The sequence below is a fragment of the Streptomyces sp. 3N207 genome, assembly GCF_052246355.1.
Classification (GTDB): Bacteria; Actinomycetota; Actinomycetes; order Streptomycetales; family Streptomycetaceae; genus Streptomyces.
The window spans coordinates 1-55,537 of sequence record NZ_JBQQBV010000029.1 but is presented as its reverse complement, the minus strand read 5'-3'; the positions used below and the strand labels follow the sequence as shown (position 1 = coordinate 55,537).

The 55,537-nt window shown below is 67.7% G+C and carries 58 protein-coding genes and 4 pseudogenes (1 of these 62 cut by a window edge); 36 read left to right on the top strand and 26 right to left on the bottom strand.

Annotated features, from left to right (window positions below; translation table 11 throughout):
- On the top strand, positions 1-594 hold the 3' portion of the coding sequence (locus tag ACTWP9_RS31870; protein WP_443249800.1) for an urease accessory protein UreD. It extends 201 nt beyond the left edge of the window; the window shows 594 of its 795 coding nt (coding positions 202-795); its start codon lies off the left edge, out of view; its stop codon occupies positions 592-594.
- 670 nt (positions 595-1,264) lie between these two features.
- Here ACTWP9_RS31870 and ACTWP9_RS31865 read toward each other — a convergent pair.
- The 4 genes from ACTWP9_RS31865 to ACTWP9_RS31850 all read right to left on the bottom strand — a co-directional run bounded on the left by ACTWP9_RS31865 (position 1,265) and on the right by ACTWP9_RS31850 (position 4,882).
- Positions 1,265-2,158 carry a hypothetical protein gene (locus ACTWP9_RS31865; protein WP_443249799.1) on the bottom strand — a complete coding sequence of 298 codons (894 nt, stop codon included), beginning with the start codon at positions 2,156-2,158 and terminating at the stop codon, positions 1,265-1,267.
- A 39-nt stretch (positions 2,159-2,197) separates the two neighbouring features.
- Positions 2,198-2,713 carry a MobF family relaxase gene (gene mobF / locus ACTWP9_RS31860; RefSeq protein ID WP_443249798.1) on the bottom strand — a complete coding sequence of 172 codons (516 nt, stop codon included), beginning with the start codon at positions 2,711-2,713 and terminating at the stop codon, positions 2,198-2,200.
- A 381-nt stretch (positions 2,714-3,094) separates the two neighbouring features.
- The gene (locus tag ACTWP9_RS31855; protein WP_443249797.1) at positions 3,095-3,841 is read right to left on the bottom strand and encodes a helicase associated domain-containing protein; all 747 of its coding nucleotides are present in this window, start codon (positions 3,839-3,841) and stop codon (positions 3,095-3,097) included.
- A gap of 150 nt (positions 3,842-3,991) precedes the next feature.
- Positions 3,992-4,882: a LysR family transcriptional regulator gene (locus ACTWP9_RS31850; protein ID WP_443249796.1), complete on the bottom strand. Its 891-nt coding sequence runs from the start codon at positions 4,880-4,882 to the stop codon at positions 3,992-3,994.
- A gap of 810 nt (positions 4,883-5,692) precedes the next feature.
- On the opposite strand from ACTWP9_RS31850, the gene ACTWP9_RS31845 reads away from it, so the two are divergent.
- From ACTWP9_RS31845 to ACTWP9_RS31830, 4 genes and pseudogenes are all read left to right on the top strand, one after another.
- Positions 5,693-6,265: a dihydrofolate reductase family protein gene (locus ACTWP9_RS31845; RefSeq protein WP_443249795.1), complete on the top strand. Its 573-nt coding sequence runs from the start codon at positions 5,693-5,695 to the stop codon at positions 6,263-6,265.
- A gap of 168 nt (positions 6,266-6,433) precedes the next feature.
- Entirely contained in the window at positions 6,434-6,685 is a 252-nt protein-coding gene (locus tag ACTWP9_RS31840) for a mycothiol transferase (protein WP_443249832.1), read from the top strand.
- Positions 6,686-6,866: 181 nt separating this feature from the next.
- Positions 6,867-6,992, top strand: a pseudogene (locus ACTWP9_RS31835) (IS5/IS1182 family transposase); the annotation flags it as partial.
- A gap of 1,182 nt (positions 6,993-8,174) precedes the next feature.
- Positions 8,175-8,435 carry a transposase gene (locus ACTWP9_RS31830; RefSeq protein WP_443249831.1) on the top strand — a complete coding sequence of 87 codons (261 nt, stop codon included), beginning with the start codon at positions 8,175-8,177 and terminating at the stop codon, positions 8,433-8,435.
- A gap of 610 nt (positions 8,436-9,045) precedes the next feature.
- On the opposite strand, the gene ACTWP9_RS31825 is transcribed toward ACTWP9_RS31830, so the two are convergent.
- The gene (locus ACTWP9_RS31825) at positions 9,046-9,186 is read right to left on the bottom strand and encodes a hypothetical protein (RefSeq protein ID WP_443249794.1); all 141 of its coding nucleotides are present in this window, start codon (positions 9,184-9,186) and stop codon (positions 9,046-9,048) included.
- A 56-nt stretch (positions 9,187-9,242) separates the two neighbouring features.
- Here ACTWP9_RS31825 and ACTWP9_RS31820 point away from each other — a divergent pair, with 56 nt between their 5' ends.
- Both ACTWP9_RS31820 and ACTWP9_RS31815 read left to right on the top strand, forming a co-directional pair.
- A complete protein-coding gene (locus ACTWP9_RS31820) occupies positions 9,243-9,413 on the top strand; it encodes a hypothetical protein (protein ID WP_443249793.1) in 171 nt (56 codons plus the stop codon).
- Positions 9,414-10,035: 622 nt separating this feature from the next.
- Positions 10,036-10,476 (top strand): WapI family immunity protein, encoded by a 441-nt coding sequence (locus tag ACTWP9_RS31815; protein WP_443249792.1) that lies wholly within the window; start codon positions 10,036-10,038, stop codon positions 10,474-10,476.
- 362 nt (positions 10,477-10,838) lie between these two features.
- Here the strand turns inward: ACTWP9_RS31815 and ACTWP9_RS31810 are convergent, their stop codons facing one another.
- The 5 genes from ACTWP9_RS31810 to ACTWP9_RS31790 all read right to left on the bottom strand — a co-directional run bounded on the left by ACTWP9_RS31810 (position 10,839) and on the right by ACTWP9_RS31790 (position 15,669).
- Complete coding sequence (locus ACTWP9_RS31810; protein WP_443249791.1) at positions 10,839-11,069, bottom strand: hypothetical protein; 231 nt, start codon at positions 11,067-11,069, stop codon at positions 10,839-10,841.
- A 222-nt stretch (positions 11,070-11,291) separates the two neighbouring features.
- Positions 11,292-11,429, bottom strand: coding sequence for a helix-turn-helix domain-containing protein (locus ACTWP9_RS31805; protein WP_443249790.1), 138 nt, complete (start codon positions 11,427-11,429; stop codon positions 11,292-11,294).
- 603 nt (positions 11,430-12,032) lie between these two features.
- A complete protein-coding gene (locus ACTWP9_RS31800; RefSeq protein ID WP_443249789.1) occupies positions 12,033-12,956 on the bottom strand; it encodes a hypothetical protein in 924 nt (307 codons plus the stop codon).
- A gap of 375 nt (positions 12,957-13,331) precedes the next feature.
- Positions 13,332-14,450 (bottom strand): hypothetical protein, encoded by a 1,119-nt coding sequence (locus tag ACTWP9_RS31795; protein WP_443249788.1) that lies wholly within the window; start codon positions 14,448-14,450, stop codon positions 13,332-13,334.
- A gap of 658 nt (positions 14,451-15,108) precedes the next feature.
- Positions 15,109-15,669 carry a TetR/AcrR family transcriptional regulator gene (locus tag ACTWP9_RS31790; protein WP_443249787.1) on the bottom strand — a complete coding sequence of 187 codons (561 nt, stop codon included), beginning with the start codon at positions 15,667-15,669 and terminating at the stop codon, positions 15,109-15,111.
- Between the two features lie 101 nt (positions 15,670-15,770).
- Between ACTWP9_RS31790 and ACTWP9_RS31785 the strand changes: the two genes are divergently transcribed.
- The 5 genes from ACTWP9_RS31785 (at position 15,771) to ACTWP9_RS31765 (ending at position 20,708) form a co-directional block, all read left to right on the top strand.
- A complete protein-coding gene (locus ACTWP9_RS31785; RefSeq protein ID WP_443249786.1) occupies positions 15,771-16,457 on the top strand; it encodes an SDR family oxidoreductase in 687 nt (228 codons plus the stop codon).
- A 28-nt stretch (positions 16,458-16,485) separates the two neighbouring features.
- Entirely contained in the window at positions 16,486-17,490 is a 1,005-nt protein-coding gene (locus ACTWP9_RS31780; RefSeq protein ID WP_443249785.1) for an NADP-dependent oxidoreductase, read from the top strand.
- Positions 17,487-17,723, top strand: a complete 237-nt coding sequence (locus ACTWP9_RS31775) for a hypothetical protein (RefSeq protein ID WP_443249784.1) — start codon at positions 17,487-17,489, stop codon at positions 17,721-17,723. The genes ACTWP9_RS31780 and ACTWP9_RS31775 overlap by 4 nt, the downstream gene beginning before the upstream one ends.
- A gap of 516 nt (positions 17,724-18,239) precedes the next feature.
- Positions 18,240-18,434, top strand: a complete 195-nt coding sequence (locus ACTWP9_RS31770; protein WP_443249783.1) for a hypothetical protein — start codon at positions 18,240-18,242, stop codon at positions 18,432-18,434.
- A 144-nt stretch (positions 18,435-18,578) separates the two neighbouring features.
- Positions 18,579-20,708 (top strand): serine/threonine-protein kinase, encoded by a 2,130-nt coding sequence (locus tag ACTWP9_RS31765; RefSeq protein WP_443249782.1) that lies wholly within the window; start codon positions 18,579-18,581, stop codon positions 20,706-20,708.
- Positions 20,709-20,801: 93 nt separating this feature from the next.
- Here ACTWP9_RS31765 and ACTWP9_RS31760 read toward each other — a convergent pair whose 3' ends face one another.
- The gene (locus ACTWP9_RS31760) at positions 20,802-20,969 is read right to left on the bottom strand and encodes a hypothetical protein (RefSeq protein ID WP_443249830.1); all 168 of its coding nucleotides are present in this window, start codon (positions 20,967-20,969) and stop codon (positions 20,802-20,804) included.
- 205 nt (positions 20,970-21,174) lie between these two features.
- A complete protein-coding gene (locus ACTWP9_RS31755) occupies positions 21,175-21,534 on the bottom strand; it encodes a MerR family transcriptional regulator (protein ID WP_443249781.1) in 360 nt (119 codons plus the stop codon).
- A 113-nt stretch (positions 21,535-21,647) separates the two neighbouring features.
- Here ACTWP9_RS31755 and ACTWP9_RS31750 point away from each other — a divergent pair, with 113 nt between their 5' ends.
- From ACTWP9_RS31750 to ACTWP9_RS31715, 8 genes and pseudogenes are all read left to right on the top strand, one after another.
- Complete coding sequence (locus ACTWP9_RS31750; protein ID WP_443249780.1) at positions 21,648-22,244, top strand: DsbA family oxidoreductase; 597 nt, start codon at positions 21,648-21,650, stop codon at positions 22,242-22,244.
- Complete coding sequence (locus tag ACTWP9_RS31745; RefSeq protein WP_443249779.1) at positions 22,241-22,720, top strand: nucleoside deaminase; 480 nt, start codon at positions 22,241-22,243, stop codon at positions 22,718-22,720. Before ACTWP9_RS31750 ends, ACTWP9_RS31745 begins: the two co-directional genes overlap by 4 nt.
- Before the next feature lie 46 nt (positions 22,721-22,766).
- Positions 22,767-23,087, top strand: coding sequence for a DMT family transporter (locus ACTWP9_RS31740; protein WP_443249778.1), 321 nt, complete (start codon positions 22,767-22,769; stop codon positions 23,085-23,087).
- A gap of 65 nt (positions 23,088-23,152) precedes the next feature.
- A complete protein-coding gene (locus ACTWP9_RS31735; RefSeq protein ID WP_443249777.1) occupies positions 23,153-23,563 on the top strand; it encodes a DMT family transporter in 411 nt (136 codons plus the stop codon).
- A gap of 74 nt (positions 23,564-23,637) precedes the next feature.
- Positions 23,638-24,186, top strand: a pseudogene (locus tag ACTWP9_RS31730) (helix-turn-helix domain-containing protein); the annotation flags it as partial.
- An 89-nt stretch (positions 24,187-24,275) separates the two neighbouring features.
- Positions 24,276-24,419, top strand: coding sequence for a hypothetical protein (locus tag ACTWP9_RS31725; protein WP_443249776.1), 144 nt, complete (start codon positions 24,276-24,278; stop codon positions 24,417-24,419).
- Positions 24,416-24,541 carry a hypothetical protein gene (locus ACTWP9_RS31720; RefSeq protein WP_443249775.1) on the top strand — a complete coding sequence of 42 codons (126 nt, stop codon included), beginning with the start codon at positions 24,416-24,418 and terminating at the stop codon, positions 24,539-24,541. Before ACTWP9_RS31725 ends, ACTWP9_RS31720 begins: the two co-directional genes overlap by 4 nt.
- Before the next feature lie 89 nt (positions 24,542-24,630).
- A pseudogene (locus ACTWP9_RS31715) lies at positions 24,631-25,230 on the top strand (DUF1062 domain-containing protein); the annotation flags it as partial.
- Positions 25,231-26,165: 935 nt separating this feature from the next.
- On the opposite strand, the gene ACTWP9_RS31710 reads toward ACTWP9_RS31715, so the two are convergent.
- A complete protein-coding gene (locus ACTWP9_RS31710; RefSeq protein WP_443249774.1) occupies positions 26,166-26,303 on the bottom strand; it encodes a hypothetical protein in 138 nt (45 codons plus the stop codon).
- Between the two features lie 179 nt (positions 26,304-26,482).
- Here ACTWP9_RS31710 and ACTWP9_RS31705 point away from each other — a divergent pair, with 179 nt between their 5' ends.
- Positions 26,483-26,797: a hypothetical protein gene (locus tag ACTWP9_RS31705; protein ID WP_443249773.1), complete on the top strand. Its 315-nt coding sequence runs from the start codon at positions 26,483-26,485 to the stop codon at positions 26,795-26,797.
- A 319-nt stretch (positions 26,798-27,116) separates the two neighbouring features.
- Here ACTWP9_RS31705 and ACTWP9_RS31700 read toward each other — a convergent pair whose 3' ends face one another.
- A complete protein-coding gene (locus ACTWP9_RS31700) occupies positions 27,117-27,503 on the bottom strand; it encodes a hypothetical protein (protein WP_443249772.1) in 387 nt (128 codons plus the stop codon).
- Between the two features lie 674 nt (positions 27,504-28,177).
- Between ACTWP9_RS31700 and ACTWP9_RS31695 the strand changes: the two genes are divergently transcribed.
- The 4 genes from ACTWP9_RS31695 to ACTWP9_RS31680 all read left to right on the top strand — a co-directional run bounded on the left by ACTWP9_RS31695 (position 28,178) and on the right by ACTWP9_RS31680 (position 31,460).
- The gene (locus tag ACTWP9_RS31695) at positions 28,178-28,489 is read left to right on the top strand and encodes a hypothetical protein (RefSeq protein ID WP_443249771.1); all 312 of its coding nucleotides are present in this window, start codon (positions 28,178-28,180) and stop codon (positions 28,487-28,489) included.
- 433 nt (positions 28,490-28,922) lie between these two features.
- On the top strand, positions 28,923-29,246 hold the full coding sequence (locus ACTWP9_RS31690; protein ID WP_443249770.1) for a hypothetical protein: 324 nt from the start codon (positions 28,923-28,925) through the stop codon (positions 29,244-29,246).
- A gap of 281 nt (positions 29,247-29,527) precedes the next feature.
- Positions 29,528-30,049 (top strand): hypothetical protein, encoded by a 522-nt coding sequence (locus ACTWP9_RS31685; RefSeq protein ID WP_443249769.1) that lies wholly within the window; start codon positions 29,528-29,530, stop codon positions 30,047-30,049.
- Positions 30,050-30,131: 82 nt separating this feature from the next.
- Complete coding sequence (locus tag ACTWP9_RS31680) at positions 30,132-31,460, top strand: hypothetical protein (RefSeq protein WP_443249768.1); 1,329 nt, start codon at positions 30,132-30,134, stop codon at positions 31,458-31,460.
- A 187-nt stretch (positions 31,461-31,647) separates the two neighbouring features.
- On the opposite strand, the pseudogene ACTWP9_RS31675 reads toward ACTWP9_RS31680, so the two are convergent.
- Positions 31,648-32,010: pseudogene (locus ACTWP9_RS31675) on the bottom strand (DUF2218 domain-containing protein); the annotation flags it as partial.
- Positions 32,011-32,031: 21 nt separating this feature from the next.
- A complete protein-coding gene (locus tag ACTWP9_RS31670) occupies positions 32,032-32,880 on the bottom strand; it encodes an NmrA family NAD(P)-binding protein (RefSeq protein WP_443249767.1) in 849 nt (282 codons plus the stop codon).
- 208 nt (positions 32,881-33,088) lie between these two features.
- On the opposite strand from ACTWP9_RS31670, the gene ACTWP9_RS31665 reads away from it, so the two are divergent.
- Complete coding sequence (locus ACTWP9_RS31665; RefSeq protein ID WP_443249766.1) at positions 33,089-34,021, top strand: LysR family transcriptional regulator; 933 nt, start codon at positions 33,089-33,091, stop codon at positions 34,019-34,021.
- 465 nt (positions 34,022-34,486) lie between these two features.
- A complete protein-coding gene (locus tag ACTWP9_RS31660; RefSeq protein ID WP_443249765.1) occupies positions 34,487-34,891 on the top strand; it encodes a DUF6193 family natural product biosynthesis protein in 405 nt (134 codons plus the stop codon).
- Positions 34,892-35,041: 150 nt separating this feature from the next.
- On the opposite strand, the gene ACTWP9_RS31655 is transcribed toward ACTWP9_RS31660, so the two are convergent.
- Positions 35,042-35,980: an ADP-ribosylglycohydrolase family protein gene (locus tag ACTWP9_RS31655; protein WP_443249764.1), complete on the bottom strand. Its 939-nt coding sequence runs from the start codon at positions 35,978-35,980 to the stop codon at positions 35,042-35,044.
- Positions 35,981-36,175: 195 nt separating this feature from the next.
- Positions 36,176-36,712 carry a hypothetical protein gene (locus ACTWP9_RS31650; RefSeq protein WP_443249763.1) on the bottom strand — a complete coding sequence of 179 codons (537 nt, stop codon included), beginning with the start codon at positions 36,710-36,712 and terminating at the stop codon, positions 36,176-36,178.
- A gap of 462 nt (positions 36,713-37,174) precedes the next feature.
- Between ACTWP9_RS31650 and ACTWP9_RS31645 the strand changes: the two genes are divergently transcribed.
- Both ACTWP9_RS31645 and ACTWP9_RS31640 read left to right on the top strand, forming a co-directional pair.
- A complete protein-coding gene (locus ACTWP9_RS31645; protein WP_443249762.1) occupies positions 37,175-37,438 on the top strand; it encodes a hypothetical protein in 264 nt (87 codons plus the stop codon).
- 225 nt (positions 37,439-37,663) lie between these two features.
- Positions 37,664-38,626: a threonine ammonia-lyase gene (locus tag ACTWP9_RS31640; protein WP_443249761.1), complete on the top strand. Its 963-nt coding sequence runs from the start codon at positions 37,664-37,666 to the stop codon at positions 38,624-38,626.
- Positions 38,627-38,835: 209 nt separating this feature from the next.
- Here the strand turns inward: ACTWP9_RS31640 and ACTWP9_RS31635 are convergent, their stop codons facing one another.
- Entirely contained in the window at positions 38,836-39,180 is a 345-nt protein-coding gene (locus tag ACTWP9_RS31635) for an ArsR/SmtB family transcription factor (RefSeq protein WP_443249760.1), read from the bottom strand.
- Positions 39,181-39,288: 108 nt separating this feature from the next.
- Between ACTWP9_RS31635 and ACTWP9_RS31630 the strand changes: the two genes are divergently transcribed.
- Together ACTWP9_RS31630 and ACTWP9_RS31625 are read left to right on the top strand one after the other, a co-directional pair.
- Entirely contained in the window at positions 39,289-40,266 is a 978-nt protein-coding gene (locus ACTWP9_RS31630) for a quinone oxidoreductase family protein (protein ID WP_443249759.1), read from the top strand.
- A gap of 110 nt (positions 40,267-40,376) precedes the next feature.
- Positions 40,377-41,342 (top strand): EamA family transporter, encoded by a 966-nt coding sequence (locus ACTWP9_RS31625; protein ID WP_443249758.1) that lies wholly within the window; start codon positions 40,377-40,379, stop codon positions 41,340-41,342.
- 258 nt (positions 41,343-41,600) lie between these two features.
- On the opposite strand, the gene ACTWP9_RS31620 is transcribed toward ACTWP9_RS31625, so the two are convergent.
- The 3 genes from ACTWP9_RS31620 to ACTWP9_RS31610 all read right to left on the bottom strand — a co-directional run bounded on the left by ACTWP9_RS31620 (position 41,601) and on the right by ACTWP9_RS31610 (position 43,569).
- Entirely contained in the window at positions 41,601-42,440 is an 840-nt protein-coding gene (locus ACTWP9_RS31620) for an arginase family protein (protein WP_443249757.1), read from the bottom strand.
- 197 nt (positions 42,441-42,637) lie between these two features.
- Positions 42,638-43,120 (bottom strand): hypothetical protein, encoded by a 483-nt coding sequence (locus ACTWP9_RS31615; protein ID WP_443249756.1) that lies wholly within the window; start codon positions 43,118-43,120, stop codon positions 42,638-42,640.
- 167 nt (positions 43,121-43,287) lie between these two features.
- Entirely contained in the window at positions 43,288-43,569 is a 282-nt protein-coding gene (locus ACTWP9_RS31610) for an SMI1/KNR4 family protein (protein ID WP_443249755.1), read from the bottom strand.
- A 338-nt stretch (positions 43,570-43,907) separates the two neighbouring features.
- On the opposite strand from ACTWP9_RS31610, the gene ACTWP9_RS31605 reads away from it, so the two are divergent.
- Positions 43,908-44,858, top strand: a complete 951-nt coding sequence (locus ACTWP9_RS31605; RefSeq protein WP_443249754.1) for a phosphotransferase family protein — start codon at positions 43,908-43,910, stop codon at positions 44,856-44,858.
- A 209-nt stretch (positions 44,859-45,067) separates the two neighbouring features.
- Entirely contained in the window at positions 45,068-46,381 is a 1,314-nt protein-coding gene (locus ACTWP9_RS31600; RefSeq protein ID WP_443249753.1) for a hypothetical protein, read from the top strand.
- Between the two features lie 288 nt (positions 46,382-46,669).
- On the opposite strand, the gene ACTWP9_RS31595 is transcribed toward ACTWP9_RS31600, so the two are convergent.
- Entirely contained in the window at positions 46,670-46,864 is a 195-nt protein-coding gene (locus tag ACTWP9_RS31595; protein WP_443249752.1) for a hypothetical protein, read from the bottom strand.
- A 265-nt stretch (positions 46,865-47,129) separates the two neighbouring features.
- Positions 47,130-47,378: an ATP-binding cassette domain-containing protein gene (locus ACTWP9_RS31590; protein ID WP_443249751.1), complete on the bottom strand. Its 249-nt coding sequence runs from the start codon at positions 47,376-47,378 to the stop codon at positions 47,130-47,132.
- Positions 47,379-47,587: 209 nt separating this feature from the next.
- Here ACTWP9_RS31590 and ACTWP9_RS31585 point away from each other — a divergent pair, with 209 nt between their 5' ends.
- Both ACTWP9_RS31585 and ACTWP9_RS31580 read left to right on the top strand, forming a co-directional pair.
- On the top strand, positions 47,588-48,139 hold the full coding sequence (locus ACTWP9_RS31585; protein ID WP_443249750.1) for an AAA family ATPase: 552 nt from the start codon (positions 47,588-47,590) through the stop codon (positions 48,137-48,139).
- A 943-nt stretch (positions 48,140-49,082) separates the two neighbouring features.
- The gene (locus ACTWP9_RS31580; protein ID WP_443249749.1) at positions 49,083-50,063 is read left to right on the top strand and encodes a PstS family phosphate ABC transporter substrate-binding protein; all 981 of its coding nucleotides are present in this window, start codon (positions 49,083-49,085) and stop codon (positions 50,061-50,063) included.
- 199 nt (positions 50,064-50,262) lie between these two features.
- On the opposite strand, the gene ACTWP9_RS31575 is transcribed toward ACTWP9_RS31580, so the two are convergent.
- Positions 50,263-51,954 carry a hypothetical protein gene (locus ACTWP9_RS31575; protein ID WP_443249748.1) on the bottom strand — a complete coding sequence of 564 codons (1,692 nt, stop codon included), beginning with the start codon at positions 51,952-51,954 and terminating at the stop codon, positions 50,263-50,265.
- Between the two features lie 1,492 nt (positions 51,955-53,446).
- Between ACTWP9_RS31575 and ACTWP9_RS31570 the strand changes: the two genes are divergently transcribed.
- The gene (locus ACTWP9_RS31570) at positions 53,447-54,466 is read left to right on the top strand and encodes a DUF4331 family protein (protein ID WP_443249747.1); all 1,020 of its coding nucleotides are present in this window, start codon (positions 53,447-53,449) and stop codon (positions 54,464-54,466) included.
- Positions 54,467-54,787: 321 nt separating this feature from the next.
- Here the strand turns inward: ACTWP9_RS31570 and ACTWP9_RS31565 are convergent, their stop codons facing one another.
- Entirely contained in the window at positions 54,788-55,390 is a 603-nt protein-coding gene (locus ACTWP9_RS31565) for a DUF7691 family protein (protein ID WP_443249746.1), read from the bottom strand.
- Positions 55,391-55,537: the final 147 nt, after the last annotated feature.

Here is a 55,537-nt window from a genome sequence, read left to right as displayed (position 1 = left end):
CTGACCTGGGCGGCCATGCCGTTCGTGGTCTCGGACGAGATCGCCACCCACCGTGGCACGCACATCCGGCTGCACGGCACCGGCAAGGTGCTGACGCAGGAGAAGATCGTGCTGGGGCGCGCCGGGCAGACAGGCGGGGACCTGACCACGTCCCTGGACGCGAGCGACGACACCGGGCCGGTGCAGGTGGAATACCTGGACCTGGGACGGCAGGCCCGTCAGATGCCGGGCGTCTTCGGGAGCCTGCGTTCCATGGACACGGTCACCGCCCTGGGATGGACGCCCGAGCCATCCGGTGAGCCGGCCGCGGGCAGCACCGGGCCCGGGGAGACCTACTTTCCCCTCGACCGGTCCGGGGCCGTGCTGCGGTGGATGGGAATCGGCCGGTTCCGTGACAAGCTGTGCGGTTCTACCTTCGCCGCCTGGCGCGAGGAAGCCATGCGCGACTACCAGCGCCAACGCACTGCACAGCGCCTGTGCCGCGCAGCAGAGCCCGGCCTCGGAGAAGGCGGTTGTGGCCCGGTCGCGGACGCCACGGCATCCGCGGCCGGGCGAGACATGCCTGCCCGACAGTCCGTGGCTCCCTCGGCCTGATCCTTCAGGCCGGACGTCAGCCAACCGGCTGGCGGGCGTGAGCTGATGCCCTGGACAAGACGCCCCCGCAAGGGCGAACGCCCTACGACCCGGTGGTTGCAGTTCTGTGCGGCCAGAGCCACACGAAGCGCAAACTCACAGGTCAGGCCCAGACGCACCCCGCCGGACAGCCAAACGAACATTTGTCGAGAGCTAACAAACGAAGCGCTGTACTGTCCGAGCTATTCGGCGAGTTCAAATACCCGACTGCACCGTTACGCGCGGACTTCTCGGATCGGGACCTCAACGGGGCGCTGCGGGCGCTGCGACCACCGCGCATCGACGTCACGATCGACCGCATCCACTTGGTCAGCCAGCATCAGCACCCTGACCGGGGCTACTACACGTGGGACGTCGTCGAAGAGATCCCGCCTGGCTAGAGGCTGTCCGGTCCTTCAACCCGGTCAGTCCACCACGCAGCCGGAGCACACCAGGCCGCATCGAGCAGGCCGGCGCGGAAGCGGTTCATCGGTGACTGCACCGTCGTTACTCACTGCGCAGCGGACGCGTTCCCGGGCCGGGGTCTTGGCCTGGATCGGGCGGCTGGGTGTGCTGCGGGCAAGCCGGGTCGGTGGTGTCGTTCGTCGCCTCCGGATGGGGACGCCCCGGCGGTGGGCGTCGGACGCTTTCGTCATGGCGGCGACCCGGGCGAGCCGCTCCGGGGAGAGCCACGTCGCCAGGTCCGTGGTCCGGCCCTCTGTGTCCGGTTCCTGAACGTCGTCCGGCCCTCGGTCGGCATCGGCCGCCGCGGCGAAGAGTTCCAGCTGCCTCGCCGCCGCCTGCGCCAGGGTGAGCACGGTGGACTGGCCCAGGTCCTGGCCTTGGTCGACAGCTTGCGCGGCGGCCCCGGCTTTGTCAGGCGAGGGCGGGGGGCGGTCCGGGCGGAGCGGATCGCGTCTTGGAGGGCGAGACCAGCGACCTTGGCCCGCTCGTAGGTGGTCGCCCTGCGCGGTGGTTTGCCGTCGCTGGCGACCCACCAGCGGGCAGGCCGATGGAAGTCGGCGGTGTAGGTGATCTGGTCCGGCGCTGGGGGACAACGGCCCAGCCTGGTCTGGGTGAGCTGGCGTGCGTGGCCAGCGAGGGCCCGGGCGGCGATGTAGTCGTCCACGCCCGGCGGACAGTTCCGGCCGCGCAGGGTCTCTGCGAGGTGGCGGCGGGCTTCGGCCAGGATGTGGCGGCGGGCGAAGACGCCCCGCATCACGTAGACGACGGCAGCGACGTCAAGCGCGGCGAGCGCGGCGAGCGCGGCGAGCGCGGCGAGCGCGGCGAGCGCGGCGAGCGCGGCGAGCGCAGTGTCCACCAGTGGGCGAACCCGCTCCCGGATCGCCGCGCCGGCCGCCCGGCACCGCTCCAGCAAGCCGTCAACCACGTGGGCGCCGAAGCGCAGGATCGCCGATACCCGCCACCACGCGCGCAATTGCTCCAGGGAACGTGGCCTCTTCCTCTCCCGGCGGGTGTCCTGCGCCGCCCACCACGCCAGGCCATGGCAGGCCCGCTCGCCGGGCAGCCGCCCGTGCTTGGCCACGTACGCGTCGGTGATGCCCTCCAGGGTGGTCTCTATCTGCTACCGGCGCGTGGCGGACCAGTCGATCAGGGCCTGCGGCACGCCAGCTCTCTCCATTACTGGGCGCAGGCCCGGCGTGACAGTCCGCGGCTCGGTCGCCAAGCCCAGTTCCTCGCATACCTGGGTGGTGATCACGAGAGTGTAGAGCGTCCCGGCCGCGACGATGTGCTGATACAGGCGTCGGGTGTCGAGGTTGCCCCAGGCGCCGTCCGGGCGCTGCGCTTTGATGGAGGCGACGCAATGGTCGTGCAGGAGCGGGAAGTTGTCGCGGTTCGCGAAATGCCGGAAGCGGGCCACTGCCAGGGCAGGGGCGCTCGCGCGGTGACGGCCGCCGCTGCCCCACCGGACCTCGGTGACCGTGTCCTCCAGCCAGCCGAGGGTCTGGGCTATCGCGTGTTCGTGTGCCTTCTCGATGGTCGAGCGCACTTGGCTGCTGCCGAGCGCCCACAGCAGGGTGATGGTGGCCTGCGGCCGGAACACGAGATCCAGAGCTAGGGCGTGTTTGACTGAGGTCACAGGGACTGCCCTATCAGGGTGAGTTGGACGGTCGCTTCGTAGCGGATGGCCAACTTGTCGTAGCACGTCGCGACGCCGCGGGCCTGTTTGAGGAGCCCGATCCGGCACTCGACTCGGTGTCTGGCCTTGTACTTCTCACGGTCGAAGCCGGGTGGCCGACCGCCTGCCGAGCCCCGGCGGAGGCGGTGTCGGGCCTGGTCACGCTTCTCCGGGATGGTGTGTGGGATCTGCCGTCGGCGCAGGTACTCGCGAATCTGACGGGAGGAACAGGCACGGTCGGCCAGACACGACCGGGGCGGACGCGAGGGCGCCCACCACCGGGTCGAGGTACGTGAATGCGGTCCATGACCTGCGGGAACTGAGGCGTACACCCCAACGTGCTCAGGTAGGTACAGCGCTACTACGTGCCCACGCCTTGGCGTAGTGCCGCTGCCAGGTCAGGGGCCAGTCGGGATTCCAGTCCGGATCGATGGCCTCCAGCCGCTCCCGCCGGGCCTTGGCCCGCTCCGGCTTCTTGCCCAGGCCCCCGGGCTTGCGAGCCTGGTGCAGCCGCTCCCCGACCGCCACACCCCCCAGAGCCGCGTCGCGGGGAGCGGCGAGGGTGTGGTGCTCGGCGAAGTAGAGCGTGCACACGTCCAGGAACTCCGTGAACGCCTGGTCGCGGGGATCGAAGACGAACCCGGTCTCGGCCAGCAGCTCGGTGCGCCAGTCCGCCAGCTCGCCCCGTCGCCAGGCGCGGCGCTGCTCGGCCGCCCACTGGCCGACCGGACAGGCCACCTTGTGGTCGCCCAGGTCGACGGTGGCGGTGTAAGGCACGTTGGCGAGTCCGTGCTCAGCCGCGAAGGCGCGGACGGCTTCCAGGCCGGTGAGCCAGGCGGTGGCCTCCGGGCGCAGGACGCGGGTGCGCACCAGCCGTGCGATCTCCTCCGCTTCGCGGGGGCGGCGGGAGAAGTGCAGCAGCGCCAGCTCGGCCCCGTGCTCGTGGCCGTCGGGCTTCTCCTCCTGGTCGTGGTCCTCTTCGGCCGACTCACCGCCCTCGGGGGAGGTGTCGGTCTGTCGGGGGTCTCCGGCCGGGTCGGCGGCAAGGACGTCCTCCGGTGTGCCGCTGCGCCCGGCCGGTCGCAGCACCAGGCGCTCAACGATGCGCGGGTCGAAAGAGCCACACGCAGCGTCACGTCCCACACGGCGAGAGCCAGAGCCCGAACCCGTGTAGAACCGCCTTCACGACTCGTGGATAGAGCCGCCCAGGACAGGACGGTGTCCCTGCTCGATGTCGTGTCACTGGGCGAGGACGCCCAGGTCTCGCACCACCTGGGCGAGTGCGCGGACGGGTTCCGTCTCGGCGTCGGACCGCCAGACCAGGCCCCATCTGAGCAGGTGGGAGTCGGTGATCGGGAGGTAGGCGATGTCCGGGCGGGCGCAGTAGCGGGCTGCGTGGGCGCTGGTGAGATCGATGGCGTGGGACGTGGCCACGATCGTGGGCACCTCCTCACAGCTGGCGACGGTGTGGGTGCGTCCGATGGCGCGTCCCGAGGGGGTCGTGAACGGGCTGTAGGCGTCCTCCCAATACGCGGGTTGAGGATCGCTGGGCCCGAACAGTCCACGATCGCCGAATACCTCCATGGACACGTTCTTGTCGTCGACGAGGGGGTGGGTCGCGGCCGTCATCGCGACCATGGGTTCGGTGCAGATGACGGGACCGACGCTGAGGTCACGTTCCTCGATCGGCAGCCATGCGACGAGTACGTCGATGTCACCCTGGCGCAGCGAATCGAAGGGATTGACGAACGGGCTGTGCCGAACCTTCAGTTGCCACTGGGGATGGCGAGAGCGGAACGATTCCCAGAAGGGCAGGAGGTCGTGAGCGTTCTCGCCGATCATTCCCACCCGGAGCACGGCGGTGCCGCCGCGGGCGGCGAGCGCGGCTCGATCCAGGCTGCGCCGCAGGGCGTCCGGGATCGGCAGGAGGTCTTCGCGGAGCTGCCGGCCGAGGGCGGTGAGCCGCACCGTGCGGCTGCTGCGGTCGAAGAGCCTGCCGCCGATGCTGCGCTCCTGTTTGGAGATGGACTGACTGACCGACGCCTGGGCGATTCGCAGCCGTTCAGCGGTGCGCCCGAAGTGCAGTTCGTCGGCCAAAGTCAGGAATATCTCGATATCGCGCAACTGCATGGTACAGATCTCTCCATTGATAGCTCGCAGTGATCGCAAGCATAAGAAAAACATCCTTGATCGAGTGCCTGACCTCGAGCAAGCTGACTGCACATTCCGCCTCCGGAGGAGTTCCACGGATGCGGTCATTCCCAACAAGCCGCATTCACAGCACATTTGAGTTCGTGGCGGGAAGCCCCGCGATCCGGGGCGCAGGTGGAAGGTCCGCTCGCGGAAATCGGGTAACCGGTCGCGGCCGATCGACTCACGCGTCGGAATCGGGGTCACCGGCAGTCCATGGCCCGGCAGGGGAGGCAGTGGGCTACCGGTGAGTGACGGGGGAATCGCGTGCTGTTTGTACCGGAGTCCACGTGGCACCGAGAACCGCGCCACATCTCGCGGCGGAAATTCACGGATACTGAAAAGGTAGTTGAATGGGTCACACCTGATGTGCCGGGCGGTCACATCCGGGCTGCTGCCACGGCGCTGTTCGGCGGCGCGGTCACTGGCGCGCCGTCGGCGGGAGCGGCACCCGGGGCTGAGCGGTCGGCATTGGCCGGCGCGAAGGCCGGAGCCTCGAAGTGCAGGAAGTGAGATGCCCTACGAGGTGAGGTCGGGACAGGGAGTACGGGGGTCTCCCCGTCCCCGGAGCACCGAGCCCGGCTCCCTCACATTGCCGCGCCACCGGCCGATGAGTTTCTCCGCGATCCGCGGTCATAGACATGATTGATGCACCACGGCGACGAGCGATTGACGCACCACGGCAGCGTGGGACAAGCGCACGCTGATGGCGCCGGCTAAGAACCAGACACGAGATACCGAGGACCTGAGATGCGTACCCTGATCAGCACCGCTTTCGTTTCGCTCGACGGCGTCGTGGAGGCCCCGGGCGGCGAGCCCGGCTACCGCAACTCCGGCTGGACCTTCAAGGAGGTCGAGTTCGTCGAGGAAGCCTTCGAGATCAAGGGCCGGGAGCAGAAAGAAGCCACCGCAATGATGCTGGGCCGCACCAGCTACGAGACGTTCAGCCCGGTCTGGCCGAATATGGAGGAGTTCGCCGACTACAAGCCGATCCCGAAGTACATCGTCTCCACCACGCTCAGCGAGGGCGACCTGGTCTCGGGCTGGGGCGAGACCACCATCCTGCGCTCGCTCGACGAGGTCGCGGCGCTCAAGGAGACCGAGGGCGGCCCGATCATCATGCACGGCAGCGCCACCCTCAACCGCAACCTCTCCGACGCCGGCCTGATCGACCGCTACCACTTGCTCGTCTTCCCACTGCTGCTCGGGGCCGGCAAGAAACTGTTCAGTGACACCGACAAGGACACCCAGAAGCTGAAGCTTGTCGAGCACGAGGCCTACGCCAACGGCATCCAGAAGAACGTCTTCGACGTCGTCCGCTGACACCAACTGACGAACAGTTGCCGGCGCCTGGGTGTCAGGAGGCGGGACATGCGCAGTCGTTCACGGTGATGTTGACGGAGCGGTAGCCCATCGCCTTGTTGTGCTTCGTGGCGTCGAAGCCGAGGCAGAAGGCGGTGTCGACATCAGGACTCCCCTTCTGGGCCTCGTCTGCCGCTCCAGCATGCGGCAGAAGTCGAGCGCAGCTGGTTGCGGATGGTGCTGAGCGCGCAGGGGAGGGCCCCGTGGCCGACGGTCAGTGGTGTCTTCGGCGAATTCCACGTGGATGATGCCGACGTGGACCAGGCATTCACAGCCTGGCGTGAGGCATGTGAAGACTCCCGTGCTGTCGCGACGCCTTCGAGTCCCTCGATGACATGGTGGACTTCCGGGGCGAGGCCGTCTCGCTCCGCTACGTCCTGACGCACATGATCGAGGAGTATGCCGTCACAACGGCCGCGCCGACCTGCTGCGCGAAGCGATCGACGGCGCGATCGGCGAGTAGGGCGCCGTGCGTTCTGGATCGGTGGGATCTCCTGCAGTCGGCGCGTCGGAATGACCGGTGGCAGATCTTGCGACGTGAGCTTCGCGGGATGATCACTGCATGGCTGGTGTGATCACGGCGTCGGAGCCGCCCGGGATAGCCGCATTCACCGGACTGAGCCCGCGATGTTTCGGCAAGCTCGTGGCTGCTCTGCGGCGTGAAGGGGCGGAGGTGGACCGGCGGGGGTAGACACCGGTTTCGGAAGGGTGCTGATCGTGGACGGGACGGTGCACCATGAGGCGCTTGATGACCGGGCGCGGGGTGGAAGGACTCCGCCACCGAGCTGTCGCAGCAGTCCGGTTGAAGCTGAGGGCAGCCTGATCCGGGAGACACCGACGAGGGGGAGAAGCAGCCCCGCAACGCCGGGACGCATCGGCACTACCAGACGATGCGGATCCGGCAAACGAGACGAGAAGGTGTTCGAGAAGAATCAGTGCCGAAGTTCCGTAAATGGCCTGCCAGCTCAAATCTGATAGATATGGGCTGGTCAGCAGTGCGTGGATGGCCTTCGGGACGTCCAACTCCGCAGCCGGGGGAAGCCGCCGGTGGGGACGCCATGGTGAAGGACTGCGGCGTTGTCATGGCGATACTGCCTGGGCAACAGCTGGGCACCTCCCTCGTCGATCGGTTGTGTGGCGAACGTGGGAACCGTCCCCGGTCGCCGTTCCTCCTGGCCAGTAAGGCCAGATCTTTGTGCAGAACTCTGCACCGACGCTCAAGGCAGCCTCCACCGGCGGGACTCGGACGAGGCCGGCCTGCCCTCTGCCGTCGCCATCGTCTCGCCCTACGAGCTGACCGTCCCCTACGCGCGCAGGGGCGAGATCCGATGGAAGGGCTTCCTCGTGCACGTTACCGAGATCTGCGACCCGGACACGGTGAGCGTGCTCCGATGTGACCACCACCAAGGCCGCCGTCCACGAACCAAGGCCCTCCCCGGCATCCTGGCCAACCTCAATCACAGGGACCTGCTGTCGAAGGAGCACTTTGTCGACGGCGGTTCCCTCTCCGTCCAATCAAGCAGCAGGTTGTCCGCAACCACGGCCTCGGCCTGGTCGGAGATCAGGGCTGAGAGCACCCGACAGTCCCGCAAGGGCACCGTCTTCCACGCGACGCCTTCGCCATCGACTGGGACGTGAAGGAGGTCACCTGCCCACAGGGCAAGGGGGGCCGCCGGTGGTCGACACCGCCGTCCCTCGCGCGCTACGTCAACGTTGAGTTCTCCCCAGACGACTGCCGCCAGTGCCCGGTGAAGACCGCCTGCCCGAGCACCGACGGCGGAAAGTCTCGTTCCTGCCCCGCGAGCTCTACGACATCCAGTCCGAGTCGCGCACCGAGCAGCAGACCCAGGAGTGACTCGCCCGCTACTCACTGCGGGCCGCCATCGAGAGCACCATCAGCGAGTTCGTCAACGGTCACGGCATGCGCCAGTGCCGCTACCGCAGTGAAGACAAGGCCGACGTCCAGCACGTCCTGACCGCCATCGCGGTCAACCTCGAACGCATCAGCACCCATCTTCCGCCTGCACCCGCTCGGCAGTCCCGGAGCCCGACCGCTCTCCAGGGCTTCCTTGATTGGCAGCACATTCCCCGGCCCCGGTCCTGGCGCGTCGCCACCCACCCCGCAGGTTGAGTTGATCGTTCTTCAGGGGGGTGCTCACCGCCTTGCCCAAGTCCCGCAGAAGCCGGACATCGCAAGCAGACCGACCAACCCTCCCATGACCGCCACGGGAAGCACCCGTTTCAGTCCGACGATCATCCGGCGGACCGAGACTTCCAAGATCCCTGACAGCGTCAGGACCTACAACAACTGCTGGCGCCTCTCTGCTGGATCAGTGAGGTTGTCCACCGAGTCCTGCACCCTGTCAATATCGGTGACCGCCTGAACCTGCTCGCGGGTGGGACCGAGAGGACCGTCAAGCGGTGCTGCCTGGGCTGGAGCCGCGAGGCCGATAACCGCGATCCCAGCAGAGCAGCGATGACGCACGGACGACACTTGGCCGTAATGTGTCTCCCTACCCAATGAAGCAGCCTCCGCCTCCATCTCCACCCCCAAGTCGGACTGCCGTCCACAGCACGATGCCCCCGCCGACACGCCGACGGGGGCACACCATCACGACTCCACCCAACGAACGATGGTCGCGACCTGCGAGTCTTCAACCCAGCATCGTATCCGCCGGTGATCCGGCATCAGCTCTGAGAGTCCGACCACACGAAATCTGAGACCTACGGCGGACTGCGGCTTAGCTGGGGTTCATTGGCCAGCCGATGTAGTACACGTTGATCCAGCCCTTCTTGCCCTTGTGGGCTCCCTTGAGGACCTTCCCGTAGGCCCAGTCGCCGCGCTCGCAGTACTGGTAGAACTTGTTGGACGCCTTGCCCACCAAGCCCTTTGACGCGTAGCTCTTTCCGGGGCCGGTGCTGGAAGTGCACCGTCTCGGTGACGTCGACCGTGGTGTTCGGGGTGTTCTTGGTGCAGGCCGAGGAACCCACGGCAGAAGCGCTCGACGCGCCGGTCAGGGCCCCCGTCACCACCATGGCACCGACGGCGAGTGCGCCGGCTGCCTTGCCGATAAACCTGGACTTCTTCATGCATACCCGCTTCAGTTGACTCTTCATGATTTCATCGGCCTTGAATGCACGGCCAGTTGGCGGCGCATTTCCCTGCCGACGGCTCGAACCGGTGGGTCACTGAGGGCTGCTGCAGGACAACTACCCCGCCCGGACCCTCCGCCGGCCCCCGCCTCCAGGCTCCTTTGACAGCAGCGCCCGAATCGGACCCTGTGGAATGCTCCTGGAGGCGGTGCAGCCAGCCTGCTCGAAGGCAAAGTACTTGATCAAGAGTGTTCTTCTTATGCTTGTGATCGCTGTGAGTTATCGATGGGAGATCCGCATCATGCAGCGACCTGATACCGAGCAGGCTTCTGGCTCTCGCAGAAGAACCGAACCTCTGGCACGCCGCGCAACGGCCACGGATGCCCGAGGCATCGGTGAGCCAGCCACATATCCCCAAGCACGAGCGCAGCATCGGTGCCAGGCTCTTCAAACGCGGCAGCCATTCGGTGCAGATCCACACAAGCTGAGCCAGAGCCGAAACTCACCGCCAAGGCCAACCTTCAGCGCCCCACCAACGCAACGTACGTCCAGACGAGCCAGTCGAGTTCGAAAACAGCTTCGGAGCTTGCCGTTTAACCAGTTGAGTGGTGCGGGATAGTGCCTGACATCCTTGAGTGGTGCTACTGGCTGATCACGAACATTGCATCAAGCTGCGTGCGCTGTGCTACCAGTTCCCGGTGGTCAGCGGCGACCAGTATGACGACAACTGGCTGGTCATCGGGGGTGAGGTGACCACACCCGAGGGCAGTTGGTCCTTCACCGACCCCTGCCTCCTGACCGATGAGGCCCGCCAGATCTCGACGTGGCTGCGCGCAGTCGGTGGAGCAACGCTGGCGGACACACAGTCGGGCCTCTACTTCCTGGAGCCGGTTCTGTCCTTCAGTCACGCTGGCTCCGGCTTCGTTCGAGTCCATCTCTCTCATGAGGCGGCGCCCCCATGGCGGGGTGGCGATGAGCGCTTGGACGAGTACGTCATCGAGATCAACGCGACCACCGCTGGCCTGCGCCAGGCGGCGGACGAGTGGGATCGTTGTCTGGCCCCGTTCCCCTCGCGCTGACCTTGGCAGTTCAGCACTTGCGCCGCGGTTTGGTGCCGGTCTTGTGGTGGGCGGGTCGTGTGTATGCCTCGCCGGGGACCTGCCAGGGGACCCACCGCGGTCCTGCCAGGCGCCCTTGGCCGACCCCCGGGCTCCGGCGCCGGGCCCTCGGCCGCGAACAGGTCAGTTGCAGGGCCAGTTGTACCGCACGTTGTAGGGCAACCCCGAGCTGGGCCACGGCGGCCAGGCCGCCGCCCAGCCGGAGCCGGGCAGGGGGTGGCAGTCGCGCTGATCGGATCGATTGGCCCGCGCAGGTCAGCAATGGAGTCCCATTGGCTCGGCCGGAGCCAATGAGAGCCAATGACCCGCCGATGGCCAGCCGTTCAGCTGGCGGCGCTGCGGGGCCGACCATACCCCGCGCCCGGGGTCACCGGACGGTGGTGGCAGTTGTGGCGGCGGTCACCACAGCGGTCAGCAACATGGCCCCGGCCAGGGGCGACGGTCAGCGGCGCCTTGAGCGCCGGATGGCGGTAGACCGCGTAACCGAGCGCGCCGACGGCCATCAGGCCGTCCAGGACCAGCAGCAGGACAACCAGCAGAGCGAGCGTGGACATGATTCCCCCTCCGGATCGGGGCACACGGACGGTCCGCGTGCGGAGTGGCACCACAGGGCGCTTGAGCGCAAGGGCTTCCTGGTCGACGACAGGGGGTGGGATGGTCAGGCGTGGCCCCGGCCCTGACGGAGCGCCAGAGTCAGGGATCGAGGGGCTAGCCCCGCCACCCCGGCCTGGGCTGCGCAAATACCGGTCCGTGCCTGCTCAGGGCGCTGGCACGCGCTACGTATTCCCTGTCCCAATTGGGTGACCGGGGCGCACGCTCTTGAGCAGCTTCCGCTCGGACCGCTGCACCGTGTTCCGCGAGATCCCGCAGTCGTCCGCCAGCCGCTCCTCGCTCGGCCAGCAGTAGCCGTACACGGGTCCGTCCAGTTCGTGTACCCCAGCTTGAGCTGCTTCTCCGAGCCATCCAGCCCCTCAGCTGCGAACACCGTCCCCATGTGCTCGGCGCTCACTAGAACACCCCGCCCCGGCCGCCGTGGCGATCCTCATGCCGTGGCCTGCTGTTGTGTCGTCTCGTACGCGGTGGCCCTGGCCGGGGCCGCGCTCCTTCGTTCCGGTTCCGACCCGCACGCTGGCCGACCGCGTACTGGACGCGGGGGATTTCGAATCGCTTACCACGGCGCTTCCCACGCCGGCCCAGGTGTCATAGCGCTCGGTGGGGAATGTGAATGGCCCCGCCATCTCTCGGGGAGGGGGCTGCGAGGCCATTTGGCGCTCAACTGGCTGGCCTGGGGTGCGCGTTCAGGGCGACGCGGGGCGGTGGGGAGCGCGCGCGAAGGGGGACCGCTTCCCGCTCGGCCCCCGCCTCGGCTGTTTACCTCCTTCGTCGGCTCCGCAGGACGCGCGGCCGGCTTGCCGCCGGGCGGAGACGCTCATGTCTGCGCCCGCTGCTGCCCGGCCTCCAGCCCACGCACGGACGCGACCTCAGCTCTTCGTCAGGCTGCGGCATCCGGCCTGGGCTCAGGTCAGTGGGGTGTTGGCCAGGACCCGGCGGAGAATGTTCCAGGAGAGGTCGGACTCCGTAGCGAAGGGGCGCTGGTCTTTGGACTTCTCGTCGATGTAGTTGAAGGAGTCACGGTTGTAGCTGTCGCCGTCGCCGTCGACTTCATGGACGGCGGTCTGCTCCGGGTTGAGGTAGACGTGGAAGCTGGCGCCGAATTCGGCGGTGGAGTTCATGTAGCCGGGGCCGGTGGTGCCACCGCCGCCGTCCATCGGGCAGTACACCCGGTGCACGGCGTAGTGGTCCTTGGAGAGCCAGGCGCACTGGCCGGGGGTGAGGGTGAGCAGGCCGAGCTTGCGGGCGTTCCAGTTGAGGTGTTCGTAGACCATGACGTCGAGCTGGCCGGCGAGGCAGAACACGATGCCGGTGGTGTGGCCATGGGAGTGGATGGGCGAGTAGTGCTGCGCCGGCCAGATCTCCAGGACGACGGGCGATCCGATGTCGCCCTTCGGGTGGTCGCCTGGGTGGAGATGGCCATGTTCGGTGGCCAGGTAGTCGTACTCGCCCCGGTCGGAGCAGGCGACGCGAATGTAGGGCGGATGGGTCTGGTCACCCTTGTACTTCTCCACCAGGATCTGGCGCAGCAGCCCCTCCTTGTCACCGGGTTCTGCGGCGGGGGTGAGATGTTTGCGCATCGCTTCGACCTCCCACGCGGACAGGCGCAGGTCCTCGGCCTTGCGCGCAAGGTCCATGACCGCTGGCGGGATCATCAGCTGGCGGGCGTACTCGTCGAAGGAGGTGGCCTGCCCGATCACCAGCGACGGGACGGCCTCGGCGCCCTGGAGGCGCAACTGCCGTTCCTCTTCCTTGGTGATGTGGAAGGGATACTTTGTCTTGCCGTACTCCGGGGGGTCGGCGGGCGTCTGGGCGGCGGTCAGGCTCACGAGATGACTCCTTCGTGTCTTCCGAGGGAATGCGGCGCATGGACGCGCCACATCGGGAGTAGATGAGCGACTTTCCGGGGCCGACGCATCGGCTTTGCTGCGCGTTGCGACGGACTACCACCAACCCGCCTGCAGGGAAGGGGGTTGGGCTCGTCTGCGGCTGAGGCAGTGCAGGCCCGGAACTCTCGAGCCGGCGGGCGGTCCACAGTCCGTGCACGTTTCCAGCGATCCGTCTGATTGTGTGGAGCCGTTGCGTCGCCGGCGCGGGTAATGGCGGCCGCCGCCCGTTGCGCTACGGCGGCGGTGGTTGTAGGTGTGCGGGAGGTGACGCCTGGCATCGGTCCGCGACCGAAGTCGTTGTCGCGTGCGACGTGCTCAGCGGCTGGGCAGGCGCGTGGCCTTGAGACCGTCGAGGGGGTACTCCTGGGGCAGATGAGCCGGGTCGCCCGGCACGGTGATCTGCACAGTGATCGGCCTGGACGTGCCCGCGGCAAGAAACTGGTCGGCTACGGATTCCAGGTATGCCTTGCCATCCTGGGCGACGACATCCACGCCGGATGCTTCGGCTTTCGCGCCTTTCACCGTGGGCAGGTCAAAGGAGATCCGGAACCTGTTGACGTCCTCAGCCTTGCCGCTGTCTTTGCTGACGGCGGTGAGCGTGAGCTCGAAGCTGTAGACCCTGCCCCGGGGCTCGCTGTTCTCCCATGTCCGGTTGAACTTCTTGGACACGGCGATCTCGTCGTAGCTGGGTGGGACCGGCAGGGGGGTGATGCGCCCGGCGCCGTTCACGATCTCAAGGGCGCCGACGGGCACCCGTCCCCGTCCGATGCGCTGCGAGTGGCCGGGAATCGTAGCCGTGGTCAAGTCGAGGTGGTTGACGTTGCCCGCGGAGTCGACCGCGTAGAAGTTGCCGTCCTGGTCGAAGAAGGTGGCCGAGTACGACTTGCGCGAGCCTGCCGCAGCGCTGGCTTCCGCAGGTGGGAAGACCCCCTCCTTGAGGACGGTCTTCATGGGCTGCCGACCCGGATCGACGAGCAGGAGGTCACCGTTGTCGCCCTCCACCGAGATCAGCCGCCCGTCCTTGGGGTGGTAGGCGAAGTCGTCCCACCGGCCGCCTCCCGGCGCGTTCCGAGGCATGGCCTTCCCGGCAGCGACATCGATGGCATAGCTGTGTACGCCGGGGTTGCTGACGACGAAGAGGGTCTTCCCGTCGGGATCCATGTCACCGTCGAACCAGGGTCCGCTCGGCAGCCCGTCGATCACCTGGTCCTTCAGGGTGCCGGCCGTCACGTCGATGGTGATGAGCTTGTTGTGGCTCACCGCCAGCAACAAGGGCTCCTTGTCCTCGCCGCGGTACTGCGCACCCATGGCGGTGTAGCCGGGCTCGTAGGGCGGGACATTCTCGACGACGCGGGTATCACCGTCGAGGGGGTCGAAGCGGTAGATCCGGGTGTTGGTCCTGCCGACGGCGAGATACACCTTGCGGTGAGCCATGAGCCGGGCGTCCTTCCACGAGAGTGCGGAATCCCTCATGGTCCGCGCACACCCACACACCCACAAGCACTCTCTGCACCCGTTCGAACACAATAAGACACTCGGAATCCGGCGCTGTGAGCACAGGAGAGCACCGCCGGCTCAGAATCCCGAGCGCAGCTCCTCGACACTCCAGTCGCTGGACTCCCTGTGGCCTCAGTCGGCCCCGGAGATGGGGGGCGCAGACGCCGCGCGGGTGCCAACTCACCTGGGCGGGTGGCGGTTTCTACCGGAGTAACGACCACTGCGGGGGTGGCTCCTGACCGGCGTCGAGGGCACCTCGGTGGCCGGTGTCGAGGGCACCTCGGCGCGCCTGGAGGTAGGCGGTCACGGCGGCATTGTCGGCGTCGCAAGGGGCCGTCAGGCGGCTGTCTCCTGCCGAAAACCACACGATGGAGCGCAGCACCCCGTGACAGGCGAGCCCACACCCGCTCCAGATGTGCGGGGGCGGGCTGGAGCCGCGTCAGCCGCAGTCGTTGCGGTTGATGCGCAGGGAGCGGGTCCGGTCGTTGAGGCTGTAGCCGCGCAGGTCGTGGACGGAGCCGCCGCTCTTGGACACGCACACCCACCGACCGGCGACGTTGCGCTTCTCGTAGGTAGGGGCGGTGCGCGTCAGGGGTCAGTCGGTTGCCGTCAGGGCCGCGCGTGCGGTGGTGAGGATTTCCTCGGAGAGGGTGGAGTCCTTGGTGGCGCGGGCCAGGACGAGAGCTCCCAGCATGGTGCACAGCCGGGTGATGCCGTCGTTCCCCTCGGTGGCGAGCGCGTCGGCGAAGTCACGCACACCCTCCGTGTAGACGCGGTGGGCCTCACGATCGCCGCTGTCGCGCGCCATGTCGGTGGCGAGTCCGGCGACGGGACAGCCGCCTGCCGCGTTATCGCGGTGCTCGACGGAGAGGTAGGTGGCGATCAACTCCCGCTGGGCGGCTTCACGTTGCCCGGCATGCCGCTCGAGCCCGGTCGTGTGGAGCTCGGCGAGTTCGCAGAAGGCATGCGCGGTGGCCTCGTCGACGAGCGCCTCCTTGGAGGCGAACTGCTTGTAGAAGCCGCCGTGGGTCAGGCCGGCCGCCTTCATCAGGTCGGCGACGCTGACATTGGTGCCCTGCTCGCGAAACAGCCGGGAGGCGGTCTCCACGACTCGCTTGCGGTTCTCCTGCGCCTGCGCCTGTGACACGCGGCCCATCGGACACCTCCCGTTTCAATGTCGATTGACATCTATCCTACCTCCGATTTAGATTGGATTCATAATCTAAATTTCCGATCACAGCGAGGCAGGGAGCAGGCATGGAACTCAAGGACGCGATCGCCGTGGTCACCGGGGCCAACCGAGGGCTGGGACGGCATCTGGCCGGCCAGCTTCTGCAGCGCGGAGCCAAGGTCTACGCGACGGCCCGCCGCCCCGAGAGTGTGGACCTGGCCGGCGTCACCCCGCTCCGCCTGGATGTGACCGACGACGAGTCAGTCCTGGCCGCGGCCCGTATCGCCTCCGACGCGACACTGCTGGTGAACAATGCCGGGATCTCCACCGGAACCCCGCTGCTCGCCGGCGACCCGGACGCGGTGCGCCTGGAGATGGAGACCAACTTCTTCGGGCCGCTCACCGTGACCCGGGCCTTCGCCCCGGTCATCGCAGGCAACGGCGGCGGCTCCGTACTCAACGTCCTGTCCGTACTGTCCTGGCTGCACCTGGCCGACCTCGGGGCCTACGCAGCAGCCAAGGCCGCCGCATGGGCGCTGACCAACTCGACCCGCGAGGAGCTGGCGCCCTACGGCATCACCGTCTCAGCACTGCACGTCGGGTACATGGATACCGACATGGCCGGCGCCATTCCGGCTGAGCAGAAGGCCGACCCGGCCGATGTCGCCGCCCAGGCCCTGACCGGCATCGAGCAGGGCCTGCCCGAAATCCTCGCCGACGACGTCACCCGGCACGTCAAGCAGACCCTCACCACAGCGCCGAACACGGCGTGAGTACGTGACCTACGAGACGGAGACGACAATGAGGGCCTTCAAGGTCGAGCGCTACGGCGACAAGGACGGCGTGCGTGCCGATCAGGTGCCGGAGCCGCAGGCGGGCGCGGACGACGTCCTGGTCCGGATCCACGCCGCGAGCATCAACCCGCTCGACCTCAAGATCCGGGACGGGAAGCTCAAGACGTTTCTGCCCTACCGGACCCCGTTCATCCTGGGCAACGACCTGGCCGGGGTGGTGGTCGAGGTGGGTGCGGCCGTCACGCGATTCGCGGTGGGCGATGAGGTTTACGCCCGGCCCGGCAAGGACCGGATCGGCACGTTCGCCGAGCTCATCGCAGTGCACCAGGACGACGTGGCCCGCAAACCGGCCACGCTGACCATGGAAGAGGCCGCATCCCTCCCCCTGGTCGCCCTGACCTCATGGCAGGCGCTGGTCGAGCGGGCACACGTGCAACCGGGCCAGAACGTCCTCATCCACGCCGGCTCCGGCGGGGTGGGGACCATCGCCATCCAGTTGGCGAAACATCTGGGTGCGAACGTAGCCACGACCACGAGCCCGGCCAACGCCGACCTGGTGAAGAAGCTGGGCGCGGACATCGTCATCGAGTACACGCAGCAGGCGTTCGAGACCGTCCTGCACGACTACGACGTCGTCCTCGACCCGCTCGGCGGCGAGAATCTCGAGAAATCCCTGCAGATACTCAAGCCCGGCGGGAAGGCCATCAGCATCTCCGGCCCTCCCGACGCCGCCTTCGCCCGGGAGCTGGGCGCGAATCCCCTTCTGCGGTTGGTGATGACCGCACTGAGCTTCCGAACCCGCCGCCACGCCCGACACCGCCAGGTGACATACGAGTTCCTGTTCATGAAGGCCAGCGGGGACCAGCTGCGTCGGCTGACCGCGCTCATCGACGCCGGCACGATCCGGCCCGTCCTCCACCGCGTCTTTCCCTTCGAGTCGACCCGAGAAGCCCTGGGGTACGTCGAGAAAGGGCACGCGAAGGCCGGCAAGGTCGTCGTCACGATGACGTGACAGCACCACTCGTAGAACTCCCTGATACCCCCTGCCAGAAGGACCTGGGCAACTGGGATCCGCGCGTCGTCGCGGCCCCGCCGGCCCACGTCAGGACAACGCTCGACCTGGCCGCCCGTCTCCCCCACAGCGCACCCGTCCCGCTCCACCCGGACGCCGGACACGGAGGAATCTTCCAGCACCACAAGGAATTCCCGGCAACGGGGCTCCGCTTCCTCGAATCGAAACACTGACCCTGAATACGCGACGCCGTCACGCTGGCTGGGGTCGGAGGCCGGTGCCGGTGAGGCAGGGCCAGCAGAGCAGCCGCGAGGACTCGCCGGCCTTGCAGCAGGCCAGGGCGCCACCGACAAGCGGCGCCAGGAGCGGCCCGCACACGCACCACAAGGAGTATGGCCGCAGCAGGACCAGGTACGGATGGTCGACGGCGTCATCGAGAACCCGGCTTCGACCTCGGAACCCAGCCAGGCGCCGAGCACCGCCACCGTCCCTCCACCTGGAGCCAGATCTCCCCCATCCAGCCGGCCACCACGATCTCAACCCGTACCATCGCCCGCCAGGCAGGACCCGGCAGCCCCAGCCGTACCACTTGAGCAAGGCAGCCACCCCGTGCACGGAGGTCGGATTCGCCCGGGGAATCACTCCTGGGCGCGCATGAGCCTCCATCCGCCCCATCCGAAACGGTTCGGGCACCGCGCCCGCAGCCCTTTCGTGGGCGGATCGTGTAGCGCCTGCGGGCTCGTCAGTGGATGCCGGTGGCCAAGGCCCCGCAGCACCGGCCCGTGTACTACCTGGTGTTCGGCACCGCCGTCAGCACAGCCTGTGGGTCCTTCGGTGACTCGGCCGCCCGCGCCGCCGTCAAACAGCTGCACCGCGATGGCGAGACACCGAGCACCGGAGTGGGAAAGAAAGTGCGGGACCTGGTCGTCGAGCCGCCGCGATGACCCGCCCGAACCACTATGTGATCACTGCTCAGGGCCCGGATATCTGCACCGAAGGGGAACAGCAGTCGAACTCCTCGCTACGGTAGCCTCCTCCCTCGGACCGGCGACGCGTCGGGTGCATGGGGGCTGGGGGGAGGGACCGCCGTGGCGGAGGCAGGCCGTGTGCTGAGCGGCCGGTATGAGCTGGTGGAGAAGCTCGGCGCCGGGGGCATGGGCGCGGTGTGGCGCGCACAGGACCGGGATCTGGGCCGCGAGGTCGCCGTCAAGATCTTTTCTCCGCCCGAGGACGTCCAGCCCGAGGAACGCACCGAACTCCTCGGCCGTTTCCGCCGCGAAGCCCGCGCCGCAGCCGCCCTGGACAGCCCCCACATCGCCACCATCCACGACCACGGCACCCACGACGGCATCCCGTATCTCGTCATGGAGCTGATCGAAGGCCGTTCACTGGAGCAGGTGCTGCGCGACGACGGACGGATCCCGGTCGGGCAGGCCCTGGGCTGGGCCGCACACATCTGCCGCGCCCTGAGCACCGCACACACCGCAGGCGTCGTCCACCGCGACATCAAACCCGCCAACATCATCGTGCGCCCCGACGACACTCCTGTCGTCCTCGACTTCGGCATCGCCACGTTCCAAGAAGCCGTCGAAGCCGAGTCGAAGCTCACCCGCACAGGCCACATGCCGCTCGGCACCGTGCTGTACATGGCTCCGGAACGCTTCCGCATGGAGCCCACCGACGGCCGCGCCGACCTGTACGCCCTGGGCTGCGTCCTCTACGAACTCCTCATCGGACGCCCGCCCTTCATCGGCCCCGCAGCGGGCGTGATGTACAACCACCTCAACGACTCACCGCTGCGGCCGAGCCGCGCCCGCACCGAACTCACCGGCGCCGTGGACCAGCTCCTCCTGGACCTCATGGCCAAGGAGCCGAACGACCGGCCGACGGACGCGGACGAGGCAGCGGAGCGACTCACCGCGCTGCGGGAAGGGCTCGAGGAGGCCGCCCCGCCGCAGCACGAGCCGGACCCGGAGGAATCCGCGCCCGTTCCGGAACCGGAGCCCGCGCCAGCGCCGGAGCCCGAAGACGTACCCCCTCCACGCCCCACACCGGCAGCGCCGTCCACCCCGGCCGCCCGTCCCCCGCTCCGCCGCAGGCCCGCCGCCCGCTCCCGCACCGTCCTCGCCATCGGCGCAGGAGTGCTGATACTGGGCGGCGGAACAGGGCTGAAGCTGGCCGCCGACTGGAGCGCCGAGGCCGACTACACCATCGTCTACGCCCGACCGTCCAAGAACAGCAACGCCGACGACGCCAAGGTCAAGACGACCATCGAGAAGGCCGTGAATGCCTCCGGCCTGAAGGGGTCCGTCGACATCGCCGCCGTGAACAGCACCACCTTGGAACTCGACGAGGAAGTGAAGAAGCTCCCTCATGTCATCGCCGTCATCGGCGAGACCGACGTCACGCCGGGCCTGCCCGGAGACGACGCGGAATTCCGCTCCGGCTCCGTCAACGAGACGCCCGTCAAGCTCAACGCCTGTCCCGTACGCGGCGGGTACGACGGCCCGGTACCGGGCATGAGCAATGCATTCGCGCTCCGCCCCTCCCCCGCGGCCACCGGCGCACGACTCGGCACGTATCTGCACAGCGCGCCCGACGTGCGCTCCGTGATGATCGTGGAAGACAGCGACGATGACGCGGAGTTCAGCGAGAGGCTCTCCAAGGAAGTGTCCGGCGACGGCCGCAAGGCGTCGGTGTACCGGCTGACCAGCGATATCTCCCAGGCGTTCGACGATTCCGTCACCCGCGAGCTGAAGAAGGCGAAGCCGGACACGATTGTGCTCCCGCAACTTCCCTACGAAGGCCCGTTCACACCGCGCGAGCTGCGTAAGGCCGGGTTCCGGGGCCGTGTCCTTACGCCGCTCGATGTCAGCTGCGAGAACAGCGCGGACCCAGCCGCGCCCTCGGAGGACGAGCGCGTACGGGGCATCGATCACTACCGCTACCGCGACTTCCCGACCCACCAGAAGGTGGCGCAGCGGAACACCCTCGATGCCTCGCACGCCCTCGCCGCAGCGCTCAGACAGCAGAGCGGAAGCCCTGACCACGACGTGCTGAGCGGACTTCTCTCGGACGATCTCAAGAGAATCCGGATCCGGGACACATCCGGCACCCTCGCCTTCGATGAGCAGGGCTATCTGAAGGACCGCTCCGTCTGGATCGACCATCTCGACGGAAAGCGATGGCAGGAGGAGCGCAAGCTCACGCCTCGGTGACCTCCGCGGCGTCCGTGGCGTCACCATCCGAGCTCTGGACCGAGACGGCCGACTCGACGCACCTGTCGGCCGCCTCACAAAAGAACAGCATGGTCAGACGGAGATGACAGCTTCCCGAGCCGACATCTCATCCCAGCTGCGGCCCTCAAGCTCACGCCGGAGGGTCTTAGGAATACGGCCACCCCACTGTTTGAAAAAGAACGCCACCCAGGCCGGGTCCAAAGACCGGTGACGCGGTCCGGACTCGCCGCCGCCGGCGATGGCCCAGTCGATGTCCGTCAGATCGAGCCGTCCAGCGGGCCGAGCAGCGGCTCGTAGGAAAGAAACCGGACCGCGGCGGGCACTGCCTGCCGCACGTCGTCGACTCGGGCAGCTGGTTGCCGCTCTCGGCTGAGACGCCCATCCAAGATTCGGCTGCCACTCCGGCGTCGGGGATCAATCCAACCGTGGTTATCGATGAGATTGATCAGGGGACTTCGCAGGACAAGGCCGTCTCTTTGCGGAGCGCCTGCAGGGTGTCGAGTTCGCGATCGACGTCGCGTCGCTTGGCCTCGAGACGCTCAATCTCCTGGGCGAGCAACTGCTCCATGACGCCTGTGCGTTCCTCGGGCGGCGCCTCCAGACATGGGAGCAGTTCGTTGATGGTGGCGCTGCACAGGCCGGCAGCGAACAGATGCTGGATCATGACGACCCGCTCGATCATGGAGCTGTCGAAGTCGCGCCACCCGCCGGGCGTGCGCTCGGAGCGGATGAGCCCGTGCTCCTCGTAGTACCGCAGGGACCGGGTGCTGACACCACTCGCATCCGCTAGCTCCCCGATGCGCATGAGACCTCCTGAGGCTGTCCGCCGGCTCCCATTCTTGCAGTTGACACCGGTGTGAAGTTCCACGATCCGGGGGCGGCGCCCACCAGGGGTGCTCTGTGGGACCGGAGGTCGCCATGACTGCTCAGATCCATGTGTGGTCGGACTACGTCTGTCCGTTCTGCCTGATCGCCGACGAGGTGATCGAGCGCGCGATCACCGACCGGCCCGATGTCGAGGTTGTCCACCACGCTCACGAGCTGCGTCCCCGGCCGACGCCCACTCTTCGGCCCGAGGACCCGTACCTGCCTGACATCTGGCAGCGTGCCGTCTACCCGATGGCACGCCGCCACGAGGTGCCGATGCGGTTGCCGACCATCTCGCCGCAGCCCTACACCGAGCTGGCCTTCCGTGGCGCCCAATACGCCTTGGAGCAGAACCGGGCCGATGTCTACCACCGTCGTGTGATGACGGGGTTCTTCCGCGAGAACCTCGACATCGGGGACCGCGTGATCCTGGCCCGTCTGGCCGAGGAGGCCGGGCTCGATCCGGCCGGCTACGCCGCAGCCCTCGACGATCAGGAGTACGCCGAGCGACACCGGCAGGCGCTGGCCGAGTCGGTGCGGATGGACATCAGCGTCGTACCCACGATCATCATCGGCGCCCGACGCATCGAAGGCGTCGCCGCCGAAGGCGTGATCCGCCGAGCCGTGCACGAAACGTCCGCCGCATGACCGTGGACACGAACCGGCTCGAGGCCCTGATGGCCGACGCCGTGGAGATCAGCGTCCGCCATGTCGAGTCCGGCGGGATTCCCTTCGTCGGACTGCTCGTCGCCAACGACGGGTGGGTTTCCGACCCTGGCGTGAACCTCGTCCGCGAGACCGGCGACCCCACCGCCCACGCAGAGATCGTCGCCATACGCGAGGTCGTCCAGGCCCGCGGCCGCTCCAGGCTGGAGGGAGTCACGCTGCTTGCGACGGGCGAGCCATGCGCCCTGTGCTACCGCGTCGCCGCCTCGCACGGCATCGCCGCCGTCTGCTTCGCCGTGGATCGCGATACCGCCGCCGAGTGGGGCTTCGACTACCGGGCCGGCTACAAAACCGACCAACTGCCCCTCGCGGCGACGGCTCAGCACCTCGCCGTGGAGCGAGGCCTGGTCCCTTTCACCCGGTACCTGGACCTGCACCGCTCCGACTTCAACTTGTAACTCATCTCGACAACTTGTAAATCACCTCGACGAAGGGACACCAGCCATGCACTGGCTCTACCTCGGCATCGCCGTCGTCTTTGAGATCACCGTCGCCATCGCCGCCGGCAAGGCCCAGGGCTTCACCCGACCTGCCTGGACCACTGCCACACTGCTCAGCGGTGGCATCGCCACCTACCTCCTCAGCCTGGCGCTTCTCACCTTCGACGTCGGCGTCGGCTACGCAATCTGGACCTCCGTCGCCGGCGTCGGGATCGTCGTTCTCGGCGCCCTCCTCTTCGGTCAACGTCTCGACTGGCGCAAGCTCCTCGGCATCGCCGCCGTCATCACCGGAGTCGTCGGCCTCCAACTCAGCGGAGCAGCGTGATGCCTCAGGACACCAACCCCGCACCACGCCGGCCCACCGAAAACGTTCACGAGGAAGGAACTCACATGTCCAGCGACACCGCCGCCACCCACAAGAACGTCACCGCCCGCAGCGACCGAGCACGAGCATGGCTCGTACTCCTCCTCGCCGGAGCCTTCGAGGTCGGCTACGCCCTCTCCGTGGGTGGCAGCCAAGGCTTCACCGTGCTCTCCTGGTCGCTCGTCGCGGTCGTCTTCTTCCTTCTGACGCTCTTCGCCCTGAGCCTCGCCCTACGCACCATCGACGTAGGCATCGGCTACGCCGTCTGGGCCGGCATCGGCGCCGTCGGAGCCGCACTACTCGGCCCCGTCTTCTTCGGCGAGACCCTCACCCCCGTCAAGGCCTTCTGGCTCACCGTGATCATCGTCGGCGTCGTCTGGCTCAAACTCTCCGACAGCCCCAAGCGAACGCAGACCGAGCAGCCTGCCCACCCTTGACAACCACAGTGCAGCTGGCCGGCCGTCGGCCATGGCTCAGACTCAGCGGGAAAGCACACGGAGAGTACTCCGCGATGACCCACGCCAACGCCCCTCTATCGATCGAGGGCAGGCGGCGCCTGGAGGAGCGATGCAAGAGCCGCCCCATCGCCCACGTCGCAGCAGAGAGGGGACTATCGCGGGCCTGCGCTTCGAAACTGGTCAATCGCCGGCGTCGCCACGGTGACGCCGGCCTACAGCGACAGTTCCTCAGCCCCACGACGCAGCCCAACCGCAACCCCTGCCGACGTGATCGAACAGATCGAAACCTGGCGTCGGGAGAACAAGTGGTCTGCACAGAGGATCACCGACGAGCTTGCCGACCTTGGCTACATGCTCAATCGGCGCTCCGTGACACGGCACTTGGGAAAGCTCGGACTCGGACAGCGCCGATTCCTCGACCCGAACGGCGATGGCAACCGCAAGCCGGGCAAGATCATCGCCCGTCAGCCCGGCCACATGGTGCATCTGGACATGAAGAAGGTCGTCGGATCCCCGACGGCGGTGACTGGTGCGTCAACGGCCGCGACAGCCAGCAAGCCAAGGCCGCCGGCCGAGCGAAGTCCACCGGTGCAGTGCCAGGATGAGAAAGGTTCACTGACCGGCCTGAGAGCAAACCCTCGCGAAGCCGGCCGCTCCCCACAGACGCTACGTCGCACGCGAGATCTCCCAGATGATCGACCTGACCAGAAGCACAGTGGCCCCCCACCAACTGCTGCTTGACATCCACAGTGGCATCAAGCGGGCCTTCATCTTCCACGGCAGCGTCGCCGTGGCCGCGGTCCGGCTCTGGCTCTGGCTCTGGCTTTGTCCGTGATCCGCCAGATGGATCCTGGCGGTGAGGCGGTCGAAAACCAGTGGAACAGCGCCGCTGTGCGCCATTACAGTGCTGCCGAAACAAGTCGTCTGGGCAAGGACGTGCCGTTGTACACCCTGTGAGACCTCCCGAGCGCTGAATCGTCGCGCGTCGCGCATGTGCGCCGCGCTCCTTTTTGCTGCGGACTTCTCACTGAAACCGGTGTACTTCTGTGCTCAAAAACTGGGTTGTCGTGCCCACCTGCCTGCCGCTCCCTCTCCGCCGTTGCCACGCGTGCGCGTCCGCGCGCTTCCGGGCAAGCGATAAATTTCGCGTCAACGCAAACCACAAGCTCATCGACGCCTGGCTCCTCGCGCTCTGTACCGCTTGCGGGGAAACTGCAAAGCTCACGGTCCTGGAGCGGGCGCATGTGCGCTCCATACGACCTGAGCTGCTGGACCGGCTGCACCACAACGACCCTGGCCTGACAGCTGAGCTGCTCCAGGATCCGGTCGTGCAGCGCCGTCATCGCATCGCCCTCGACTGGGACAACGCCTGGCGCTTCGGGACTGGCGGATCGGATCACCTGGACCGCGGATGGGGTCTCCCCTGCTCCGGGGGTACCTCCCTGCACGAAGCGCTTGGGGGTGTAGCCGAGAGTTCGGGGAAGACCGACGAATCGGTCCGCTTTGCGGCGCCGATCCCTGTCCGGCCGGCGCGACTGATCGCTGAGGGTTGCGGACTTTCACCGGCCGAGGCCGAAAGACTGATCACGGAGAGGAAACTCGTTTCGGCTGGCTGGCTGAGCGGCAAGCTCTCCGGCGACTTCACCTCTTCGATGACCACTCCGGCCTCCAGCGTCCCCGCCAGGCGCCTTCGTGACATCGCGCAGGCATCTCTCCAACTCGCCGAGGCGGTACGGAAAACCGCTCGTGCCTTCGGCCACACGGCCGGCCCGGACCAGGGCGAGCGCCCCGCCTGGCAGTCCCCGTACGGTCCGCCGCCGCCCCGGGCGCACCGCGGTCGGTGGACACCCGCGCCCGTCCTCGTTCGCTCCCGACATCGCGACTTCACCTTCACGCTCAAGCGCTGAGCCCTCGTCGGAAACCAGGGGCCTGTCCGGCAAGACGGCAAGACCCGCCGGACAGGTCCTTACGAGTTCGTGCATGGTTGGCGGTGAGGCGTCGCGCTCTTGATCGTTGATCACGGTCGTGTGGTGGCGAACGTGACTCGTGCAGCGATCACCAGCGACCGGAGGATCACGGGCTTGTCGGCCGATGTGATCGTGGAACTCGTCGCGGAGATAGGCCCGTTGTGGCACGAACGCCACCCGGCAAGGGTCGGTCAGGCGCTCCTGCTGGCCCTCCCTCCTTCAGGCGGTGCCAGCCCCGGGTTGCTCGGCGAGCCAGGCGCCGACGTCGTCAGCGCCGACGCTCACTCCAGGCCGGAGCCCGGGCTTCCGGGCCTGGTGAAGTCCGTCCCAAAGGCCGATGCTCTACCGTCCGACGGGCCGCCCCACCATGCCGGGCGGCCCGTCACTCTATCGCCGCCGAGATGCTGCCCGATCTCCTCCGTGATGCGGAGGATGGCCGCAGCGTGGCGTGTCTGGGACGGTGACGCCGTAGTCGTACAACTCGGGGCTGCCGTGGACGGTCACTGGTCTCAGGCTGAGAACACCTCCTCCAGCAGCGACCGCGGCCCGCCCCCTCCCCGGCGGGGGGTGCCGGTGCCGTGAGACTCCAAGACCGTCTTGCTCATCAAGCTCAGCTAGAACGACAGCCCCGGCGTACCGCCGACCGCGCCCGCACCTGCGCTGCGGTGTCCGGATCCCCGCTCGTGGCGGCGGCGCTCGTGGCGGCGGCCCCGGTGCAGCAGCCGGCGCAGCAGCAGGTTGGAGACGGTCACCGGCGGCGGCCACCTGATCGTGGCAGAGGTTGATCACTGCCCGCATTCAAGCGGCCGCTATTTCACTGGCGAGCGCGAGCGGAAGGCGAGACCACACAATCGGGAAAAGGCGCCCGGCGGACCTTCGGGGAAGGGCGACTCGCATACAGCGAGGTTCCGCGGGGATGTGAGAGTGCCTTATGCCTCAACGTCTGCGGTTCTTCTTCGAAGCCGGTGTCTCGGACACTCCGCTGTGGCCCGACGACATCGACAGCCCCTACGGCTTCCCCTGCGAACTGGAACGATTGCCGATCAGTCCTGCCGTCCGGATCGAACTGGCGGGACTGTGCGAGTGGTATCAGTCCTCGATCGACTGGGAATACCCGCCAGGTCCCTCTCCTTGGCCCGAGCAGCAATGGGAGCTGTTCAGACAGCGGGCAGACGCTGCGCTGGAGGTCCTCCGTTGTGAGCTGGGTGAAGGCTGGATTGTCGAGGACCGACGCCGGCCGTCGTGATGTGCGGCGGACCCGCCCCAGCGTCAGCGGCATCTGCCTCGGTGTCAGCGGATGAATCTCAGGGGCGTGGAGTCGCATTGTGCTTGGTCTGCCGGGAGCTTGAGGTAGCCGGAGAGCGTGTCGTGGCAGCCAGGGTCGTGGTGCCGGCCGCCGCGACCGTGTGGGCGCAGGGCGTGTCCACCCGGCGAAAGGCAGGCGCAGCTCGGGGTCTGTGGCGCAGCAATACCCCCGGCCCACCGCGACCATCTCACCCCCAAACAGCAACAACAGACCGACGGGCCATGACGACGGTGGTGGGCCACTCTCCATTGCGCGCGGGCTAGACGCCGTCCTGGTCCCTCGCCGGGGCCGCCTCCTCAGGCGTTGCGGCTGCCTTCGCGCGGGCTGCCTTCTCATGGGCTGTGACCAGGGCCTGGACATGCTCGCTCATCCGGACGCTGAGCCTGCCGTAGGTGAGGAACACCGCGCCCGCGACGGCCACGGGGACCGACAGGCCCAGCAGCGCGACCGCCTCGGGCCAGTCCCGTTCGTCCTCGCAGGAGTCCTCCAACGTGCCCTCGTTGGCGGTGCCTTCTTCGGTGAACAGGCGTGGCTCGCACGGCAGTGAATCACCCGTGAAGTGGTGCTTCACCTCGTAGGATGTCGTGAGCAGCACGCCGCACCACAGCCACAGGACCGTTGCCGTCAACAGCAACGCGATCCCCAAGTTCTCGATCCTGCGGCTGCGTTCACGAAACTGCGACCGTATGACGTCTGGATGCACGCGGCGGAACCTACCATCCGGCGACGCAGAGCTGGACGGCATCGCACGCGCCAGCAAGCCGGACGAAGCTGACTGGAGGGAAGGGCCAGGTTGCGTAGTCCGGCCCTCGTGATGCTCCGCTGATCACCGGTCTGTACGCTCCCGCACGACCAGTGACCATCACTGGCAGGGGCATGAAGTGTCGAGCAGCGAGCAGCAACGCGAAACACAGGTCCCGCAGGATTGACCGAAGCCTCGACGGCGTCGTTTGCGGGGGCGGCCGACCGCGGCGGCGGCAGGCGTGATGGCCCGTGGGTTGATCGGTGCCGGTGGCATGGTCTGGTACGCGGGCGAGCTGCCCTTCCGGAACGAGCACCGTGCTGCCTGTTGGGGAGCCTTCTCCCAGAAGGAGCTGACCGACCTGATGCCTGACTCAGCGAGGGCTGGGACAGCGCAAGCGATGGGGCAGCCGGGCCGCTGTGGGAGTAGCAGAATCTGACAGCCGAGAGGGTGTCCTTCGAGTCCGGGTCCGCGGCAAGCGCATCAGCACAGGCATGACGTCCCCGACACGGGCGTGGCGTGAAGTCCCTGAGACGTGCCTCTCCAGCGGACGCTACGGCACCACTCCGGCCGTTGTTGTGCTCAACCGGGCCAACGGCGTGCGCTTCTCGCAGCATGATGGGCCGGCACAGAACGAGATGGCGCGGGCCATCACCGACGCGACCAACGCCGTCATGCATCACCATGGCTGTTGCAGAGACAGCCTGCCCGCACCGGGCAAGCTCCCCCCCCCGGCGCGCTCCAAGGGCGCCGCCAGGCTGCGGTTGTGCGATGTCGAGAACCTCGCCTGGCCGCGAGGCATGAAACCTCAGGTGCTGTTCGACCGGGTGTCGAAGGGATCCCGGCACGGAGTGCGCGTCTGCCAGTTCAACCCCCGTACGTGGCGGTGATCACGATCAAGGGCGCTTCGCCACGATCGTGAACCCCGTCTGGCTCATGCATACGACGCGGCCGTACTGCGAGCGACGGCCCGAGCATTCGAACCCCCGGCCCTGACAAGCCCTTCGGGACACTGAGCACCACGCAGGCCGTCTTGTGCCCGACTACTCGGACTGACGGACGCCAGAGGGCCCGCGGCTCTCCCAGGCTGCATGCAGCCTGGGAGAGCGGGAGGCGGGTAGTGCCGGTCTCGGGTATCCCGGCATAGTCTCGCCGGCAGGATCCAGGGCCGAGAAGGGGGTTGGGTATGGCGGGAGGGGCTGAAATTTGCGCAGGCGACAGGGGCCGATTCGGTTGACTTCGCCTGCCGACTACCTCGAAATGGCGCGCTCCCAGAGCGGCGGGGTCGAGCTGCATCGTCTTGCGCGGTGCCCTTATCCCTTCGTGTGGCGTGCAGTGGCCGCCAATCCCCACACCCCTCCCGACGTACTGCGGGAGCTGAGCGAGGCCCGCGACAGCCCGTACGCCGACAACGAGTTGCTTCACCTGCTGGCCCTGCACCCCCGAGCTGACGAGGTCGTGCTGAGAGCTGTCCTGGCCGCCACCGCAGCCAAGCTCGCGGAGGGGGAGCGGCCCTATGCAGCCGTACTCGCTCTCGCCGACCGGCCCGAGCTGGAGGCAGACGACGTACGAGGGCTCGGATCCCTGCGGGGAGCGTCCGCCCGCCTGCGCCGGGGACTCGCCCGCCATCTGGACGCCTACGCATAAGTCGCGTGCTCTACGCTCGCGTGCGTTTTCACGAGCTCGGGGCGCTGCCCGTCACACCGTGGACCCGCGTCGACTGGTACGCCGAGCGGCAACAGCCTCGGCCGTAACAGCGATCCGTAGGCCCAGCCAGCGAAGCGGCGAGCCGTCGGGCCTGGGGGCATTTCGCAGACACGATGGGATGTGAGCCGCCGACGTGTCCCGGGGGGGCTGCTGCCTCGGCTGTACCTGGTGCCCGTAGGTTGAAACAGCGGCTGGCCGGAGGCCATGAGGAGGAGCGGCTGTTGACAGACATCGAGGTGCCGGGGCCTGATCCCGACTGGCAAGAAGCCATCCACCCGCCCTACTGCATCGGCAAGAACCCCGCCCATCAGTGGAGCGTATGGGAGCACTGCTCCCCGCTTTTTCAGCTGATCGGAGGGCTGGCGCTGCCGGTGCAGCCTGTGGCCGAGCGGTTGCGACTGCGCGTCGAGCGGTCGTGGGACGGGCTGGACGAGCTTGACGTCGCCCTGTTCCGTCTGCGGGGATTCAGCTTCGCCCTCAGCAGGCACGACGGCAATCCGGCTGGCGTTTCATTTGTCTGGCTGACGCAGCCGCACGACGACGCGGACGAGGCCCTGGACGGGCTCTTGGAGGTCGTCGGGATCGGAGAGGAGGCCGTCGCCTTCCGCGGAGACCCTCGTCAATGCCCGGGTGATCGACCCTCCACGATCCACGAACAGACTTCGCCTGCTCGGGTCCCGGGCCTTGCCCCAAGGCCCTCCCGATGGGCATGGTTTCGCCGCATCATCGGTAAGGCTTCGTAGCCCAGGAGGGGCCGAGGAACTGTAGATGCAGAGGGCTGCAGGTTGAAAGAGCGTCGCATACCCCGTTGTTAGTGTGTTGAACATGCCAAGCACCACCGCGGACGAGCCCTCTGTCGACGCGGTCGATGCGCAGCTCCCACGCCCACATCGGTGGAGCCCATGGAGGCGCTTCCTCGTACTGCTGGCTTGCGCGGTTCTCGTCGCAGGTGCCGGGTTCTGGGGCTGGCGGCTGTACGTCGACCACCGGGACCGGGAGGCGAGCCGCGCGGCGATCGACAAGGCGTGCGGGGGTCTGGTGGACGCCGACCGCGTCCTGGGACTGCACGGCGGCGCCAAGCGGATAACGTTCGACAAGGGGCGCGTCCGTCTCCCTCCCCGCGGCGCGGACCGGTCCACGCGCTGGGATGAGCCGGGGTATTGCCACATCTACCGTGTGGGCCGGCCAGGCACGAGCTATTTCCATTTCGATCTGGATCTTGATTGGGAGCCCACGCACGAGGTCACCGGAGGCGTGATATCCGGACAGGAGGACGGCCCGTTCGACTGGCTCGGGGTGGAGCCCCGGCCCCGCGACATCACAAGCCGGGTCCCCCACGCCCTGCCCCAGCCGTTGGGCAAGCACGGCGCGGGCTCCCTCACCGACGACGAGGCCGTCATGTACGCCTCCTGCCCGCGCGGTTCCGCCCCGGGCACAACCCTCAAGGTCACTGCTTCGCTCCCGAATGTACATTCCGACCGCTACGAGAAGCCGGCACCGCACGATCGCCGGGCGCTGGCCGGTCTCGCCGCCCAGGCCACCCGCCGCGCAGCGCACGAACTCGGCTGCCGCGCGCACGCGGCCAACCCGCCACGCCGGATACCGGCCGCCTCGATGCGGCTGCGCGCGGCCGAGGATGCCCGCGGCACCTGCGACTGGTACGCCAGCCTCATCCGCGACAAGGGGCGCGGCACACTGCCCGACCGGGCACTGGGCACCCGAACCAGCAAGAGGTCCTGGCAGGAAAGCTGCGTACTGGGGGTGAGCCCCTCACAGGCCGCTCAGCTCTCCCAGCGCTTCCCCCGGCTGACAGAGCACGTGGATGTGGAGCTTGATTACACCTTGCGGCTCGCCCCCTGGTGGATGCGCTTCGACAGCTTCTTCGGAGACCGCGCGCGCTACGTGCGCGTGCAGCATGACGGAGACGAGAAGTTCATCGCTCCGGGCAGCGCGGGAGCAGCAGATGGCGCCTGGTGGGCTTCCTCCACCTGTCACGGCCACCCGGCCGTGCACGTGGTGAGCATGCCGCACCCGTACAACGAGTTCGCGCCGACACGTGAGCGCGCCGCCTTCCACGCCTACGTCACCGACATCGCGCACCGCCGAGGCTGCACCCTCGACGCCTTCCCCTCAAAGGCCGACTTCCGCGACTGACCGCCGACCGCCTACCGCCTACCGCCTACCGCCTACCGCCCGGACGATGCTTGATGACCCATCGACTCCACAGGCAGACGTGCCGACCTCTCCAGCCCGGGCCCGCACACCGACTACCTGGAACTGTCATCAGCCGCTACAGCAACGGCCACAAGGGCGACGACTGAGAGGCCGCACCGCCTCGGCCTCAAGCGAAGGCTGGCGAGCCGGTCGGCCACGATGGCGGTCGAGGAAAGCGTGACAGCTCCGCGAACTCCCCCCGCTCGCCAGCCCGTCGCAGCACACCCATCCCCACGGCCTTCCCAATGAACCTGAACTCCTGGGCGCCGAAGCGCACCAGGTGGCGGGTGACGACGTCTTCCAGCCCTGCCAAGTGCCGGGAGTCGCCCTCAACGGTCAGCAGCAGGGCGCCGGGAGCCGCGGTCATGGTGCCGGTGCCGTGCGGGAAGACGAGTCGGCCGTGCCCGGTCTCCTCGTCCCGGATGGTCTCGATCCGGCAGCCGAGGTGGGCGGCGAGCTGCTTGGCGTAGCGGTGGGCACGGTCGGTGCCGACACGTGCCTGGGAAGAGAGTCACTGCTGGCCCTGCGTTCGGGCGACGGTGTCCTTGGCGAAGTCCTCGATGGTGGTGCGGCCCCTCTCGGGGGTGTTCTCGAAGCGGACGTGGCCGCTGTTGACGCCCTCCCACATCTCCTCCCAGATGCCCATCGTCGCTGCTGGCAGGCCCATGTGGGCAAGGGCCTGCCGCCACTGGCCGCGCTCGATGGCCTGAGGCGTGATCGGCCGACCCAGCGCAGCGGCGAAGGCGGCGGCAACGTCGCCGGGCGCGTAGTCGGATGCTGCGGCGAGCTCGACGGTGCGGCTGTCATCGCGCTGCAACTCGCGCACCACGGTGGCCGCGATGTCCTCGACAGCCGCGTGGGGGATCGGCCGGTCGGCGGGGGTGAAGAAGCTGGGCAGTACGCCGTCATCGCGCATGGCCGGCAGATTCGGCAGCCAGTTGGTCATGAAGTTCCCGGGCCGCACGAAGCTGGCGCCGAGCGGGGTCAGGGTCTGCTCCAGGATGTGGGTGGTGACGATGTTGCCGGTACCCTCCGCATGCTGGGCGCCGATCGAGGACAAGGCCACCACCCGTGAGCCTGCGGCATTGAGTGCGGTGGCGTAGGCATCGGCGACAGCGCGGGCCGAGGCCAGCATGTCGCTGGCCGCGTAGGCCGGCGGGTTGAGCACGTAGACCGCGCGTGCCCCGGCGAACACGCCGGTCAACGCTGCCGCGTCCTGAACATTGGCGTGGGCGACCTCGGCCCCGCGACTCTCCCATTCCTGGCCGCTGCGGCCCGGGCGTAGCACCACACGGACCGGCTGGCTCTGAGTGAGCAGAATGCGGGCGACGGCTCCGCCGGTCTGCCCGTTGGCTCCCATGACGACAAACACAGTGCACTTCCTCGATAAGGATCTGGAGGCCCCGCAGGCTCCGGACGGGAGCGGGGCTGACGCATTCACCGTGCGGGCCAGATGGCCTCGCCGTCCAAGACCTGTTCTGCAATCTGCGATACCGAATCGGCATCACCCCAGTTCAAGCCCCTCTTTCATGGGCGGTGTCGACTCGGAGGAGAGGTACAGTCGGAGCATGCCCGAGACGTCGGATACCAGCGCGGACCTTGATCTACGCCTGGTGCGCTACTTCACCGTGGTGGCCGATCAACGTCACTTCGGCCGCGCCGCCGCGGCCCTGCACCTCGCACAGCCGTCCCTGAGCCGACAGATCCGCCGCCTGGAAGATCAGCTCGGGGCACGCCTGCTGGACCGCAGCCCGCACGGCACCGAGCTCACCGAAGCCGGACAGGTGTTCCTCCCTCGCGCCAAGGCACTGCTGCGCAGCGCCAGCCAGGCTGCCGCCCAGACCAGGGCGGCAGCGCAGCCCACACGCCTGACCGTCGGCTACACCACCGGCCTGATCATCACCCCCGCGGTGCGTGAGCTCCGCCGCCGCCACCCCGACGCCGACGTGCACACCCTGCACCTGGGGTGGAACGAACCACGCCAAGCTCTCCTCGACCACCGGGTGGACGCGGTCGTGGCCCGCATGCCGTTCCCCACCGACCAGTTGCACGTCACGATCCTCTACGACGAGCCCCGGATGCTCCTGGTACCCGCCGATCACCGCCTGGTCGGCAAGGAGTACGTCACCCTCGACGAAATCGCCGACGAGCCCACCCCCCGGCTTCCCGATTCGGCGTGGAACGCGTTCTGGCGCATCGACCCCCGCCCCGACGGAAGCCGCGCACCCGAGGGACCGTTGGTGGAGACCGTAGAGGACAAGCTCGAACTCATCGCCGCCGGCGATGCCGTCTCCATCGCCCCCGCCGGCTCCCTCGCCGTCCACACCCGTCCCGACATCGCCGCGATCCCCCTCGACGGCGTCGAACCCGCCCATGTCGTCCTCGCTACCCGTACAGCCGAGCGCAGCCGCCTGGTCAGCGCCTTCCGCCATGCCGCTCAGACCTGCCTGAGCAGCCCCTCGCCCCAGGACAGATCTCCTGCCACGGACCGATCAACGTGAGCACCACGCAGCCGGGGCGATCCCGCCGCGGCAATCGCTCGACAGGGCTCTCTCACAAATGAGTAGTTCTGAGAGATCACGGGCCCCCACCGGACCGTGCCCGGTTTGCCCCCGATCTTCGTTCTCACAACCTCTCGCAAACCAGCTTTCGCACAAAGCCCCTCGCGATAGCTTCTGCGACGTGCCAGAGCTCGCCGAACGGGCTGCCAGCGTCGAACAGTTCGCCTGCTCCACCTGTGAGCGTCCCCTACGAACTCCACGACCTGGCGCGGTGCCACACCGGTGCTGGAGCGGCTGGTCGGCATGCCAGCTGTGCCAGCTGGAGATGGTGACGTTGCGCCATGGGTGGTCGGCGGCGCCGGCGCCCAGGTAGTAGCCGAGGTCCCGGCGCAGTGGTGTCGGCAAGGGAGTGGTCTGTGCCACCAGCCGCAGCCGCGTCCCCTGTTGTCGTACCCCTCAGGGACGATGGGGGCCGTGGACAGGGATACAGCGGGCGATGCCGTCGTTGAGGCCGGTTGGCGGGAAGTGCGCCAGGACGGGCGGGTCAGGGTCGAACTACTGGAAGCGGCCTACGCAGAACCCCGCCTGCGGCAGCTGTTCCCCTGGACAGGCATGGGAGAACTCCACTTCAGCCGCTGCACCGAACAGCGGTGGACCTGGGACATCCCCTACATCCGGCCCGCACCCGGCGGCACCTACTGGGTCGCCGGTCCCCTGCGTTCCGAGACGGTAGGCCCGGCGGCCACGGCACGGGAAGCCATCGCCATGGTGCTCCGGCGACTGCCGACGGGGTGCGGCCCCGCCTACGTCGGCACTCCTGAAGAACTCGCCGCTCACGAAGCCCAGAAGCAGCAGGCGGACAACGGGTAAGAGGTTGGGCTCGGCTGCTGAGGAGTGCCTGGCAGGCTGCGTTGGTGTCCGTCCGCCGAACCGGTGCGGGAGTCGGGCTTCGTTCCTGGGGAGGTGGCGGTCATCTGCGTTCCTTTCGTGGACTGTTACGGGCATACGCGTTTCCCCCCGTCAGTCCAGGCCGGCCCCGAGATGGTGCGCAAGATCGATCAGATCTGCCAGCCGCAGCACCCGTCCGCCGGATCCTGGCAAGGGGACGTGCAAGGGCTCGGTCCAGCGGGCTGGGATCGCTTCCAATCCGTGATACGCACCCGCGAGACCTCCGGTGACCGCGGCGACAGTGTCTGTATCACCGCCGACGTCAATCGCAGCGCGAATGGCGTCCTGGAAGCTGGTTGTGCTGCGCAGGGCCCAGACCGCCGATCCCAGGCAGGGCCAAACTGCGCCGTTGAACTCGGTTGCCTGGTCGGGATGCCAGTCAGCAGCAAGGACTGTGGCATATCGCTGGCGGTGGTCGGGATGGACGAGATCCAGAACGTCAGGAATAGCGCAGAGGGGGTCGGCGCCTGCCAGGCTGAGGCGGATGAGTTCGTGGAATACGGCAGTGCCTTCCCAGGCGGCGCGGTCGCCGTGGGTAAGGGCAGCGATGCGTCGGGCAGCATTCATCGTGGCCGACCGACCGGCCCGTGAAAAGTAGACCGCAGATGTCGATGCCCTCATCAATGAGCCGTTGCCGGCTGCTCGCTGGTTGATTTGGAAATGAATTGCGGCGGCCAGATCCCACGGCATGCCGTTTGTCAGCACGTCCTCGGTCTGCAGGCCGATGTCTTTGGGTTCGGCTGCCGCCCACCGCTGGAAGCGGGCGAAGATGTCCGGCAAGTCCAGTCCGCCCCGCTGCAGTAGCGACTCCGCGACAAGAACGGCCATCTGCGTGTCGTCCGTGGCTTCGCCCGGTTCCCAACCGCCGCCTCCGCACATCTCCCCACCGCACCCTGGTTCTGGAAACCGGGCAGAGAACGCACCTGGGGGTCCGAACTCGAAAGGGGCTCCCAGCGCGTCGCCCACCGCTGAGCCGACGACCGTCGCGATGGCCCGCTCCATACGCCTCATCCGCCCCATCCGCGCAGGCTATCGGCGTCACACCGACAGCGCACCGGCCATTTCTCCTCCCATCTGCCGGAGGCCCAAGGCGACTTCCGCAGCGCTCGTTCGGTCGCTGTCGCCCGAAGAAAGTAGCTCTCTGCAGCCCGGCCAGTGGTTTCGTGATGCGAAGGCCGGTTCCGGAGTGCTAGGCGGCCGGCAATGTCAGTCTTGGTCCGAGCTGGACAGAGCTTTGGAGATCAGGCGGGTGGCGAAGTCGCGGTCGTCGGTGAGCCGGTTGATGTGCTCCGCGAGCAGGAAGGCCGTGGCTTCCAGGGGATTCATCTCGTCCTTGGTCCAGTCTCCGTACTGCTGGCGCCACAGGCTGGGGCTCAGGCCGGTGCCTGCCGCGACGAGCAGGCCCGCCATGGTGGGGATGGTCTCGGGACGGACGCTCTTGGGCATCATGCGCATGGTGGCCACGAGGTTGGGCACCACGTACTCGATGACGTCCTTGTTGTGGTCCTCGTAGGCCATTCGCAGCCATTTCATGAACATGAAGATGAGCGTGCATGTGCCGTCCAGTACGTCATGTGCTCCCTCGGGGCCCATGGACGCGGTGAACTGTTCGACCAGCTTTCGCTGTTCGGGGTCGGTCTCGGTCCTGCCGTCGTAGATGGCTTTGAGCTGGGAGTCGATGATCATGAGCGCTGTCCCCACATCGCCGGCGGGAGCGTACTGGGGGTCGCAGGGCGATGACACAGGGGTCCTCCTCGTGTGACGCGGTAGGCAGCGCGGCGTGTCCGTACGGTAGACCGCCGAGCAGACGGCGGTCCGGCGATTCCCGATGGCGGGGTCTTCCGGTGGATGGAACCACCACCCCGCTCTCACCTCTGCCCCCTGACGCTCTGGTCGGGTCGGTGTTTCCTTCACCCGGCCGGAGAAGTTGTCGCACACATGTGCCCCGCCCCTCCGAGGCCGGGGCCACACGCTAAGGACCCGGCCGGACCCCAGACGTACGCCCTTACCGCGAGACCGGACCGTCTCAGCCCGGCGCACCACGAAGCACTCGGCCAGTAAGTCACGCCAACGCCCCGATGCCGGTGAGCGGTAAAGCAGGAAGCCGGTGACGTACTGGATCGATGAGTACTGGATCTCGAAGCTTCCCGCCCTTGGTGCTGCCGCATCAGGAACGTTCGGCCCGTCCTGGGTACGGTGAGTCCCATGAGTGGTGGGCAGCCGGATCCGGACGAGATCGAGGCGTGCCTCGCTGCCGTGGTCCAGGGGCGCATGAGCCGGGATGCGGCTGACCGGTGGGCCAGACGCTGGATCGTCGACGACACGCTCAACTGGGACGAATTGTCCTGGTGGGGGCTGGGCCTCCTGCACGGGATCGATCTGCGGCCGGGGCCCGAGGATCCGTACCTGCACAGTGACGACCAAGTACACGGATGGCTTGAGGAGTTTCGGCAGCGCCGCGCCAAGTGACGCTCCGTGCTGGCCTGTCCATGTCCCGAAGGAACAGAGCAGCACGATCCGCCGCTGCATCATCCGGTGAAACAGCCGTCTCGACGACCGACGGCTGCGCCCAGCCTTCGCCCGCCGCGAACGCCGCCTGACACGGCGCCAAGGAGTGCTCAGGCGATGCAAGGCAGCAACTGCCTGTCGCCTGCCGGCGGGTGAGCGACGCCGCAGTACGGTACGTTGCTGGTCATGCTCACGACGCGCCTCGATCTTGCCCGGATCCGCGCGGCCCGCCGGGACATCGACCCGATCTTTCTGGATACTCCGCTGTACGAGTGCGACGCGTTGGGACGCGAGCTTGGCTGCACGGTGAGTGTCAAGCTGGAAACGGCGAACCCGGTGCGCAGCTTCAAGGCCCGCGGCACCGAACTTGTCGCCGGCCTGCTGACCGGCCAGGGCCGCACAGCCGCCGTGTGCGCCAGCGCCGGCAACCTCGGCCAGGCACTCGGCTGGTCCGGACGCCACCGTGGCCTCGACGTGACGGTGGTGGCATCACGCGGGGCGCCGGCTGCCAAGCTCGATCGGATCCACGCGCTGGGTGCGGAGTTGGAGCTGGTCGACCGGGACTTCGAGATGGCCCGCGAGCGGGCGGCGAGTATCGCGCAACAGCGCGGCGTCCGGCTGGTCGAGGACAGCCTCGACATCGAGACCTGCGAGGGCGCGGCGACCATCGGCCTGGAACTGGCGAGCGGGGCGTCCTCCTTCGACGCTGTCCTGATCGCCCTGGGCGGCGGTGCGATGGCCACAGGCGTGGGCCACGTCCTGAAGGCCCTTTCGCCAGACGTCGAGGTGATCTGTGTGCAGCCCCTCGGCGCACCCGCGATGACCCGCTCCTGGCACCAGCGCAGGGTCATCACCACCGACTCGACCGACACCATCGCCGACGGCGTCGCCGGCCGGTACCCCATCCCCGCAGTCCTGGACGACCTCCTCACGGTGGCCGACGACGCCGTCCTGGTCCACGAGACGTCCATCGTCACGGGCATGCGGATGCTGCTGGAGCGCGCGGGACTGGTCGTCGAACCCTCAGCGGCCCTCGGCGTCGCGGCCATCCTGGAAGACCGTGACCGCTTCGCCGGCCGCCACGTGGCCACCATCATCTGCGGCAGCAACGTCGACCCGGACGCCTACCACCGCTGGGTCCGCACATGAGCCGACGAGATGGCAAGTGAGCCACGCAAACGTGAACGGCCGCCGGATCAGCCGCCAACTTGACCTGGCTGCCACCAGAATGTCGGCATCTTCTACTACCACCAACATCTACCTGGCCCGCTCGATCGTCGTCATCAGCCCCCCGCAACACCCCTGCGGCGACGAGCACGGTTCCCCGCACCGAAGGGTCGAGCTCAGGGCCGGTGGGTTCAGTGGGTGTCGTCGGCGCGGAGGGTCAGATCGAGGAGGCCGGGGAAGCGTGCGTCGAACTCCTCGCGGCGCAGTCGGTTGAGGCGCTTGGTGCCCTGGTCGCGCTGTTCGACGAGGCCGACGTCGCGCAGGACAGCGAAGTGGTGACTCTTGGCCGCCCTACCGACGGGGACGTCGAAGTTGCTGCAACTGAGGGTCCAGTCGGGGTGGCTCGCCAGGTCGCGGACCAGCTGGAGGCGCACGGGGTCGGCCAGTGCGGAGAGCGCGGCGAGGAGGGAGACGTCGTCGGGGTGTGTGTGCGCAGGTGCCGGTCGATGCCCCGCGGCTTCGGCCCGCTCAGACATCCTTCTTCCTCCTGCTCGGCATCAGACCCGTTTGCTGAATGTTCGACGCCTATCTTACATTGCTAATGTTCGCTTCGGATTGAACATTCGCGGAAGGGCGGTTCGGCTATGCGCGCAGTCGAGTTCCAGGCTTACGGCGGTCCCGAGGTACTGCAGCTCGTGCAGTCCGCGGTTCCCAAGCCGGGGCCGGGCCAGGTGACCATCGATGCCGCCTGGGCCGGAGTGAACTTCGCGGATGTCAAGGCGCGCGCCGAGGGCTACCGGGTGACGTCGCTGCCCTACCGTCCCGGCCTGGAGGTCTCCGGGCGCATCCGGGCGGTCGGGGAGGGCGTCGAGGGGCTGCAGGTGGGGCAGGAAGTGGCCGCGCTCGTTGACGGCGGCGGGTACGCCGAGGTGGTCCTCGCCGAGGCCGCGGCCGCGTTCGCGCTGCCCGACGGGCTGGACCTGCGGACCGCGGCTACGGTGCCGACCGTGCTGCCGACCGCGCACGCTCTGATCCACGAGGTGGGGCGACTGCGCTCCGGGGAGAGCGTACTGGTGCACGGCGCGGCGGGTGGCATCGGTACGGCGGCCGGGCAGCTGGCCCGGGCGGCGGGCGCCGGTGCGGTGTACGGCGTGGTCTCCACCGACGCCAAGGCCGGGTACGCCCTCGACCACGGCTACGACGAAGTGTTCCGGGCCGACACCTTCGCTGAGGACGTCCGTCGCGCGACCGGCGGCAGGGGCGTCGACCTGGTCCTCGACCCGGTGGGCGGTGACACGCTGCGCCGCGGGCTGGACGCGCTGGCCGTCTTCGGGCGTCTGGTGTCCTTCGGCAACGCCGGCGGCGGCGAGCCCTGGCGGGTCGGGCAGCCCGAACTGTACGCGCAGGGCCGCTCCATCGGCGGCTTCTCCGTACTGGCGCTCGCCCGGACGGCACCTGACGCCGTACGCGCCCTGACCGAACGCGCACTGCGCGCAGTCGCCGAAGGCGTGGTGTCCCTTCCCGTAACCGCCGAGTTCCCCCTGTCCGAGGCGGCCGGCGCCCACCGACTCATGGGCGGGCGCACCTCCACCGGCAAGCTGCTGCTGCGCGTCACCGGCTGACCGCACACGCCCGGGGCACGACGGCCCGGGCGACTGCTCATCCCGTCAACCATCCACAAAGCATCCGGCTCGGGCATCCCCATGCCTGAGCCAGAATCACGGACCCAGACATGCAGCAGCACAGCGCGGCCCAAGCAGTCTCCACCGTCACGGGCAAGGTGCCCGCTCCGTGCCTCGTCCTGGCCGGTGTGTGCGGGCTGCAGTTCGGCGCGGCCCTCGCCCCCCGCGTGTATCCGCAGGCAGGCGCCGCGGGCGTGGTTTTCCTGCGACTGTTGATCGCCGGCGTGATCCTCTGCGTGCTGTGGCGTCCGAAGCGCAGAGCGCCGAACGGGGTCAGGGGAGCGTGGAAGACCGTACTCGCCGCCGGGACGCTGCTGGCCGGACATCACATTGCGTTCTTCGAAGCCGTCAACCACATCCCGCTCGGGATTGTCGCCACGATCGAGTTCCTCGGCCCCTTCGCCATCGCTCTGGCCGGCTCCCGCCGCGCGCTCGACCTGCTCCCCGCATGCCTGGCCGCAGCAGGCGTGTTCCTGTTGAGCAGCACAGACGGTACTTCCCTGCCTGCGGCCGGCCTCGCGCTGGCCGCCGCGGCGGCCACCTGCTGGGCCGGATACATCATGGTCTCCGCCCGCATGGCCACCCGCCTCAGCGGCGGCCAGGGCCTGGCCCTGGCCATCACCTGGGCGGCGCTGCTCAGTGCCCCCTACGGCATCGCCCACGCGGGCAGCGCCCTGCTGGACCCGCACGTCCTGTGGGTGGCGGCCGTCGTGGCGGTGGTCTCCAGCGTGCTTCCGTACTCGCTCAACCTGGAAGCCATGCGCCGTATCCCGCCACGTGTCTTCGGCGTACTGACCAGCCTGGAACCGGCCGCAGGCGCCCTGTTCGGCCTGCTCATCCTCGGCCAGCACCTGGACTGGCCCCAATGGCTCGGCATCGCCGCAGTCGCCTGCGCCTCCACCATCGCCACATACCTGGGAACCGGAAAACGCAGGACCTCACGCGTCCGGGCAACGAGCGCCCTCCGTGAGGGCAGCCAGCGGAACGAGGCCGACATCCCCTCGGCAACCTGGTGATCCCGTTACCTCCAGGCGTCACGATCGGGATCGAACACAGCGCAGCCGTGGCGCCTTCCCGAGGCGCCTTCCAGACCGACGAACGAAGTCAACGACGCATAGCCCTCGTCGGCGCCCGCGTCGAACTGGCCGCTCCATCCGACAGCATGAGCGCCGTGGGCGATGTGCCCGGCCACTACCGATCCGGGCACGGCGGCGGAGTGGCCGGCGCCGGAGTGGGCGGTTCGGTCCTGAAGAGCGCCAGTACGGAGGCGCTGCTCAGCGTCGGTCGGCCCCGAACAGTCCGTCGACGATCCGCCGCAGTACTGCCTCTTCCTGACCGGCGGCTTCTGTCCGCTCGTACTCGGTGAGCGCAAGCCCGGCGAGGGTGAACTCTTCAGTCAGTGCCTGTACTGCTACGAGCAGCTCTGCTACGCCGAGTCCGCCGGGCTCGGGTGTGCCGACGGCCGGGAATACCTGCGGGTCGAGTACGTCGAGGTCGATGTGGACGTATACCGCCTCGGCGCCGGTGGCGCGTACTGCGGCCAGGAGCGGGCCTGGATCGGCCAGCTGCTCGACGTCGAGGTGCCGGATGCCGCGGCTCTCGACAAGGTCCTGCTCACCCGGGTCAAGTGACCTCGCGCCCGCCAGTACCACGCGGTCGGCCGACAGGCTCCGCACGGGCTGCAGACCCTCCGGCCCGTCGCCGATGAGCGCGCGCAGCACCATGCCGTGGAAGGCTCCGGACGGCGACGACTCCGGGGTGTTGAGGTCTGCGTGCGCGTCGAACCACACGAGCGCCAGCCGGTCCCCGAATGCGGAGAGCGCGGCCTCGACCGGGGCGAGGTCGACCGCGCAGTCACCGCCGATGGTCACCGTCCGCTCGCCCGGCGGAACCTCGGCCAATGCCGTGCGCACCGCCAGCAGATGCCGCTCCAGCACATCGGCGTTCTGCACGCCGCCCCGCGAGTTGCCGACGCCGCTCTCGAGGGCGACCGTACGCCGCCGACCCGCGGGAATCAGCTCGGCGAGCCAGGCAGCCCCACTGTGCAACCGCCGGGCCGTAGAGGCACCCGACGCCTGCCACTGCGCAACCTCAAGTACGACTGGACCGGACACGAACGTCCCCCTTCTACGACGATCGTCGTAGCCTACGCCGTCACCGTCACCGTCACCCGAGCCGTCGCCCAAGTCACGCCGCTGAGCCTTCGACGACGGACTGGTGGCGGATCGACCGGTCCGCCGCGACCGAGTGAACCGGCCCTCTGGCCCGGACCGGTGCCGGGCCAGAGGGCCGGATCAGGGAGAGCGAGTGGCTAGCGAATGCTCGGCGTGCCCCTGAGCTCCTTGGTCATGGCGCCCTTCCCGTCATTGTTGATGTTGTAGGAGATGATTCCGTCGGTGGTCCAGCCGCCCTTCGAAGAGGAGGACGTGTTGAAGCCGGCCGAGGTCGTGTGGACCCGGCCGCCGTTCGGGAAGTCCCACGTCTTCGTCCGGGACTTGACGGTCGAACCGTTCTTCTCCAGGTGGTAAATGATCTTGAAGGAGTCGAACCGCTTACCGCCCGTTATGTGGATCCCTTCGAGCTGGACCAGAGTCTTCGAGTTGAGGGTGGTCGAGTTGATGCGGCTCACGCACAGCTCGGCGTAGCCCTCCAGGTCCGGGTTGTTGGGCAGGTTGAAGGAGAGGGCCGTCCGGCTGCACTCGCTGGACGCGGCCTGGGCCGTCCCGGTCCCTGTCGCCGTGACGAGCGCGGCGGCGACTGCCGTGATCGCGAGTGCGGACGTTCCCTTGCGCATGTGGATCTCCGTGTGGTCGAAAGATGTGGTCGGGTAATGAGGTGGAACGCGGCCATGCGTGGCGAGTTGAGATGGTTCCCCGTTTATGCCGCTGACGTAATCTATGGGAACCGTGGGCAATGAGGTTGTTCTTCGCAGACCGTTACTCACCTGCGATAGTCGCGCCGTCAGCGCAGTCGGGTGATCGACGAGATCCTGTGGGCGGATCCGGACGCGCCCCGCAAGCAGCGGCACACGGTCACCCGGCTCCCACCGGTTGGTCGAAGAGCATGGGTCTCACCCAGCAGGTCCGGAGGCAGCACGACGCCGAGTTCCTCCTCCGGCGCGCCGAGGTCCTCCTCGCTCGCGGGCTCGGGGAGTTCCTCCTCGTACCCGAGGATCTGCGCCATCAGCCGCCGGTAGTCGTGGAAGAGCCGCACCGCCTCGTCCGGATCACCAGCGGGAACCACAGACTCAGGCCCTTCCTGCTCGTCACCCCGATCGGGCGGAACCAAATCTTCATCGATCACATAGAGGAGCGGCGGCTTCTGCCGGGAGGGTGTCGGCCATGCCGCCGCAACGTAGCACCCGCCCCCGACACCGACATGCTGATCTTTCCCTGCCGGCGGCCGGCCCGCCCCCCATCCGGACACCGCGTGCCTCGGCGTACCGGCTCGGACGGAGCGCGTCGTACGGCCCGACACTGAAACCGTTCGCAAGGCGCCGAATCAGTAACCCCGCGGCGTGTGGTGCTGCGGCGATCGTCAACTCGTCGCACCGCTCTGCCTGGCGTGGCACTATCGTCGGCATGCCAGGATTCATGCCGCCTGAGAAGCTTGCGGCCCGCAAGTCACGTGCGCTCGAAGCGGCCATCGCCGCGGGTCGCGATCTCGGGCTCACGGTGACCGACGCCACCGTGCTCTATGACGTGTTCTCCGTTGTGGTGCACCTCGCTCCGTCACCGGTTGTGGTCCGGGTGCCGACGGTCCTGCCGTCGTACGTCGACGTCGACTCCCAGGCCGCGCAACAGCGGGTGGAGCTCGATGTGGTGAGGTGGCTCGCGGAACAGGGTCACCCGGTTGTTCCGCCGAGTCCGCTCGTGCCACAGGATCCCGTGCAGCGCGACGGATTCTCGATGACGTTCTGGCAGTTCGTCGAGCTGGACAAGAGCATCGAGCCTGATCTCGTGCAGAACGCCCGCCTGGTCGCCGATCTGCACGCCGCACTGCGCGAGTACCCGGGTGAGCTGCCCTTCCTGTCGGCGGCCGAACCGAAGTTCGTCACAGAGGGCCTTGCCACCCTCGAAACGCGTCCCGACCTCGTCGAGCCGGCAGACCTCGACCGTGCGCAACGCGAGTGGGAGATCCTGGAACCCGTCATCGGCTCACGCGCGGGGTTCGAGGCGGCGTTTCCCGGAATCGACTTCCAGCCGATCCATGGGGACGCCCCGGCAGCCAACATCGTCGTTGCGGCGGACGGCGAGCTGTACTCCGACTTCGAGCTGGCCACACTCGGACCGGTCGAGTGGGACTTGGCGGCTCTCGGCCCCGATTGCGAGGCCGCTTACAACTCGGCAGCGCAGCGCCGAGGTCTGCGGCAGTTGGACGAGGGAGTGCTGCGCGTCGTCAACGCTGTAGGCATGTCCCGGGCAGTGGCGTGCCTGGCCCTCGCGCCCCAGTTGCCCATGCTTGTGGAGGCGCTGAAACCGGCCATCGAGCAATGGCGGACGATGCCGCTGGCCGGCGGTCTGGGTGGCTGATCTGGGTGGCTGAGTGCGCGGGCAGGCGCCGTCTCAGCTGGGGGCATGCTCCTCGGTGCCTCGGTGCCTCGGTGGTCGATTGATGTCGAACCGGTGCGCTTCCCTTGGCAGCCGCACAGGGCTCCCCCGCCTGTCGCTCAGTGTGTTGGCCGGGTTACCGTTCTCGCTGTGCATGGGTCGAAGGGGGACGCACGGGGATGGACAACTCCATGACGGGGAAGCAGGCCAGGATGCGTCTGTGGCGGGCCGGTTGCACCGCAGTGGTCCTGCTGACCGCCGTGGCCGGATGCAGTGACGGGGACGGGAACGGCCATCCGGGCGGGAAACCAGCTGCGGACGGCAAGCCGAGCGGTCCGACCCGGCCTGTGCACGACCCCGCCCGTACGTTCGCATCGGGCCAGGGCGTCGTACTGCCCGAGGCAGCGACTTCGGGGCGGCTGACGGTCGGCGGAACGATGAACGAGCCTCCGCCCGTCACGCTGCACAAACAGCGCGCTTTCGTGGCAGGACCGGACAAAGTGCAGGCCGTCGACACGGTCACGGCCAAGCGGACAACAGTCCGACCAGAAGGCACTGCGCTCGAAGAGGTCGACGTGATGGGGGACGAAAACCCGGCGCAGGCCCCCGCCCTCACCAAGAGCGGTGACGGCGCGCTTCTCGTACACCCGTTCATGGTGGAGGTGACCGGCACAGGCACTCAGTCGGATCACGTTGCGGTCGAGATCACGGGTATCGATGCCGACACCGCGAAGGTCAAGTGGCGGATGCCGATCCAGGTCCCGGACTGGGCAGTCGACTCCTACAGTCCCGTCACCGCCACCGCCCACGCCGACAAGAACTTGGCCGCGGTCACCGTCAGCACCGACGACGAATCGATCACCTACGGAGTCGACCTGACACACCGGCGCACGGTATGGAAGAAGAAGGACTTCGAAACCGCGGCGGTATCGGGGCAGACCGTCGTCGGCCTGTCCGACGAGGGCGGCGAACACGAGCGCGTCGTCGCCTACGACATGTCCTCCGAGCGGCGGCTGTGGCGGGGGCAGGACAGCTACGAACTGTCGGCCGAAGCAGCAGGCCCGCACCTCGTCGCCGTACACGGGAGGGACTATGAGGACGGGGACAGCTACGACCGCCTCCTCGACCTGCGTTCCGGAGACGTGGAGAAGGACTTCCCCCCGGATTCCTCCGTCACCACATGCAAGTACGACTCCAAGAGCACCGTCGTGTGCTCCGGCTCCGGCCCCTCAGGGGAGATTGCCATCGCGGTGGACGCCTCCAGCGCGAAGGGGCTGTGGGAGCTGCCGGACAAGAAGAGCGACCGGATCGCACCGGAGGTCTTCGGGGCGTGGCACGGGCGCGTGTACGGCGAGACGAAGAACGGTCCGGTCGCCCTCGACGCCCGCTCCGGCAAGGACGCCCCGGAGAACCCGCGGATCAGCCCCTTCCTGGTCAACGAATCCATCGGCGTGGCACTGGACAAGAGCGGCGACCGGCTCATGGCCTACCCCACGGCCGGCTGAGCAGCCTCCTCGCTCGCCCTGCGCTGAGCACCCTGCGCCGGCCGGGGCTTCCGGCCCGCCGGTCTGCCGCAGTTGAATGCCTGACGATGGACGCATCCGGCCGACCAGCTATCAGGCCGTCCCGTGGTCTTCTTCCCGGCTCACCATTCCCGGCGCGGCTCGCCATTCCCTGGCGCGGCTCGCCATTCCCGGCGCGCGTAGATGCGCACCGCGTCGCGTTCCGCATCGGTGCAGCCGTTCCGGAGCGCCAATGGAACAGCGCCAGACCCCTGGGCGCTACGGCCGGTCTTACGTGGCCAGAGAGAGCGACAGCTCGTGTCGGGTCTCGTCCTTGCCGTTCAGGAAGCCGAAGATCAGGGAGAGCGTGACCGCCCCCGGTGGCGGGGCGGGCCGGACGGAGGCACTGCCCAGGGTGCGGAGGCCGTCGGGAGACAGGCCCTGGGCACCGCCGCCGTCGAGGTACTCGTTGCCGAGGTCGTCCATGGCCTCGACAACTATCGAATAACGGCACGCAAGATGACGCCGCGCGAGGCCCGCGGACAGCCGATGCGCGAGAACCACTCGATCGACCAAGACCGCCACGAGGGGGTCACGCCCGCCCACCAGCAAGAACACCTCAACCGCCGCGCCCGCTGTCGCGCACCAACTCGTCAGTGCACCGCGATTCCGAGGCGCTGTCTCACCCCCATTCGCGAGGGCGCCGATCCTCCGTGACGCCGCCGCGGCGAGGCCGACCTCTTCCAGCAGCTCATCGGCCCGCCGGTCGGGATTGCGGCCGGCGGCGGCGAGCCGACCGACGCAAGTGAGCCCGCATGTCGATGGTGGCGCTGCCTGAGGTCGGACGGTCCAAGCCGACCGCCATACGCATCGTGGACGTCTTGCCCGGGGCGTCAGGTCCGACGAACCCGGTCACCTTCCCGTCCGGGGCGGCGAGCGAGAGGTCATCCACAGCGCTGACCGCCCGATGTCGTTTCGTGAGAGGGAAGGTCTCGATCATTCCGACAACCGCACCCCCGCCTGCGTCCGGGCCACCAGCAACTTTCGTCTGCGACACCGCCACGAAGGTCGGTAGGACCCGCCCCTGCTTCTTGGCCTCGGCCCGGCCAGGGAGCCGCCAGCTCAGGCAGCTCAGCCCCTCCCCTGGGCCACCGATTGCGCCCTGGGAATGCGGTTGTCGACCAGCGCGCCCCCTGACAGGCTGCCGGTGTGATCGCTGCTGATACGTCGAGCTGTCTGATCGTGACGGGGATGCCCGGGGCCGGGAAGTCGACGGTGACCAGGCTGGTCGCCCAGCGTCTGCCACGCTCCGCTCGGCTCGACGGCGACCAGATCAGCAGGCTGATTGTCAGTGGTCGTGTCGGGGCTCTGGGCGAGCCTGCCGACGAAGCAGCGCGGCAAGTGGAGCTGTGTAACCGCAACCTGTGCACGCTGGCGAACGACTTCTCCGATGCCGGCTTCACGCCCGTGATCGACTGGGTGATCCCCGACCGTAAGCAATGGAACTTCTTCCTGAGCCTTCTCCCGGCTCGGCAGGTGCTCTTCGTCGTCCTCTCGCCTGGCATCAACGTTTGCAGGCACCGCAACACCATCAGGGATCCACGCGAGCGGTTCGACTTCGACGGCTATGAAGCCCTTGACGCCGACATGAAGCGCGAGCTCGGCGGGATCGGCTGGTGGTTCGACACCGCGGCTCTCACTCCCGAGGAAACCGCGGATCAGATCATCCACGAAGCTCGCCGGCGCGCTCTGGTGGTCTGACTGCCGCCCGTCGCGACTCTCGGAATGGACAGCCTCGGGGCCCGCTTCCTCTCCTCCACGGCCCACGCCCCCTCCCTTGCCGATCCCGTAGGTCGAGGCGGGCGGGAAGCGGCGGCCAGGTTGTAATAGGCGTGGACGACGCGGAAGAGGGCTTCGGTCTGGGCGTCCACCCGTCCCCTGGCGCGGTTGAGACCGGTTTCGGCGAGGGCTTGGCAGTGCTCCGGCCGGTGGATTTCGAGGCCCTGCATGGCCATCGTTCGCATCACGAAGCCGTCGGTCGTGTCCGAGGAGGCCGGATTCGGTGGCGAGCGCATAGGACTGGAGGTAGTAGTGCTGGGCGGTGCCTTGCTGGCCGGCGTCGTAGCTCTTCCAGCCCGGGAGGTGGACGCGGCTGGCGGCCGAGAGTATCTGCTGACGGACCTCATCGGTGCGGAAACGGGCTCGGCACAGGGGGGCGACGTCATCGGTCGCGCAGGTAGGCGACCAGGGCGCTGCGGCCGTGCTGGCCGCCGTGGCGTTCGTCCATCACGGAGAAGGCGCTGATCATGTCGCGTACGGCGGCTACCTCGGGCATGCCGAGGATGTGGCCGGTGCGGGCGGTGGTCGTGCGGGCGGCAATTCCCTCGACGTGGGAGAGCGGCAGGGCCGGGGGGCCTCCGAGTAGGAGGTTGTCAGGTTCGACGAGCAGTGACCGACATTCTCGCAAGGGAAACCCAGTACGTAAGGCGGAGATGCTGGGGCTGGATTGTTTGGCCAGAGAGGCGCAGACACTCTCGGTAACAGGTGCCGTCGATGTGGTGTCCACGGTTCACTCCGGGGCCACATTCCGTGCACCTGGAATTCTTATGGTCACTCTTCTATCGAGTTGCTGGCCGGGAACCATCTGAGGCTCTTCCTCCGCGCCAGCCGTCTGCAGTAGGCCCGATGCCAAGGATCGAGAAACGTGGATGCATCCAGGAGGCCGAGAGCGATCGTCGGGGTCACCGTGCTGGCCCTTTTCACCCTCCCCGGGTTGACTGCATGCGGGGCCGTCAATGCCTGGTCCGGATCGGCTGAGGACGAGGTGGAGGACCTCGCGGGCAAGGTGAGGGTGGACGGCTCCAGCACTGTCGCCCCGCTGTCCACGGCCGCCGCGCAGTCCTACGCCGCGGAGCAGCCCGGGGTCCAGGTCACCGTGGGAACCTCCGGGACCGGTGGGGGCTTCAAGAAGTTCTGTGCGGGTGCCACGGACATTGCCGATGCCTCGCGCGTGATCAAAGACACGGAGAAGGCGGCATGCGAGAAGAACGACATCAGGCACGACGAACTCTCCGTCGCCAATGACGCCCTGACCGTCGTGGTCAACAAGAACGTGCACTGGGTGGACTGCCTGTCGACCGAGCAGTTGAAGAAGATCTGGGAACCCGGATCCGGGATCACGAACTGGCAGCAGATCGATCCGAGATTCCCCGACGAACCCCTCAAGCTCTTCGGTCCAGACACCGACTCGGGCACTTTCGACTATTTCACCAAGGCCATCAACGGCAAAGAGGGTGCCTCCCGCACCGACTACCGCTCCTCCGCGGACGACAACGACACGGTCCGGGGCGTCTCCGGAGCCCGCGGCGGAATGGGCTACTTCGGCTTCTCCTACTTCGAGGAGAACCAGAGCAACCTCAAATCCCTCATGATCAACGATGGTGGTGGCTGTGTCGTCCCCAGCATCACGAGCGTGCAGAACGGCACATACAAGCCGCTGTCCCGGCCGCTGTTCCTGTATCCCGCCGCGAAGGCGCTCAAGCGTCCGGAGGTGGAGGACTTCGTCGAGTACTTCGTCAAGCATCACGCCCAGATCACGGCGAGCACGCAGTTCATTCCGCTCAACTCGGAGCAGGAGGACAAGCTCAGGGCAGACCTCAAGAGACTGAAGGAAGCGGCCAGGTGATCCCGCGCCCCCGCGGGGCGTGGTCACGAAATTCAGGGAGTCGGCCACTCGATTGCGCCGAGATGATTAGCGGCGGATCCGTGCTGCCCTGCTCCTTGCGGCTCGAGTGGTCGGTGCCATCGAGGGTGGAATAGCGCACGGGCGGTCGAGTGGCCTCGATCGTGGTCAAGTTCGGCGGCAGTCCGGGCAGCGGGATCTGTCAGTGGCAGGCTCCGGCAGACCCGGTGCCACAGGGCGATTCCCCGACAGCCGACAGTCGGCAGAAGCAGGAGGCACTGATCGGGACGTCTGCCCTGGCCTGGGCGAGGCGGAGCTGCTGTTCGATGATGGCGGCCTCTCCCCCGCGGCCCTGCCGGACCAGGCACTCGTGGTAGCCGTGCAGGCTCCAGACGTTGCCCGGGTGCTGTTGGGACCGTGGAATGGTGCCGTCCAGGCCCAAGTCGGCCCGGTACACCGCTGCGGCCTCCTCGACGTGGCCTTGCTCCAACAGCAGTGCCCCGTAGGCGTGTCGGGTCGGCTGCATCCACCCCCAGGGTTCGTCGTAGGGAAGGTTGTCATCGAGTTCGATCGACCGTCGCAGCGCGGCGTAGGCATCATCGACGTTCCCCTTGCGGTACTCCACCTCGCCCTCCAACATCGCGGCCGCCACCGCGAGGATGTCCTGACAGGTGTTGTTGAACAGCGTGCGCGACTCCGGGACCCTCCCGGCTGCCTCCTCGAAGAGCGCCCGCTGCGCGTCGGCCGCCTCCACCCGGCCGGAGGCGGCGTGGGCGATTGCCTTCGCGTAGTGCATCATCGCCGTGGTCACGCAGTAGAGCTCGGGATCCCTCGGCAGTTCTGCGTCGATGATCTCCTGCCACATGCCGAAGCGGATCAGCACGTGCATGCGCATGGGGAGAAGGCCCTCGAGCCAGTCCGCCATCGGTGGCACCTGGACACGGAGGAGCTCCTCAGGAATCGCCGCCTCGAGTTCGCTGCACGTCTGCAGCGCGACTGCCCGCCGTCCGAGGAACATCGAACCGTAGATCTTGAAGTGATAGTTGTGGCAGCGGTAGAGCGTGTAGAAGTTCATCGGGCCGGAACGCGTCACGAACTTCTCATCCGCCTCGATCGCACGCGCGTTGGAGGACACCACACGGGAGTAGTCACCGCAAAGGACGTCCAGGTGTGTGGGCATGTGCTGCAGGTGGCCGGCATCGGGGACGAGATCGCGCAGTCGATCGGCCATCGGCAGGGCCTGCTCCGGCACGGACGACATCTCCATCAGGTGGATGTACATGTGCAGCACACCCGGGTGATCCGGCCCGCCCGACAGTTCCAGTGCACGGTCAAGTACGGCACGCGCCTCCACAGCAAAGGATCCCGGGGTCGGCTCACCGGTCCGCTGGTCCCACAGCTGCCACGGGGTGAGGTTCAGCAGCGCGTCGGCAAACAGCGTGATCACGTCGAGATCCTCGGAATGTGCGGCGTACACCGGGCGCATCGCCTCGGCGTAACGGTGGTTCCACCCCGAGAGGTCCGACACCGGCTCCGGCTGGGGATAACGATGCCGGAGCGCGCTGATGAGCGCCCGCTCGACGGGGGTGGCCCTGTGCGCGAGACGTTCCGCCTGGGCAGACGCCTCGAACGCCCGGGAGACGCTCGTCTCGAGATCGGCCGGGTCGAAGCGTTCCCAGGGCTTGTTGTAGTTGGGTCCCAAGGCGTAGGCGATACCCCAGGAGGCCATGGCACACTCCGGGTCGAGCTCGCGGGTCCGCTCAAAGCAGTCGATCGCTTCCTCGTGGTTGAAGGCATAGCTCCACATCAGGCCGCGGTCGAACCAGGTCTGTGCCTCACCCACCCCGGTCGACACCGTTCGGGTGTAACGGCCGAGGTCGTAGTAGTCAGTCATCGAGCCTCCCTCCGCTGCCATCGCCGAGGCCGGAGTAGGCGGTGGCTCCCTACCGTTGGCCTGGCTCCGTTCCCGTGCGCCGGCGATATCCAGCTCCGGCGCTGTCTGCACAGTCCCTCTCCGCCGCGTTGAAGAGCTTGAGTGCAGAGCCCCGTGCACCGGAGCTGCCGGCGCACCGGCTGCGGCCAAGAGCGCCGCTTCGGCGATCTACTCCTTGGTCACGCCCGCCATCTTCGCAGGGGGTGACGTGGTCCTCGGTGCAATACACGCGCTGGGTGATGAGCACACCTGCTGACGGCGATCAGCTCACGTACTTCTGCGGCACCGGCCCGGCTCTCGTACAGCTACGGCGAACGGACATGTCGTACCCACACACGCAACGCGCCCCCGGTCCCACTTGGTCACTGGTGCGATCGCCTTTGCCCCGCCTCCTGACACCGCTGCAGCAAATGCGTACACCTTGCCCTGGCGGCCGTGACGCCCCGCCCAGCGGGAAGTTCGGGGTTGCGATGCAGGTCAACCGGCACCATTCCGAGCCTGCGCAGCGCGCCCGCATCCGCCTCGTCCGCCGTTACAGCGAACCGTTGGGGTGGCGATCGCCGTCCAGTCATCTGCTCTTGCTGACTGCCCGTGCGCGACGAACACCCTTCCGTGGTTTCCACCGCGTCCTCTGCGAGTTCCAGGACGTACGTATGCATGGCAACCGCAAGCCTCACCTGCGCGTCCTTGAACGAGCTGACCGGCTTCTGCGGATTCGGCTCAACGGTGTAGTGCCTGGGGACCAGGTGACGCAGACACCATGAAGGTGTGCGCTTCTGCCTCCGGCGGAAAGATCTACGGCAAGGGCTACACCAGGGGTTCGGCAAATGGTGCAGTGGTGTGGATAGAGGCAGTCAACACGTCCACTGGTAAGACGTACGGTGCTCACGTGGGAAAGACCCTTTCCAAGAAGGTGCCGCGCGGTCGCTATGAGGTGACCTTCTACCGTGGCGATGGGCAGGGCGCCGTCGACAGCCCTGCGGTGAAGGTCTGAGCCTGATCCTGATTTCCTGCTGACGGTGGGTTGTTGGCGGACTGAGGACAATGACCCACCGCTCAGTTCAGAATCCGGCGGTGCGAGGTAAGCGGCTGTGCAGCAGCTCGCGTCGCGAGCGTCGGTCAGGTGGCCGGGGGGGCGCCGCCGGTGCGTGGACGTGCTGCGGATTGTGCGCCAAGAGCGCCTTGAGCGGTCGGATGGCGATTCCTCATCGGAGGCCGAGCCATCGGGGGGCGTGGGGCGGCGAATCGTACGGAGTCACGAACGCCCAGTCGTTGCTCCTGCCGGTGACCCATTCGAGGGTTGCTGGACGGCGGCGCTCTCTCCATCGATGGTCGGACTGCTGTGGCGGGCTAGCGTGACGTACCGCCCGCGCAGGTGCACCTCACGAGCCGTGGAACGGCCGTTCGAGCGCTCTGGCGGTTTCCCAGCGAACAAGCAGAGGAAGGGCCTGATATGTCCAACCACTTCACCGGCCTCAGCCTTGGGCCGCCGCTCGGCGACCAGCGCCTCGATCTGTGCGACCTGTATGCCTTCGGGGTACCCAGCGATCCGGGCAGGACCGTTCTCATCCTCAACGCCAATCCCAACGCCGATGCCCTGCACCCCGACGCGGTGTACCGACTGAACATCGACAACGACGGCGACTATCTGACCGACATCGCTTTCAGCTGGGTCTTCAGCCCGCCGGCAGCCGACGGCTCCCAGACCTACAGCGTCTTCATGGCAACGGGTGCAGAGTCGCGCAGGGCCGAGGCGGTCGGCACCGAGATCGTTTCTGACGCCGCCGTCTCTTTCGGCCCCCAGGCCAACGTGGTCAGCAGCGGCAACTACCAGGTGGCCGCCGGCAGCCGCAGTGACGCCTTCTTCTTCGACGCCGACGGCATCCAGGCATTGTTCGACACCAGCGGCGGCCGGAATTTCACCGCACCCCATCTGGGCGGTCAGTCCCCATGGACCGGTGTCGACGCCAACAGCACGGCCAACGTCTTCTCCATGGCGCTCGAACTGCCGACCGCGGAGCTGGCGCCCAAGCCCGAGCTGCACATCTGGGGCCGGTGCAGCGTCCTGCGCGACGGCGAACTCGTCCACGTGGACCGGGCCGGGCATCCGTCGGTGAGTAGCTTCTTCAACACCGACGACACGAAGGAGGAGTACAACGCCAGCGAGCCGGTCAACGACCGGGCCAGGTGGACGGACCAGTTCGTCCACCTGCTGGGTCACACCGGCGGCTACACCCGCGAGGAGGCGATCACCGCGCTCGACGAGCACGGCATCCTGCCGGACGTGCTGCACTTCGACCCCTCCAAGCCCGCCGCGTACCCTAACGGCCGGACGTTCACGGAGGACGTCATCGACATCCGCGTCGCATTCCTCACCAAGAACGAGGCGCCGCCCACCGGTTTGACGCCGCACACCGACATCCTGGACAGGTTCCCGTACCTCGGCGACCCGCATACACCAGCGAGCTCCTGACGACGACCCGTCAGGCCCGTCAGGAGACACCCCGGGACTCCGGTCGACCGTGCGGTACTGGTAGGACTCAGCCCTCCCGCCGTACTTCTCGGCGGCATGCCTGAATCAGGGTCGGCGTTGAGGGGCCTGCCCTCTTGGCCCAGTCGTTCCGCCTCGCGCCGGCCAGCGCGAATGCGCCCCTGGTCCGCGCGCCGGTCCTGCGGTGGCGCTCCGCCCACCAGTGGCAGATGGAGCGCCTACGCCGAGGCCGGAAGCCGGAAACGGGTACTGGCAGGAATCAGCCAAGGCTGCGGCTGCATCTAGCGCCGCCCTGGCCCCCCATCAGTAATTGAAGCCCGCGATCCCGAAGCCGTCCTTCTTCTGCGCCTCGCGGAACCAGTCGACGCAACTCTCGATCGCCTCCCGCACCTCGCGGTCCACGGCCTGGCGCTGGTCCGGGGTGGTGTTCTCCCACTGCGTCAGCGCCTCTCGGCATTCCTGCGGGCTCCACTCCCCGTACGTCGGCACCCATTCGGGCCGCGGGAGCGGCGAGGGAGGAAAGCCGTACGTGAACTCCGTCAGCTCGACGGCCTTGATGTCCAGCTGAGCGAGCCCGGCATCGACATCCTCCAGCCAACTGCCCCGGTACGGTGAGAAGTCGTTGTTGAACAGCGCCTTGCCATAGAACTCGCAGACCAACTGGTAGGCGTATCCGTACTGGAAGCCGTATCGGTCATCGAAGGGCCCGCCGTCGATCACCGCGCGCAGCGCCTCGTAGCGGCTGGGCGCGCCCTGCTCGATCTCGTGGGAGAACTGCTCGTCGGCGGAGGCTATATGGCGTTTGAAGCGGCCGCCGATCATCCGCCGTAGCTTCACATCACCGGAGCCGATCGCGCCCCGTACGACACTCAAGTCCACCAGATACACACTCAATCCCATGCTCATGACCGGGCATCCTAACCAGCGGCACTGACATTTAGCTTTGGCGTTGGCCCTTCGGGATCTTCGGGGGCTGCGTAGGGTGCGTCGGGTCCGGTTCCTCCGGCACGGCTGGATCACTGACCGAAGCGTCTGCTTGCGGGCGACTTCTCA

Excerpts from the sequence above, each read along its gene's own strand:
- ACTWP9_RS31660 (WP_443249765.1), top strand. The coding sequence starts at position 34,487 with ATGGGGGCCGTGGACAGGGATACAGCGGGCGATGCCGTCGTTGAGGCC.
- ACTWP9_RS31635 (WP_443249760.1), bottom strand. The coding sequence starts at position 39,180 with ATGTCTGAGCGGGCCGAAGCCGCGGGGCATCGACCGGCACCTGCGCAC.
- ACTWP9_RS31680 (WP_443249768.1), top strand. The coding sequence starts at position 30,132 with ATGCCAAGCACCACCGCGGACGAGCCCTCTGTCGACGCGGTCGATGCG.
- ACTWP9_RS31750 (WP_443249780.1), top strand. The coding sequence starts at position 21,648 with ATGACTGCTCAGATCCATGTGTGGTCGGACTACGTCTGTCCGTTCTGC.
- ACTWP9_RS31640 (WP_443249761.1), top strand. The coding sequence starts at position 37,664 with ATGCTCACGACGCGCCTCGATCTTGCCCGGATCCGCGCGGCCCGCCGG.
- ACTWP9_RS31795 (WP_443249788.1), bottom strand. The coding sequence starts at position 14,450 with ATGGCTCACCGCAAGGTGTATCTCGCCGTCGGCAGGACCAACACCCGG.
- ACTWP9_RS31590 (WP_443249751.1), bottom strand. The coding sequence starts at position 47,378 with ATGATCGAGACCTTCCCTCTCACGAAACGACATCGGGCGGTCAGCGCT.
- ACTWP9_RS31625 (WP_443249758.1), top strand. The coding sequence starts at position 40,377 with ATGCAGCAGCACAGCGCGGCCCAAGCAGTCTCCACCGTCACGGGCAAG.
- ACTWP9_RS31605 (WP_443249754.1), top strand. The coding sequence starts at position 43,908 with ATGCCAGGATTCATGCCGCCTGAGAAGCTTGCGGCCCGCAAGTCACGT.
- ACTWP9_RS31770 (WP_443249783.1), top strand. The coding sequence starts at position 18,240 with ATGCCGGTGGCCAAGGCCCCGCAGCACCGGCCCGTGTACTACCTGGTG.
- ACTWP9_RS31565 (WP_443249746.1), bottom strand. The coding sequence starts at position 55,390 with ATGAGCATGGGATTGAGTGTGTATCTGGTGGACTTGAGTGTCGTACGG.
- ACTWP9_RS31725 (WP_443249776.1), top strand. The coding sequence starts at position 24,276 with ATGATCGACCTGACCAGAAGCACAGTGGCCCCCCACCAACTGCTGCTT.
- ACTWP9_RS31665 (WP_443249766.1), top strand. The coding sequence starts at position 33,089 with ATGCCCGAGACGTCGGATACCAGCGCGGACCTTGATCTACGCCTGGTG.
- ACTWP9_RS31780 (WP_443249785.1), top strand. The coding sequence starts at position 16,486 with ATGAGGGCCTTCAAGGTCGAGCGCTACGGCGACAAGGACGGCGTGCGT.
- ACTWP9_RS31810 (WP_443249791.1), bottom strand. The coding sequence starts at position 11,069 with ATGTCCACGCTCGCTCTGCTGGTTGTCCTGCTGCTGGTCCTGGACGGC.
- ACTWP9_RS31740 (WP_443249778.1), top strand. The coding sequence starts at position 22,767 with ATGCACTGGCTCTACCTCGGCATCGCCGTCGTCTTTGAGATCACCGTC.
- ACTWP9_RS31735 (WP_443249777.1), top strand. The coding sequence starts at position 23,153 with ATGTCCAGCGACACCGCCGCCACCCACAAGAACGTCACCGCCCGCAGC.
- ACTWP9_RS31845 (WP_443249795.1), top strand. The coding sequence starts at position 5,693 with ATGCGTACCCTGATCAGCACCGCTTTCGTTTCGCTCGACGGCGTCGTG.
- ACTWP9_RS31755 (WP_443249781.1), bottom strand. The coding sequence starts at position 21,534 with ATGCGCATCGGGGAGCTAGCGGATGCGAGTGGTGTCAGCACCCGGTCC.
- ACTWP9_RS31790 (WP_443249787.1), bottom strand. The coding sequence starts at position 15,669 with ATGGGCCGCGTGTCACAGGCGCAGGCGCAGGAGAACCGCAAGCGAGTC.
- ACTWP9_RS31615 (WP_443249756.1), bottom strand. The coding sequence starts at position 43,120 with ATGCGCAAGGGAACGTCCGCACTCGCGATCACGGCAGTCGCCGCCGCG.
- ACTWP9_RS31645 (WP_443249762.1), top strand. The coding sequence starts at position 37,175 with ATGAGTGGTGGGCAGCCGGATCCGGACGAGATCGAGGCGTGCCTCGCT.
- ACTWP9_RS31595 (WP_443249752.1), bottom strand. The coding sequence starts at position 46,864 with ATGGACGACCTCGGCAACGAGTACCTCGACGGCGGCGGTGCCCAGGGC.
- ACTWP9_RS31785 (WP_443249786.1), top strand. The coding sequence starts at position 15,771 with ATGGAACTCAAGGACGCGATCGCCGTGGTCACCGGGGCCAACCGAGGG.
- ACTWP9_RS31575 (WP_443249748.1), bottom strand. The coding sequence starts at position 51,954 with ATGACTGACTACTACGACCTCGGCCGTTACACCCGAACGGTGTCGACC.
- ACTWP9_RS31745 (WP_443249779.1), top strand. The coding sequence starts at position 22,241 with ATGACCGTGGACACGAACCGGCTCGAGGCCCTGATGGCCGACGCCGTG.
- ACTWP9_RS31655 (WP_443249764.1), bottom strand. The coding sequence starts at position 35,980 with ATGAGGCGTATGGAGCGGGCCATCGCGACGGTCGTCGGCTCAGCGGTG.
- ACTWP9_RS31705 (WP_443249773.1), top strand. The coding sequence starts at position 26,483 with ATGCCTCAACGTCTGCGGTTCTTCTTCGAAGCCGGTGTCTCGGACACT.
- ACTWP9_RS31630 (WP_443249759.1), top strand. The coding sequence starts at position 39,289 with ATGCGCGCAGTCGAGTTCCAGGCTTACGGCGGTCCCGAGGTACTGCAG.
- ACTWP9_RS31670 (WP_443249767.1), bottom strand. The coding sequence starts at position 32,880 with ATGGGAGCCAACGGGCAGACCGGCGGAGCCGTCGCCCGCATTCTGCTC.
- ACTWP9_RS31850 (WP_443249796.1), bottom strand. The coding sequence starts at position 4,882 with ATGCAGTTGCGCGATATCGAGATATTCCTGACTTTGGCCGACGAACTG.
- ACTWP9_RS31600 (WP_443249753.1), top strand. The coding sequence starts at position 45,068 with ATGACGGGGAAGCAGGCCAGGATGCGTCTGTGGCGGGCCGGTTGCACC.
- ACTWP9_RS31570 (WP_443249747.1), top strand. The coding sequence starts at position 53,447 with ATGTCCAACCACTTCACCGGCCTCAGCCTTGGGCCGCCGCTCGGCGAC.